At 43.9% G+C, this 57,671-nt stretch carries 46 protein-coding genes, 11 tRNA genes and 6 rRNA genes (2 of these 63 cut by a window edge); all 63 read left to right on the forward strand.

Annotation, left to right across the window (positions count from 1 at the left end):
* On the forward strand, window positions 1-14 hold the end of the coding sequence (purR, locus tag MHB69_RS00305; RefSeq protein WP_120206882.1) for a pur operon repressor. The gene continues 820 nt to the left of window position 1, outside the view; the window shows 14 of its 834 coding nt (coding positions 821-834); its start codon lies off the left edge, out of view; the stop codon is at window positions 12-14.
* A gap of 38 nt (window positions 15-52) precedes the next feature.
* Window positions 53-430 (forward strand): 2-iminobutanoate/2-iminopropanoate deaminase, encoded by a 378-nt coding sequence (ridA, locus tag MHB69_RS00310; protein ID WP_024425639.1) that lies wholly within the window; start codon window positions 53-55, stop codon window positions 428-430.
* A gap of 224 nt (window positions 431-654) precedes the next feature.
* Window positions 655-951 (forward strand): septation regulator SpoVG, encoded by a 297-nt coding sequence (spoVG, locus tag MHB69_RS00315; protein WP_008357439.1) that lies wholly within the window; start codon window positions 655-657, stop codon window positions 949-951.
* A gap of 198 nt (window positions 952-1,149) precedes the next feature.
* Window positions 1,150-2,520: a bifunctional UDP-N-acetylglucosamine diphosphorylase/glucosamine-1-phosphate N-acetyltransferase GlmU gene (gene glmU, locus MHB69_RS00320; protein ID WP_024425640.1), complete on the forward strand. Its 1,371-nt coding sequence runs from the start codon at window positions 1,150-1,152 to the stop codon at window positions 2,518-2,520.
* Window positions 2,521-2,542: 22 nt separating this feature from the next.
* Complete coding sequence (locus MHB69_RS00325; protein WP_024425641.1) at window positions 2,543-3,496, forward strand: ribose-phosphate diphosphokinase; 954 nt, start codon at window positions 2,543-2,545, stop codon at window positions 3,494-3,496.
* Window positions 3,497-3,634: 138 nt separating this feature from the next.
* Window positions 3,635-4,261, forward strand: a complete 627-nt coding sequence (locus MHB69_RS00330) for a 50S ribosomal protein L25/general stress protein Ctc (protein WP_034284155.1) — start codon at window positions 3,635-3,637, stop codon at window positions 4,259-4,261.
* Window positions 4,262-4,401: 140 nt separating this feature from the next.
* Window positions 4,402-4,968, forward strand: coding sequence for an aminoacyl-tRNA hydrolase (gene pth / locus MHB69_RS00335; RefSeq protein ID WP_024425643.1), 567 nt, complete (start codon window positions 4,402-4,404; stop codon window positions 4,966-4,968).
* 55 nt (window positions 4,969-5,023) lie between these two features.
* Window positions 5,024-5,254 carry an anti-sigma-F factor Fin family protein gene (locus MHB69_RS00340; protein ID WP_003217967.1) on the forward strand — a complete coding sequence of 77 codons (231 nt, stop codon included), beginning with the start codon at window positions 5,024-5,026 and terminating at the stop codon, window positions 5,252-5,254.
* A 68-nt stretch (window positions 5,255-5,322) separates the two neighbouring features.
* On the forward strand, window positions 5,323-8,856 hold the full coding sequence (gene mfd / locus MHB69_RS00345; protein ID WP_342495885.1) for a transcription-repair coupling factor: 3,534 nt from the start codon (window positions 5,323-5,325) through the stop codon (window positions 8,854-8,856).
* 139 nt (window positions 8,857-8,995) lie between these two features.
* Complete coding sequence (spoVT, locus tag MHB69_RS00350) at window positions 8,996-9,532, forward strand: stage V sporulation protein T (protein WP_034284159.1); 537 nt, start codon at window positions 8,996-8,998, stop codon at window positions 9,530-9,532.
* A gap of 187 nt (window positions 9,533-9,719) precedes the next feature.
* Window positions 9,720-11,324 carry a polysaccharide biosynthesis protein gene (locus MHB69_RS00355; protein WP_342489743.1) on the forward strand — a complete coding sequence of 535 codons (1,605 nt, stop codon included), beginning with the start codon at window positions 9,720-9,722 and terminating at the stop codon, window positions 11,322-11,324.
* Window positions 11,314-12,798 (forward strand): nucleoside triphosphate pyrophosphohydrolase, encoded by a 1,485-nt coding sequence (mazG, locus tag MHB69_RS00360; protein WP_342495886.1) that lies wholly within the window; start codon window positions 11,314-11,316, stop codon window positions 12,796-12,798. The genes MHB69_RS00355 and mazG overlap by 11 nt, the downstream gene beginning before the upstream one ends.
* Complete coding sequence (locus MHB69_RS00365) at window positions 12,795-13,055, forward strand: RNA-binding S4 domain-containing protein (protein WP_008341839.1); 261 nt, start codon at window positions 12,795-12,797, stop codon at window positions 13,053-13,055. The genes mazG and MHB69_RS00365 overlap by 4 nt, the downstream gene beginning before the upstream one ends.
* 73 nt (window positions 13,056-13,128) lie before the next feature.
* A complete protein-coding gene (gene yabP, locus MHB69_RS00370) occupies window positions 13,129-13,437 on the forward strand; it encodes a sporulation protein YabP (RefSeq protein ID WP_024425646.1) in 309 nt (102 codons plus the stop codon).
* A complete protein-coding gene (gene yabQ / locus MHB69_RS00375; RefSeq protein ID WP_041115217.1) occupies window positions 13,434-14,072 on the forward strand; it encodes a spore cortex biosynthesis protein YabQ in 639 nt (212 codons plus the stop codon). The genes yabP and yabQ overlap by 4 nt, the downstream gene beginning before the upstream one ends.
* An 18-nt stretch (window positions 14,073-14,090) precedes the next feature.
* Complete coding sequence (locus MHB69_RS00380) at window positions 14,091-14,465, forward strand: septum formation initiator family protein (RefSeq protein ID WP_003217952.1); 375 nt, start codon at window positions 14,091-14,093, stop codon at window positions 14,463-14,465.
* An 82-nt stretch (window positions 14,466-14,547) separates the two neighbouring features.
* Entirely contained in the window at window positions 14,548-14,943 is a 396-nt protein-coding gene (locus MHB69_RS00385; protein WP_008357409.1) for a S1 domain-containing RNA-binding protein, read from the forward strand.
* Window positions 14,944-15,122: 179 nt separating this feature from the next.
* A tRNA-Met gene (locus tag MHB69_RS00390) sits at window positions 15,123-15,196 on the forward strand.
* Between the two features lie 25 nt (window positions 15,197-15,221).
* Window positions 15,222-15,293 (forward strand) — tRNA-Glu (locus MHB69_RS00395).
* Between the two features lie 203 nt (window positions 15,294-15,496).
* Window positions 15,497-17,980 (forward strand): stage II sporulation protein E, encoded by a 2,484-nt coding sequence (gene spoIIE, locus MHB69_RS00400; RefSeq protein ID WP_024425648.1) that lies wholly within the window; start codon window positions 15,497-15,499, stop codon window positions 17,978-17,980.
* A 76-nt stretch (window positions 17,981-18,056) separates the two neighbouring features.
* Window positions 18,057-18,794 (forward strand): VWA domain-containing protein, encoded by a 738-nt coding sequence (locus tag MHB69_RS00405; protein WP_034284249.1) that lies wholly within the window; start codon window positions 18,057-18,059, stop codon window positions 18,792-18,794.
* On the forward strand, window positions 18,778-19,785 hold the full coding sequence (locus tag MHB69_RS00410; RefSeq protein ID WP_080701255.1) for a serine/threonine protein kinase: 1,008 nt from the start codon (window positions 18,778-18,780) through the stop codon (window positions 19,783-19,785). Before MHB69_RS00405 ends, MHB69_RS00410 begins: the two co-directional genes overlap by 17 nt.
* A gap of 97 nt (window positions 19,786-19,882) precedes the next feature.
* Window positions 19,883-21,286 carry a tRNA lysidine(34) synthetase TilS gene (tilS, locus tag MHB69_RS00415; protein WP_342495887.1) on the forward strand — a complete coding sequence of 468 codons (1,404 nt, stop codon included), beginning with the start codon at window positions 19,883-19,885 and terminating at the stop codon, window positions 21,284-21,286.
* Window positions 21,287-21,301: 15 nt separating this feature from the next.
* Window positions 21,302-21,841: a hypoxanthine phosphoribosyltransferase gene (gene hpt, locus MHB69_RS00420; RefSeq protein WP_008357399.1), complete on the forward strand. Its 540-nt coding sequence runs from the start codon at window positions 21,302-21,304 to the stop codon at window positions 21,839-21,841.
* Between the two features lie 95 nt (window positions 21,842-21,936).
* Window positions 21,937-23,838, forward strand: coding sequence for an ATP-dependent zinc metalloprotease FtsH (gene ftsH / locus MHB69_RS00425; protein WP_034284252.1), 1,902 nt, complete (start codon window positions 21,937-21,939; stop codon window positions 23,836-23,838).
* Between the two features lie 162 nt (window positions 23,839-24,000).
* Entirely contained in the window at window positions 24,001-24,777 is a 777-nt protein-coding gene (locus MHB69_RS00430; protein ID WP_024427185.1) for a type III pantothenate kinase, read from the forward strand.
* Between the two features lie 14 nt (window positions 24,778-24,791).
* Window positions 24,792-25,667, forward strand: a complete 876-nt coding sequence (gene hslO / locus MHB69_RS00435; protein WP_041105733.1) for an Hsp33 family molecular chaperone HslO — start codon at window positions 24,792-24,794, stop codon at window positions 25,665-25,667.
* A gap of 46 nt (window positions 25,668-25,713) precedes the next feature.
* On the forward strand, window positions 25,714-26,622 hold the full coding sequence (locus MHB69_RS00440; RefSeq protein ID WP_024425654.1) for a peptidyl-prolyl cis-trans isomerase: 909 nt from the start codon (window positions 25,714-25,716) through the stop codon (window positions 26,620-26,622).
* A 77-nt stretch (window positions 26,623-26,699) separates the two neighbouring features.
* Complete coding sequence (gene cysK / locus MHB69_RS00445; protein ID WP_024425655.1) at window positions 26,700-27,623, forward strand: cysteine synthase A; 924 nt, start codon at window positions 26,700-26,702, stop codon at window positions 27,621-27,623.
* 124 nt (window positions 27,624-27,747) lie between these two features.
* Window positions 27,748-29,166: an anthranilate synthase component I family protein gene (locus MHB69_RS00450; protein ID WP_342495888.1), complete on the forward strand. Its 1,419-nt coding sequence runs from the start codon at window positions 27,748-27,750 to the stop codon at window positions 29,164-29,166.
* 13 nt (window positions 29,167-29,179) lie between these two features.
* The gene (pabA, locus tag MHB69_RS00455) at window positions 29,180-29,773 is read left to right on the forward strand and encodes an aminodeoxychorismate/anthranilate synthase component II (protein ID WP_024425656.1); all 594 of its coding nucleotides are present in this window, start codon (window positions 29,180-29,182) and stop codon (window positions 29,771-29,773) included.
* Window positions 29,770-30,618 carry an aminodeoxychorismate lyase gene (pabC, locus tag MHB69_RS00460; RefSeq protein ID WP_046314466.1) on the forward strand — a complete coding sequence of 283 codons (849 nt, stop codon included), beginning with the start codon at window positions 29,770-29,772 and terminating at the stop codon, window positions 30,616-30,618. Before pabA ends, pabC begins: the two co-directional genes overlap by 4 nt.
* Window positions 30,619-30,627: 9 nt before the next feature.
* Complete coding sequence (folP, locus tag MHB69_RS00465; protein ID WP_075621315.1) at window positions 30,628-31,485, forward strand: dihydropteroate synthase; 858 nt, start codon at window positions 30,628-30,630, stop codon at window positions 31,483-31,485.
* Complete coding sequence (folB, locus tag MHB69_RS00470; RefSeq protein WP_024425659.1) at window positions 31,478-31,840, forward strand: dihydroneopterin aldolase; 363 nt, start codon at window positions 31,478-31,480, stop codon at window positions 31,838-31,840. Before folP ends, folB begins: the two co-directional genes overlap by 8 nt.
* Window positions 31,837-32,340, forward strand: a complete 504-nt coding sequence (gene folK / locus MHB69_RS00475; protein WP_342495889.1) for a 2-amino-4-hydroxy-6-hydroxymethyldihydropteridine diphosphokinase — start codon at window positions 31,837-31,839, stop codon at window positions 32,338-32,340. The genes folB and folK overlap by 4 nt, the downstream gene beginning before the upstream one ends.
* Window positions 32,292-32,525, forward strand: coding sequence for a helix-turn-helix transcriptional regulator (locus tag MHB69_RS00480; RefSeq protein WP_024425661.1), 234 nt, complete (start codon window positions 32,292-32,294; stop codon window positions 32,523-32,525). The genes folK and MHB69_RS00480 overlap by 49 nt, the downstream gene beginning before the upstream one ends.
* Window positions 32,518-33,519, forward strand: a complete 1,002-nt coding sequence (gene dusB / locus MHB69_RS00485) for a tRNA dihydrouridine synthase DusB (RefSeq protein ID WP_342495890.1) — start codon at window positions 32,518-32,520, stop codon at window positions 33,517-33,519. Before MHB69_RS00480 ends, dusB begins: the two co-directional genes overlap by 8 nt.
* Window positions 33,520-33,609: 90 nt before the next feature.
* Window positions 33,610-35,109, forward strand: a complete 1,500-nt coding sequence (lysS, locus tag MHB69_RS00490) for a lysine--tRNA ligase (RefSeq protein WP_034284259.1) — start codon at window positions 33,610-33,612, stop codon at window positions 35,107-35,109.
* Between the two features lie 342 nt (window positions 35,110-35,451).
* A 16S ribosomal RNA gene (locus MHB69_RS00495) occupies window positions 35,452-37,000 on the forward strand.
* A 182-nt stretch (window positions 37,001-37,182) separates the two neighbouring features.
* Window positions 37,183-40,113 (forward strand): 23S ribosomal RNA (locus tag MHB69_RS00500).
* A 61-nt stretch (window positions 40,114-40,174) separates the two neighbouring features.
* Window positions 40,175-40,290, forward strand: a 5S ribosomal RNA gene (rrf, locus tag MHB69_RS00505).
* Window positions 40,291-41,111: 821 nt separating this feature from the next.
* Window positions 41,112-41,187, forward strand: a tRNA-Val gene (locus MHB69_RS00510).
* Between the two features lie 33 nt (window positions 41,188-41,220).
* Window positions 41,221-41,296 (forward strand) — tRNA-Thr (locus MHB69_RS00515).
* A 37-nt stretch (window positions 41,297-41,333) separates the two neighbouring features.
* A tRNA-Lys gene (locus tag MHB69_RS00520) sits at window positions 41,334-41,409 on the forward strand.
* A gap of 8 nt (window positions 41,410-41,417) precedes the next feature.
* Window positions 41,418-41,500: transfer RNA gene (locus MHB69_RS00525), tRNA-Leu, on the forward strand.
* Window positions 41,501-41,530: 30 nt separating this feature from the next.
* A tRNA-Gly gene (locus MHB69_RS00530) sits at window positions 41,531-41,602 on the forward strand.
* Between the two features lie 12 nt (window positions 41,603-41,614).
* Window positions 41,615-41,700 (forward strand) — tRNA-Leu (locus MHB69_RS00535).
* 10 nt (window positions 41,701-41,710) lie between these two features.
* Window positions 41,711-41,787: transfer RNA gene (locus MHB69_RS00540), tRNA-Arg, on the forward strand.
* Window positions 41,788-41,794: 7 nt separating this feature from the next.
* A tRNA-Pro gene (locus tag MHB69_RS00545) sits at window positions 41,795-41,871 on the forward strand.
* An 8-nt stretch (window positions 41,872-41,879) separates the two neighbouring features.
* Window positions 41,880-41,955: transfer RNA gene (locus MHB69_RS00550), tRNA-Ala, on the forward strand.
* A gap of 125 nt (window positions 41,956-42,080) precedes the next feature.
* A 16S ribosomal RNA gene (locus tag MHB69_RS00555) occupies window positions 42,081-43,629 on the forward strand.
* Window positions 43,630-43,811: 182 nt separating this feature from the next.
* Window positions 43,812-46,742 (forward strand): 23S ribosomal RNA (locus MHB69_RS00560).
* A 61-nt stretch (window positions 46,743-46,803) separates the two neighbouring features.
* A 5S ribosomal RNA gene (gene rrf / locus MHB69_RS00565) occupies window positions 46,804-46,919 on the forward strand.
* Together the 16S, 23S and 5S rRNA genes with 9 tRNA genes alongside form the textbook arrangement of a ribosomal RNA operon.
* A gap of 177 nt (window positions 46,920-47,096) precedes the next feature.
* Window positions 47,097-47,561, forward strand: a complete 465-nt coding sequence (locus MHB69_RS00570) for a CtsR family transcriptional regulator (RefSeq protein ID WP_003217184.1) — start codon at window positions 47,097-47,099, stop codon at window positions 47,559-47,561.
* A 14-nt stretch (window positions 47,562-47,575) separates the two neighbouring features.
* The gene (locus MHB69_RS00575) at window positions 47,576-48,133 is read left to right on the forward strand and encodes a UvrB/UvrC motif-containing protein (protein WP_024425862.1); all 558 of its coding nucleotides are present in this window, start codon (window positions 47,576-47,578) and stop codon (window positions 48,131-48,133) included.
* A gap of 4 nt (window positions 48,134-48,137) precedes the next feature.
* Entirely contained in the window at window positions 48,138-49,229 is a 1,092-nt protein-coding gene (locus MHB69_RS00580; RefSeq protein WP_024425579.1) for a protein arginine kinase, read from the forward strand.
* Complete coding sequence (gene clpC / locus MHB69_RS00585) at window positions 49,226-51,661, forward strand: ATP-dependent protease ATP-binding subunit ClpC (RefSeq protein WP_007496263.1); 2,436 nt, start codon at window positions 49,226-49,228, stop codon at window positions 51,659-51,661. Before MHB69_RS00580 ends, clpC begins: the two co-directional genes overlap by 4 nt.
* Before the next feature lie 93 nt (window positions 51,662-51,754).
* Window positions 51,755-53,134 carry a DNA repair protein RadA gene (gene radA / locus MHB69_RS00590; protein WP_025092231.1) on the forward strand — a complete coding sequence of 460 codons (1,380 nt, stop codon included), beginning with the start codon at window positions 51,755-51,757 and terminating at the stop codon, window positions 53,132-53,134.
* Window positions 53,135-53,136: 2 nt separating this feature from the next.
* Window positions 53,137-54,216 carry a DNA integrity scanning diadenylate cyclase DisA gene (gene disA, locus MHB69_RS00595; protein WP_024425581.1) on the forward strand — a complete coding sequence of 360 codons (1,080 nt, stop codon included), beginning with the start codon at window positions 53,137-53,139 and terminating at the stop codon, window positions 54,214-54,216.
* 153 nt (window positions 54,217-54,369) lie between these two features.
* Window positions 54,370-55,470 carry a PIN/TRAM domain-containing protein gene (locus MHB69_RS00600; RefSeq protein WP_024425582.1) on the forward strand — a complete coding sequence of 367 codons (1,101 nt, stop codon included), beginning with the start codon at window positions 54,370-54,372 and terminating at the stop codon, window positions 55,468-55,470.
* A gap of 13 nt (window positions 55,471-55,483) precedes the next feature.
* Window positions 55,484-56,173: a 2-C-methyl-D-erythritol 4-phosphate cytidylyltransferase gene (ispD, locus tag MHB69_RS00605; protein WP_034283907.1), complete on the forward strand. Its 690-nt coding sequence runs from the start codon at window positions 55,484-55,486 to the stop codon at window positions 56,171-56,173.
* Window positions 56,174-56,176: 3 nt separating this feature from the next.
* Window positions 56,177-56,653, forward strand: coding sequence for a 2-C-methyl-D-erythritol 2,4-cyclodiphosphate synthase (gene ispF / locus MHB69_RS00610; RefSeq protein WP_003216928.1), 477 nt, complete (start codon window positions 56,177-56,179; stop codon window positions 56,651-56,653).
* A 94-nt stretch (window positions 56,654-56,747) separates the two neighbouring features.
* Window positions 56,748-57,671, forward strand: the 5' portion of a protein-coding gene (gltX, locus tag MHB69_RS00615; RefSeq protein WP_046314367.1) for a glutamate--tRNA ligase. 528 nt of this gene lie beyond the right edge of the window; only the first 924 of its 1,452 coding nucleotides appear in the window; the start codon lies at window positions 56,748-56,750; the stop codon falls past the right edge of the window.

Genomic DNA, 57,671 nt, shown 5'->3' on the forward strand with positions numbered 1-57,671 from the left:
ATCCGAAAGTGTAAGCTTTGATTAAACATGTATTTGAATGGGAGAGATTGATATGACAAAAGTTGTTCAAACCAAACATGCACCAGCAGCCATTGGACCTTACTCTCAAGGAATTATTGTCAATAACATGTTTTACAGCTCAGGGCAGATTCCATTAACCCCAGCTGGAGATTTTGTCAATGGAGATATTAAAGAACAAACACATCAAGTGTTCCGTAATCTTGAGGCTGTACTTGAAGCAGCAGGTGCTTCCTTTGAAACAGTCGTGAAAGCAACTGTTTTCATCAAAGATATGGAACAATTCGCTGAAGTGAATGAAGTGTACGGTGAGTATTTCCATACACATAAGCCAGCTCGTTCATGTGTGGAAGTGGCAAGACTTCCAAAGGATGCGCTTGTAGAAATAGAAGTAGTTGCATTAGTGAAATAAACAGGCACTCTCAATGAAAGCCGTTTGGTTTCATCATATGCAGGGAAAGACATCATCATGATGTCTTTTTTTATGCTGAGAATGTAAGCGTCGTCACGAATATGACAAATAATGTATAAATATCCCGATATTTCAAAAAAAGTTTAAAAAAAGAGCAGGAGAATCACCACGATCGTTGAATACCTAAGTAATGCTTTTATATTGGGAAAAGGTGGTGAACTACTGTGGAAGTTACTGACGTAAGATTACGCCGCGTGAATACCGATGGTCGCATGAGGGCGATTGCATCCATCACGCTGGACCACGAATTTGTTGTTCATGATATTCGTGTGATTGATGGAAATAATGGGTTGTTTGTTGCAATGCCTAGCAAACGCACGCCCGATGGAGAGTTTCGCGATATTGCACATCCAATTAATTCAAGCACTCGGGGTAAAATCCAAGATGCTGTATTAAATGAATATCATCGCTTAGGCGAAGAGGAAGAAACAATTGAATATGAAGAAGCTGGAGCTTCTTAATCATACGTGAACCTAAAAAGACAGCTTTAAGAGAAAATGAATGTTTTCTTTTAAATGCTGTCTTTTTTGCGTTCTTTCTCTTGTTTCTTAAGTCTTTCATCTGTTAGAAAATTATTGTACTTCCTTATGTATCCTTGAAATCAGTCTTTATTTAGGATATATTTTTCTATGGATAATAGGGATATTGGAGGCCAATCAATGGATAAGCGGTTCGCAGTGATTTTAGCAGCGGGAAAAGGAACGAGAATGAAGTCAAAGCTATATAAAGTACTTCATCCAGTTTGCGGAAAGCCAATGGTCGAGCATGTGGCAGATGAAGCGTTAAAGCTTTCTTTAGCCAAGCTGGTGACGATTGTCGGTCATGGTGCAGAGGACGTGAAAGAGCAGCTTGGAGACAGAAGTGAGTATGCACTTCAAGAAGAACAGCTGGGAACAGCCCATGCCGTTAAACAAGCAAAGTCGTTTCTCGCGCAGGAAAAGGGAACAACCATTGTCATTTGTGGTGATACGCCATTATTGACAGCGGAAACAATGGAAGCCATGTTAAGCGAGCATCAAAAACATCAAGCGAAAGTCACTATTTTAACAGCACATGCGGATGATCCAACAGGCTATGGCCGTATTATTCGTGACGAAACAGGTGCTGTCGTGAAAATTGTGGAGCATAAAGATGCGAACGATGCAGAGCGTCAAGTGAATGAAATTAATACAGGGACTTATTGCTTTTCAAATGAAGATCTCTTCCGTGTGATTGAGCAAGTGTCGAATGAAAATGCACAGGGTGAATACTACTTGCCAGACGTTATTGAAATTCTAAAAAATGAAGGGCAAACAGTTGCAGCTTATCAAACACCGCATTTTGAAGAAACACTTGGAGTTAATGACCGTATCGCTCTATCACAAGCAGAGCAATTCATGAAGCGACGTATTAATCATCAGCATATGAAGAATGGTGTGACCTTGATTGATCCTGAGAACACGTATATTTCGCCAGATGCTGTCATCGGTGAAGATACAGTTATTTATCCTGGGACGGTCATCAAAGGGAATGTAAAAATCGGTGCAGACGCCACTATTGGGCCAAACACTGAAATTGTTGACAGCATCATCGGAGATCGAACAGTTATTAAGCAATCTGTCGTCTGCGATAGTGAGGTTGGAGTTGATGTGACAATTGGACCGTTTGCTCATATTCGCCCGTTGTCGAAAATTGGCGATGAAGTAAAAATTGGGAATTTTGTCGAAATCAAGAAAACAGTTTTCGGAGACCGCAGCAAAGCATCTCATCTAAGCTACATTGGAGACGCAGAGGTCGGAACTGATGTAAATCTTGGCTGTGGTTCCATTACAGTCAACTATGATGGGAAAAACAAATTCTTAACGAAGATTGAAGACGGCGCATTTATTGGCTGTAATTCAAATCTCGTTGCACCAGTCACTGTCGGAAAAGGGGCATATGTTGCAGCCGGTTCAACGGTTACAGAAGATGTACCGCAGGATGCATTGTCTATTGCTAGAGCAAGACAAGTCAATAAAGAAGATTATGTGAAAAATATTCATAAAAAATAATCCAAATACCCGGAGGTTTACCATGTCTAATCGTTATGCTGATGCGAATTTAAAGATATTCTCTTTGAATTCAAACCCTGAACTTGCCAAAGAAATTGCCGATCGTATCGGAGTTGATGTAGGAAAGAGCTCTGTTAAACGCTTTAGTGACGGTGAAGTCCAAATCAATATTGAAGAAAGTATCCGCGGCTGTGATTGTTATGTTATTCAATCAACAAGTGCGCCAGTCAATGAGCATATTATGGAACTGCTCATTATGGTGGATGCGCTAAAACGCGCTTCTGCGAAAACTGTCAATATTGTGATCCCTTATTACGGATATGCACGTCAAGATCGTAAAGCAAAACCTCGTGAGCCAATCACTGCGAAGCTTTTTGCAAACTTGCTTGAAACAGCAGGTGCTACACGTGTGATTGCGCTTGATCTTCATGCGCCGCAAATCCAAGGTTTCTTCGATATTCCAATCGATAACTTAATGGCTGTGCCAATCTTAACAAACTATTTCGAACAGAAGAATTTGAATGATATCGTTGTTGTGTCTCCTGACCACGGTGGTGTGACACGTGCGCGTAAAATGGCAGACCGCCTGAAAGCGCCAATCGCAATTATCGACAAACGCCGTCCAAAGCCAAACGTTGCTGAAGTCATGAACATTATTGGTAACATTGAAGGCAAAACGGCCATTCTAATCGATGATATCATTGATACAGCTGGTACTATTACACTTGCTGCAAATGCGCTAGTCGAAAATGGAGCAGCTGAAGTATATGCTTGCTGTACGCACCCAGTCTTGTCTGGACCAGCAGTAGAACGCATCACAAACTCTAAAATTAAAGAATTAGTTGTGACAAACAGTATTCAATTAACTGATGACAAGAAAGTTGGAAAATTCATTCCGCTTTCAGTTGGGCCTTTGCTTGCAGAAGCCATCATCCGTGTACATGAAGAAGAATCTGTGAGCTACCTTTTCAGCTGATTTTCTGATTAAAAAAGGCCCTAGGCATCAAGCTTGGGGTCTTTTTGCTATCATCATTCACGGCAAATAGGTTTAAAATGATTCGGTTATGGGTAATTATGAGAGTAGTGACAAAAAAGAAATAGGATGGTGCTGAATATGGCAACTTTAAAAGCAAATAAAAGAACTGATTTCAAACGTTCCACACTGCAAAAAATCCGTCATTCAGGACACGTTCCTGGTGTCATATACGGAAAAAATACAGACAATCTGGCTGTTTCATTAGACAGCATCGATTTATTAAAAACCTTACGTGATGAAGGGAAGAATACAATCATCACCTTAGACGTGGGTGGTGAAACGAAATCTGTGATGGTGACAGAATTACAAACAGATCCGTTGAAAAACGAACTTGTTCATGCTGATTTCCAAGTCGTTGACTTACAGCGTGAAATTGAGGCAGATGTACCAATACAGCTGATTGGCGAGTCTAAAGGGGTAAAAGATGGCGGTGTGCTTCAGCAGCCACTATTTGAACTATCTGTTACAGCGAAACCAAAAGATATTCCGCAGAATATTGAAGCTGATATTACAAACTTAGAAGTCAATGATGTCTTAACAGTTGCTGATCTGCCTGTTCAGTCATCTTATCAAATCAATAACGATCCAGAAGAAGTCGTTGCCTCCATTCTGCCGCCTCAGCAATCAGAGGTTCCTGAGCCAGATAGCGAAGAAGAGCCGCAAGAGCCTGAGGCCATTAAAGAAAAGGATGACGATGGAGAATAACTGGTCATTTAGAGACGTAACCCTCCCGCGGTTGCGTCTTTTGTGCTAGAATGAAAAGAATTCATACGTTTTTACATGAGGCAATCTGATTGGCTCATTTTTTAGGCGTGTGCTGTGTGACAAAGGAGGTTATTGGTTTCATGATTGCATTCGTTGGATTAGGCAATCCAGGAAAAGAATATGAAAAAACAAGACATAATGTCGGGTTTATGACAATAGATGAATTATCAAAAAAATGGGACATTCCTTTAAATCAATCAAAATTCCATGGACAATTTGGAACTGGGTTTGTTTCGGGGCAAAAGGTTCTACTTGTAAAGCCGCTTACATATATGAACTTATCAGGAGAATGTGTGCGTCCGCTGATGGACTATTACGATATTCCCCTTGAACATTTGAAAGTGATCTATGATGATCTTGATTTGCCAACTGGCCGGATTCGCTTACGTACAAAAGGAAGTGCAGGCGGGCATAATGGAATCAAATCATTAATTCAGCATTTAGGTTCACCTGAATTTGACCGGTTCCGTATCGGCATTGGACGTCCTCAAAACGGCATGAAGGTCGTTGATTACGTACTAGGACGTTTCTCAGAAGAAGAACAGCCTGACATCGCATCAGCCATTCAATCGTCTGTCGAGGCTTGTGAAGCGGCTTTAAAAAAGCCATTTTTAGAAGTGATGAATGATTTTAACAAGAAGGTATAAGAATGATAAGCGAAGCACATACTGATCATAAAATCTCAGCATGGGAGGATCACGTATGGCTTTGCATTATTACTGCCGCCACTGTGGTGTAAAGGTTGGCAGTCTAGATGAATCTGCTGTCCAAAGTGAAGCACTTGGATTTCATCACTTAACAAATGAGGAAAGAAACGATATGATTTCTTATAGGGAAAATGGTGATTTACATGTACAAACCATTTGTGAGGATTGCCAAGAGGCGCTTGAAAGAAATCCTGATTACCATCAGTATCATACTTTTATTCAATAAAAAAGCTTTGGTGTAGATATTAGACCAAAGCGTTTTTCTGTTTTAAACAAACAGGGAGGAGGAGCCAAATGAAAAACATACAATCATTTATCAAACAAAGTGATGATTTTCAGTCTATTTTTAATGGACTAAAGGAAGGGTTAAAAGAACAGCTGCTTGCCGGACTATCAGGCTCCGTCAGATCTTTATTTACAGCCGCGATATCAGACGAACTGAAGCGGCCAATGTTTATTGTGACTCACAATTTATATCAGGCGCAGAAGGTAACAGATGATCTAGCAAGTGTGATGCCGGATCGCTCGGTTCTTCTTTATCCTGTCAATGAACTCATCGCTTCAGAAATTGCAGTGGCCAGTCCTGAGCTGAGAGCACAGCGTTTGGATGTCTTGAATCGACTTGCGAATGGAGAAAACCCCATTATCGTCACTCCCGCTGCTGCGGTTCGCAGGATGCTTCCGCCAGTTGAGCTCTGGAAGGAGAGTCAGATCCATTTAAAGATCGGTGAAGAAATTGATTTGGAGGCGTTTTCAAAACAGCTCGTACAAATTGGTTATGACCGGACGTCGATGGTTGCAGCGCCCGGAGATTTTAGTGTGCGCGGAGGAATCATCGACATCTATGCGTTAACGGAAGATCATCCAATCCGTATTGAACTGTTTGATACAGAAGTAGACTCGATTCGAACGTTTCATTCGGATACACAGCGTTCATTAGAAACCCTTCAAGAAATCAAAATAGGTCCTGCAAAAGAGTTAATTGTGAGAGGTCCTGAACGAGTGAGAGCCATTGAACAGCTTGATCAAGGGCTGGCGAAGAGCTTAAAGAAATTCAACTCAGATCAGCAAAAAGAACTGCTTCATCAAAATATTTCTGCTGATCGCGAGAAGCTGCTTGAAGGCATCGTGACACAGGAAATGACGAAGTACCTGTCCTATTTCTATGAAAAGCCTGCTAGTTTGCTAGATTACACATCGCAGGATACGATTATTATTTTAGATGAAATCAGCAGAATTCAGGAGATGGAAGAACAGCTTGAACAGGAAGAAGCCGATTGGACAATTAGTCTGCTTGAAGAAGGCAATATTCTTCATGATTTATCTCTATCTTTCCCGTTCCAAGAACTGATCAATCAGCAATCGAGAGCCATTCTGTACTACTCCTTGTTCCTGAGACATGTCCAGCAGACAAATCCGCAGAATATCGTCAATGTATCTAGTAAACAAATGCAGAATTTCCACGGGCAGATGAATGTGCTGGCGAGTGAAATTGAACGCTATAAAAAACAGCAATACACGGTTGTCTTCTTAGGTGCTGATGAAGAGCGGACAGAAAAGCTGTCGTCTGTTCTGCATGATTATGACATTGAAGCCGCTCTTGCTAAACCGGACGCTGAGCTTGTAAGCGGACAGGTGTATATTTTACAAGGTGAGCTGCAAACGGGCTTTGAATTGCCGTTATCAAAAATTGCTGTGATCACAGAAGGTGAACTCTTCAAGAAACGTGTGAAAAAGCAGGCACGTAAGCAAAAGCTGACCAATGCAGAGCGGATCAAGAGCTATTCAGAGCTTCAAGTCGGCGATTATGTGGTGCACATTAACCACGGGATCGGTAAATATTTAGGAATTGAAACGCTTGAAATCGGCGGCATTCATAAAGATTATTTAAATATTCATTATCAAGGAAGCGATAAGCTTTATGTACCGGTTGAACAAATTGATCAGGTGCAGAAATATGTAGGATCAGAAGGTAAAGAACCAAAGCTGTACAAACTAGGCGGCAGCGATTGGAAACGTGTGAAGAAAAAAGTGGAAACATCTGTACAGGACATCGCAGATGATCTGATTAAACTGTACGCAGAACGCGAGGCAAGCAAAGGATATGCCTTCTCGCCTGATCATGAGATGCAGCGCCAGTTTGAATCCGCGTTCCCTTACCAGGAAACAGATGATCAAATCCGTTCAATTCACGAAATTAAACAGGATATGGAGCGGGAACGTCCAATGGACCGTCTGCTTTGTGGAGATGTGGGTTACGGAAAAACGGAGGTGGCTATTCGTGCGGCCTTCAAAGCGATTGCTGACGGGAAGCAGGTAGCCCTGCTAGTTCCGACAACCATCTTAGCGCAGCAGCATTTTGACACAATCATGGACCGATTCCAAGACTACCCTGTCAAAATCGCGCAGCTGAGCCGTTTCCGTACAAGAAAAGAAACAACTGAAACGTTAAAAGGACTGAAAAACGGAACGATCGATATGGTTATCGGCACACACCGTCTTCTTTCAAAAGACATCGTCTACAAGGATTTAGGACTGTTGATCATTGATGAGGAACAGCGTTTTGGTGTGACGCATAAAGAGAAAATTAAACAGATGAAAGCCAATATCGACGTACTGACATTAACGGCTACGCCAATTCCGCGTACGCTTCATATGTCCATGCTAGGCGTACGGGATTTATCAGTGATTGAAACACCGCCTGAAAATCGATTCCCTGTTCAAACCTATGTGGTCGAGTACAATGGCGCTTTAGTCAGAGAAGCGATTGAGCGAGAATTAGCACGCGGCGGTCAAGTGTACTTCCTTTATAACCGTGTTGAGGATATTGAACGAAAAGCAGACGAAATCTCCATGCTGGTCCCAGACGCAAAAGTCAGTTATGCACACGGGAAAATGAGTGAGAACGAGCTGGAATCAGTGATGATCAATTTCCTTGAAGGTGAATCAGATGTATTGGTCAGTACCACCATCATTGAAACGGGAGTCGATATTCCAAATGTGAACACGCTCATCGTCCACGATGCCGATAAAATGGGGCTCTCTCAGCTGTACCAGCTAAGAGGACGAGTCGGGCGTTCGAACCGTGTCGCTTATGCTTATTTCACGTATCGAAAAGATAAAGTTCTTTCTGAAGTTGCGGAGAAAAGACTTCAGGCCATTAAAGAATTCACAGAGCTCGGATCTGGGTTTAAAATTGCGATGCGTGATTTAACGATTCGAGGAGCAGGGAACTTACTTGGTGCTCAGCAGCATGGCTTCATTGATTCGGTTGGATTCGATCTCTATTCTCAAATGCTGAAAGAAGCCATTGAGGAAAGAAGAGGCGATACAACGGCTCAAGATAAATTCGAGCCAGAAATTGATCTGCAAATTGATGCTTACATCCCAGACACTTATATTTCGGATGGCAAGCAAAAGATTGAAATGTATAAACAGTTCAGAGCAATTGGATCGATTGAAGAGAGAAAAGAGCTTCAGGATGAAATGATCGACCGATTTGGTGAATATCCGCAAGAAGTGGCTGACTTGTTTACGATTGCGACAATGAAGGTGTACGCTGTCCAGGAACGTGTCGAGCTGATCAAGATGGAGAAAGGCATTGTCAGAATGACCCTTGATGAGAAAGCAAGCGGTGAAATCGACGGCCAAAAATTATTTGAGCTCGGCAGTAAATATGGACGTGAAATCGGATTGGGAATGGAAGGCAGCAAGCTGATTATTTCTGTCCAAACGAAAGGCAAGAAGACAGAGGAATGGCTTGAGGTTGTTCTTAACATGCTTCGAGGCCTTCAAGATGTGAAAAAAGAAACCATTTCATCTTCATAAAATTTTGTTTGTCTCTCGTGTATATTACGTTTGATGTGACGGATACTAAACTCAGGGTCAAGTGGTGAATGTTGCATAAAGTGGACGCTTTTGTTCCATTCACCCAACACATCATCAAACGAAAGAGAGGCAGCAGTGAATGAAAGCAACTGGAATTGTACGCCGCATCGATGATCTAGGTAGAGTGGTTATTCCGAAGGAGATTCGCAGAACATTGCGCATTCGGGAAGGAGATCCGCTTGAGATTTTCGTCGACCGCGATGGAGAAGTGATTTTGAAGAAGTATTCGCCGATTAGTGAGCTAGGAGACTTTGCGAAGGAATATGCTGATGCATTATTCGACAGTTTGGGTCATTCCATCCTGATCTGTGATCGAGATACGTATATTGCTGTATCCGGAAGTTCGAAAAAAGAGTACTTAAACAAATCCATCAGTGATTTACTTGAACGAACAATGGATCAGCGTAATTCTGTGTTAGAAGAAAGCAAAAAAGAAATTCAACTTGTCGATGGTATTGATGATGACGTATCTTCTTATACCATTGCACCTATTGTTGCAAACGGAGATCCGATTGGCGCCGTCGTCTTATTTTCTAAAGAGCGTTCAATGGGAGAAGTGGAGCATAAAGCGGCAGAGACAGCAGCTGGCTTCTTAGCCCGTCAAATGGAACATTAGGTCTAATAACTCTATATCATTTTGATAAAACGAAAGAATGCCGATGAAATCATTTGATTTTGTCGGTTTTTTATATGGAATGAAACAAAACGAGACATGTGCCGTCTACTCCTTAGAAAGGAACGTCTTTTTCACGTATGATATAATGAGTGCGTTTAACTGTAGATCTATTTTAAAGGAGTCATCCATGAAAAATGCTGTGAATCAGCCGCACTGGCTTTTCCAGGGTGCGGTGATTTTGACCATCGCAGGCTTGTTATCAAAGGTACTAAGTGCCGTTTACCGTGTCCCGTTTCAAAACATCGTAGGGGACACAGGGTTTTATATTTATCAGCAGGTATATCCTTTCCTTGGCATTGCCATCATGCTTGGTACAACAGGTTTTCCTGTCATGGTGTCCAAGCTTTTGAGTGAGCATGGGGAAGAGAATCGACGGATCATTACAAGGGTATCCTTGGTCTATATCACTTTACTGAGCCTGGTCTTATTTCTTTGTCTTTACATAGGAGCAGGCACAATTGCGGGTCTTATGGCAGACAGTCAATTAATTCTGCTCATCCAGATGAGTGCTTTTGTGTTTCTATTTCTGCCGCTCACTGTGATGCTGAGGGGAGTTTTTCAGAGTGACGGTCTGATGCTTCCAACGGCTGTTTCTCAGTTGGTTGAGCAGCTCATCAGGGTAGGTGTCCTGCTTGTTTTATCCTTCTATTTCGTGAGGCACGGCTATTCGCTTTATGAAACAGGGGCGGGTGCGGTGTTCTCTTCTATCGCAGGAAGTGCGGCCTCGCTCATTTTGCTTCTTTTCCTTTGGCTGACCTATCGAAAGCAGTCTGCTGCAAGTATGTCAGGCAAACAGGCGACACTTCGAAAAAAAGATGTTATGAAGAGTTTGGTGCTGTATACATTGACGATTTGTGTCAGCGGTTTGCTCATTTTATGGATGCAAATGATTGATGCTTTTCATCTGTATGCGCTGCTGCGCAGCGAGGGTCTCAGTGAAGCGGCGGCAAAGGCGGCGAAAGGTGTATATGACCGAGGCCAGCCTTTCTTACAGCTCGGAACGGTGTTTGCCATCAGCATCGGAACCTCACTTGTGCCATTTTTATCAGCAGCCATGAGGAATGGAGAGCATGAAACGATACGGCAAAAAGTTCGGTCATCGGTTAAGACCACGTCGGTATTAGGGATAGGGTCAGCGGTTGGACTGATTTGTATTTTAGAACCAGTCAATACAATGCTTTTTCGTAATGATTTAGGCACTGATGCCTTGCAAATATTCTGTATATCGATCGCCTTTACATCGATTGCCATTACGCAGACGGCTTTACTGCAAGGGCTCGGGCATACTGTGTACCCTGCTGTTGTGGTGGTCCTCAGCGTGCTGGTGAAATGGATTCTAACGATTGCGCTTGTACCGTTATTTGGCATCCAAGGTGCCGCATGGTCAACTGTATGTGGTTTTCTCACAGCAGCCGTGCTCAATGCCGTTTATTTGAAGCATAAAGGATGGATTTCGTTGAGAGAGCTGTTCCCGGTGAAAATTCTTTTATCAGCCGCCTTCATGGCTGTGGTCTTAATAGGATATCAGGCTCTGTTTTCATGGGTCATCCCCTTTGAAAAACGTCCGTTTTCCGTTTTAGAGAGCCTGACATCAGTTTTTATTGGTGGTTTCGCCTTTTTATATAGTATTCTTAAGCTAGAAGTATTTACGGACGAGGAATGGAGACTCATTCCATTAGGAGAAAAGATTTTATATTTTAAACAGATGAGAGGGAATCAAAATGGCAGGTAAGATTACCGTCGTCGGTCTCGGGGCAGGCGACATGGATCAGCTGACGCTCGGTGTATATAAGCAGCTGAAGCAGGCGAAAGAAGTATTTATGAGAACGCAGGATCATCCGCTTACCGCAGAGTTGATGCAGGAGGTCCCAGCTCTCACCTTTTTTGATGAAATTTATGAAAAGCACGATCAGTTTGATCAGGTGTATCAGGAAATTACCGAAATATTATTTTCAGAGGCAGCGGAAAAAGACATTGTGTACGCAGTACCTGGTCATCCATTTGTGGCAGAAAAGACCGTACAGCTGCTCGTTTCCGGGCAGAAAGAGCGCGGGATTGAGGTGTCTGTCGCTGGTGGACAAAGCTTTCTAGATGCGACATTCAACTCCTTGCAGATTGATCCCATCGAGGGATTACAATTCGTTGATGCAGGGGATATGAGAGCGGATGATCTGAAATTAACCCAGCACGTCCTGATTTGTCAGGTATATGATCAGATGACAGCTTCGAATGTGAAACTCACACTGATGGAAAAGCTTCCCGACGATTATGAAGTTTATATTGTGACTGCAGCTGGAAGCAGTCAGGAACAGATTACTGCCGTTCCTTTATTTGAACTTGATCGAGATGTGTCGATAAATAACTTAACGAGTGTTTATGTTCCTCCAATTCAAGATGAACAGCTGCTTTATCAACAATTTGACACCTTCCGTGACGTTATACGTACATTAAGAGGTCCGGGCGGCTGTCCATGGGATCAAAAACAAACAAATGAATCACTCAAACCATATTTAATTGAAGAATGCTATGAACTGCTTGAAGCGATAGATGAAGATGACACAGATCATATGGTGGAAGAGCTTGGCGATGTGCTGCTGCAGGTGCTGCTTCACGCTCAAATTGGCGAAGATGACGGTTATTTCTCAATCGATGACGTCATTCAGCATGTCACAGAAAAAATGATTCGGCGGCACCCCCATGTGTTTGGTGACACGAATGTTTCTGAGGCAGCAGATGTGGTTGCCAACTGGGAAAAAATCAAGCAGCAGGAGAAGCCAGAGCGGACCGGTTCTATTTTGCAATCGATTCCGGCGACACTTCCAGCACTAACAAAGGCATATAAGCTCCAAAAGAAAGCTGCCAAGGTAGGCTTTGATTGGACAGATGTTCAAGATATTTGGAACAAATACGAAGAAGAAAAGCAGGAATTTCTCGATGAAGTGGCAGAGAAGACGGACGATGGTGCAACGAAGCAGATGAAAGATGAATTTGGAGATCTTTTGTTTGTTCTCGTCAATATTGGCCGGTTCTATCACTTAGAGCCTGAAACGGCACTCGCTTCTGCCAACACAAAATTCATACGGCGCTTTCAGCATATCGAACAAAAAGCAAAGGACATAGGCCGTTCATTAGATGACTTAACGCTAGAGGAAATGGACGATCTATGGAACGATGCAAAACGCATAGAAAGAGGTGAAGACACATGAGACTAGATAAATTTTTAAAAGTGTCCCGTTTAATTAAAAGAAGAACATTGGCAAAAGAAGTAGCTGATCAAGGCAGGATTTCTATTAACGGAACACAGGCGAAAGCAAGCTCTGACGTGAAAGAAGGGGATGAGCTGCAAATCCGCTTTGGTCAAAAACTAGTGACTGTTCAAGTCAACGAGTTAAAGGACACGACGAAAAAAGAAGAAGCGGCTGGCATGTATACTGTGCTAAAAGAAGAAAAAACAGCAGAATAGGGCTTGTTCTAAATGACCCTCTTATCACATACAATGCAGTAACATGCAAGTATGAGATATGGGGGATGTATAGATGAATCAATATTATAATCAACCTCAAGGCACGAAGCTGTCATCAGACGCGGAGCATAATGTCACAATGCGAAACAGAAAGCATTTAGATATTACTGGTGTCAAACAAGTGGAAAGCTTTGATAGTGAGGAATTTCTGCTGGAGACGGTCATGGGGATTCTCGCCATCCGCGGAGAAAATCTGCAAATGAAAAACCTAGACGTCGAAAAGGGCGTTGTGTCGATTAAAGGGCGTGTTTTTGATTTAATCTATGTGGATGAGCAGCACGGGGAGAAAGCTAAAGGATTTTTTAGCAAGCTGTTTAAATGACGCTGACAGTCCAGTTTTATACGATGCTTTCCATGGCGGCGATGGGCATCTGGCTGGGCGCATCGCTTGATACGTACAAGCTGTTTGTGAATCGGGAAAAAACAGCAAAATGGCTTTTGGTTATCCACGATCTCCTTTTTTGGATGGTACAGGGTCTCTTATTCTTTTACGTCCTGCTGCTGACAAATGAGGGAGAATTCAGGCTTTATATTTTTCTAGCCGTTGCTCTAGGTTTCTCGATGTATCAGGCATTGATGAAACATCTGTATCTTAAGATTCTCAAGTTTATCATGATGTGTGTATATCAGACCGTTCTCTTCCTGAAAAGGCTGGTCATGTCGATTGTCTTCCAGCCGATCCGCTGGATGATCACATTGGTCATAAGTGCTATACTGTTCTTGCTCCACTCGCTCTTACGTCTAGTTCGTTTTACGTTTCGGCTCGTGTGGAAGGTGCTGTCGATTGTTTGTTATCCGCTCATCTGGTTACTCAATGTGACCATTATTCATCGGATTCCCGAAAAATGGCGAACATCAATGAGATTGTTTTTCTCAAAAGGAGCAGGAATTTTACAAGGGGCCAAGAAATTATCTGGTACCATCAAAACGAAATGGAAACAATTCTGGACAAAGTGAGAGAGGAGGCCTTCAATCTTGAACAAGAGAAAAAGAAATATCGCACAAATTCAAAATGATTACCAAAAACAAATGGAACAGCAAGCGCAGCGCTTAAAACGCAAACGTCGCGGACTCCTTAGAAGGCTTACCGTGTTTGGTGTAATCGTGCTCATGTTTGCTGTCTTGGTGACAAGTGCCCTCTGGTCGCAATCGTCTTCACTAAAGGAAAAAGAAGAGAAGAAGGTTGCGCTCGAAAAAGAGTTGAAGCAATTACAAACAAAGCAGGAAGATATTTCTGATGAAATTAAGAAGCTGAAAAGCAAGGAATACGTACTCGAACTGGCACGACGGGACTATTATATGTCCAAAAAAGGCGAAAAAATCTTTGATGTGGGCAATAAGAGCGATTAGCCTTGTTGACACTTAAAATTCAGTTTATGTATAATTGAACAAATGAGATTTTTTTATAAGTCTAAGGAGGAGCACTTTTTTTATGTCGATTGAAGTTGGCAGCAAGTTACAAGGGAAAGTTACGGGCATTACAAATTTTGGAGCTTTTGTGGAGTTGCCAGGCGGTTCAACTGGTCTCGTTCATATCAGTGAGGTAGCCGATAACTATGTAAAAGATATTAATGAGCATTTAAAAGTCGGTGAACAAGTTGAAGTGAAAGTGATTAACGTTGAAAAAGACGGTAAAATCGGCTTGTCCATTAAAAAAGCAAAAGATCGTCCTCAACAACAATCAAGACCAAGCAGAAATGATTTCCGTCCGAAGGAATCGTTTGAACAAAAAATGAACAAATTCTTAAAAGATAGCGAAGATCGCTTAACATCTTTAAAACGTAACACGGAATCAAAACGTGGGGGGCGCGGAGCAAGAAGAGGTTAACTTGTTGCTGCTTTCTATATATTTTCACAACAAAGCATCTGCTGTGTTCAGCAGGTGCTTTTTTTCATGATCCATACGACATTTTTTGAGATTTCGTCATTTAATTTAAAACTTTCTATTGACGGACAAGCGAATCCTTTGTATTATAGTTCTTGTGCTTCTTAGCGCATTTTCATTATGGCGGTGTAGCTCAGCTGGCTAGAGCGTACGGTTCATACCCGTGAGGTCGGGGGTTCGATCCCCTCCGCCGCTATCCTTTTAACTAGAACATAAAGCAAGGCCCGTTGGTCAAGCGGTTAAGACACCGCCCTTTCACGGCGGTAACACGGGTTCGAATCCCGTACGGGTCATCTTCGAAACAGCTTTCTATAGGAAAGCTGTTTTTTTGTGCCTTCGTAAAATTCTGATGAAAGACATCGACTTTCATGAAAGTATGCCTCTTTGACGAATAAAGCGTCGAACGTTTTATGGAAACGACAACTTCTTTTGACAAAATTTCTTTTTCACCTTCGCTATAATGACAAGCAACGAATATCAGGTGGGGGATGAGAAGATGGAAAAACTAGAAAGAAGAACTGATTTAACAGGAGCGGGGTTTGAAAGAATCAGTGCGGGATTAAAAAAGATGAAAAACCTGTTTCTTCATCACACGCATTCTCTTTTTTTCTATAAAGGGTTTATTTATGTTGTTCTAGGCTTTTTATTAGGACGAGCCTTTATATTATCTGAAATTATGCCGTTTGCTCTGCCTTTCTTTGGCTCCATGCTGCTTATTAAAAGAGATAAGGCGATGCTTGCTTGTCTAGCTTTACTCGCAGGGGCGATGACGATATCACCTCAAAATGCATTGTTTGTGTTTGCGTCGCTGCTCATGTTTCTCCTTATGTCAAAGGTGGTTTCTTTCATCATCAAAGACCCAGTGAAAACATTACCGGTTGTCATTGTTCTCTCAATGCTGATCACCCGAGGAGCGTTTGTTTACCTAGAGCAAGGTGCTGTGCAAAGCTATGATTACGTCATGGCGGGTGTCGAAGCAGGACTTGCCTTCATTTTGACTCTGATTTTTCTTCAAAGCCTGCCGATTTTTACAGTCAGGAAAATTAAACACTCTTTAAAGGTCGAAGAAATTATTTGTTTTATGATTTTAATTGCCTCAGTTTTAACTGGCCTTGCTGGGATCACATTTCAAGGAATGCAGGCAGAGCATATTTTGTCACGTTATGTAGTGCTGACGTTTGCCTTTATTGGCGGAGCCAGTATTGGTTGTACGGTCGGTGTTGTGACAGGATTAATTCTCGGTCTCGCTAACATCGGAAACCTTTATCAGATGAGTCTTCTTGCCTTTTCAGGCTTATTAGGCGGATTGCTGAAAGAAGGGAAGAAAGCAGGGGCAGCCATCGGCTTAATTGTGGGTTCCTTACTCATTTCACTGTACGGGGAAGGATCAGCAGGTCTCATGACCACACTGTATGAATCACTTATAGCGGTTGCGCTCTTTTTGCTCACGCCACAATCAGTCACCTCCAAGGTAGCGAAATACATTCCTGGTACGGTAGAGCATGTACAAGAGCAGCAGCAATATGCTCGGAAGGTACGAGACGTGACAGCAAAAAAGGTAGATCAGTTCTCTCATGTATTTCATGCGCTGTCTGAGAGTTTTGCGACATTTTACGAATCTATTCCTGAAGAGAAGAAGCAGGAAGAGGATGTAGATCTTTTTTTAAGTACGATCACAGAACGATCCTGTCAAACGTGCTATAAGAAAAATAAATGCTGGGTGCAGAACTTTGATACAACCTATGAACTAATGAAACAAGTTATGCATGAATCTGATGAAAAAACGTATGAGCATAACCGAAAATTGAAAAAGAAATTTAGTCAGCACTGCTCAAAATCAAAACATGTCGAGGAATTGATCGAAGAGGAGATCGCTTACTATAAAGCCAATCAGACACTGAAGAAAAAAGTCCAAGACAGCAGACGTCTTGTGGCTGAACAGCTGATGGGGGTCTCGCAAGTAATGGAGGATTTTTCCCGGGAAATAAAACGAGAAAGAGAACAGCATTTTATTCAGGAAGAGCAGATGATAGAAGCGCTTCAGCACTTTGGCATTGAAATCCAGCAAGTAGAAATCTATAGCTTGGAGCAGGGAAATGTGGATATTGAAATGAGAATCCCATATTGCCAAGGGCATGGGGAATGTGAAAAAATCATTGCTCCAATGCTTTCAGATATTTTAGAAGAACAGATTTTAGTCAAAGCAGAGCAGTGTGCAGAGCATCCAACAGGCTATTGCCACGTTGTATTTGGCTCTGCTAAATCATATCGAGTGGCTACAGGCGTGGCACATGCAGCAAAAGGAGGAGGACTGGTATCTGGAGACAGCTACAGCATGATGGAGCTTGGTGCGGGCAAGTATGCTGCAGCTATTAGTGATGGAATGGGCAACGGAGCACGGGCTCATTTTGAAAGCAATGAAACGATTAAGCTGTTAGAAAAAATATTGGCGTCAGGTATCAATGAAAAAGTGGCGATTAAAACCATTAATAGTATTTTATCTTTAAGAACGACGGACGAGATCTATTCAACATTGGATTTATCGATCATTGATTTACAGGATGCGAGCTGTAAGTTCCTCAAAATTGGTTCAACACCCAGCTTTATTAAACGGGGTGATCAGGTGATGAAGGTACAAGCAAGCAACTTGCCAATCGGTATTATTGATGAATTCGAAGTCGAGGTTGTGAGTGAACAGATGAAGGCAGGAGATCTATTGATTATGATGAGTGACGGCATTTTTGAAGGGCCAAAGCATATTGAAAATCATGATCTGTGGGTGAAACGGAAAATGAAAAGCTTTAAAACAGAAGATCCCCAAGAAATTGCTGATTTATTAATGGAAGAGGTCATTCGAACAAGAGCAGGCCAAATTGATGACGATATGACAGTTGTTGTCATCAGGCTCGACCACAACACACCAAAATGGGCTTCCATTCCGACCGGTACATTCTATCTTGAGAAACAAGAGATTTCTTAAAATATCGTATAATATGAATTTCTTCTGGCGATGATGGGGATATAAGCATTCAGTTACAATCCCAGGAGGAATGAAGATGCGAAAAGGTCACGTCAACCAAATCTTATTGATTACAGATGGCTGCTCAAACCACGGGGAAGATCCGCTTGCGATTGCCTCATTGGCAAAGGAACAAGGGATTACAGTCAATGTCATTGGCATTATGGAAGAAAACAGACACGATCATGAAGCGATGAAGGAAGTAGAGGGGATTGCTCTCGCAGGCGGAGGCATCCATCAAGTTGTCTACGTCCAGCAGTTATCTCAAACAGTACAAATGGTCACAAAAAAAGCGATGACACAAACCTTGCAAGGTGTTGTGAATAAAGAATTGCAGCAAATTCTCGGCAAAGATGCTGAAATTGAAGAACTTCCACCTGATAAGCGCGGGGAAGTAATGGAGGTTGTAGATGAGTTAGGAGAGACGGTTCACCTTCAAGTACTCGTGCTTGTTGATACAAGTGCAAGTATGAAACCGAAGCTGCCGACTGTAAAAGAAGCACTCATCGACCTTTCCATCAGTTTAAATTCAAGAATTGGAGAAAATCAGTTTGGGATGTGTGTATTTCCCGGGAAAAACTCAGATGCTGAAATTGTGTTGAATTGGACGCCTCGATTCGATTCATTATCATCTATTTTCCCAAAACTGACCACTGGAGGAATCACCCCAACGGGACCAGCGCTTCGGGAAGCACTTCAGCATTTCAAATCAGTTCGTTCACGCAAAGGGCTGCTTGAAGCAAAGGAAGAGCATGATGATGAATTCGGCTTCTAACATACCGTTAGGCACGGTGATTCAAGGGAAATGGCACCACCATCATTACCGTATTGTAAAAGAGCTTGGAAAAGGGGCGAACGGTGTTGTCTATCTGGCCGAATCGCCACATGGGCAAGCGGCCCTTAAAGTGAGTGATGACAGTATGCTCATTGCATCTGAAGTCAATGTTTTAAAATCCTTTTCAAAGGCTCCTGTGAAAACCATGGGGCCTTCTTTTTATGATATGGATGATGCGATTTATCCTGGTATGCCTCAAAAACGCTCTTTTTATGTGATGGAATATGTCAGAGGCCCATTACTGCTTGAATTTGTGAAACAAAAGGGTGATGAGTGGATTGTGGTTTTAATGATTCAGCTTTTATCTAGCTTGGCTCATTTACATCAGGAAGGCTGGATTTTTGGTGATTTAAAGCCGGATAATCTCATTGTTTCTGGGCCCCCGGCCACGATCCGGTGCATTGATGTGGGAGGAACGACGAAAGCGGGCAGGGCAATTAAGGAGTATACCGAGTTTTTTGATCGAGGCTATTGGGGATTCGGTACACGAAAAGCTGAACCAACTTATGATTTATTTGCTCTGACGATGGTGATGGTGAACTGTGCGTATAAGAAAGAATTCAAAAAAGGAGCAGAACCAGAAAAGCAGCTTTATCGAGCTATTGAAGGACATCCTTTATTAAAGCGATATGAAAGGGTGTTAAAGGCTGCTCTACAAGGTAAATATCAATCAGCAGCAGACATGAAAAGTGCGATGCTGAAAGAAGGACAGCTGATTGCATCAAGGAAATCGCGCCAGAAGAAGCAGCAGCAAAAAAACGCGCCAAAACCTGCTGTTAATCAAAATCAACAAGTAACCTCACGATCGCGGGCTGCAGCAGCAAAAAGAACGTCAGTGCGTAAAAAATCAGGCGGACTTTTTGAAACCATTCTTATCGTGTGCAGTGTACTCGCTCTTTACTGTGCATATGTGGTTTTGTTCCTGTTGTAGAGCCGGAAAAAAGCAGGCTTCTTCTTTGCTTGGAGCTACTGAAAGTGATAGGATATGTATATCTTTAAATTACCTGCTCTTTTGTGAGGAGGAAGTTGTGAGTAGAATTGAATCTTTTTTGAAAAAACATGATGTTTACCTTGAAAATACGACAGTCATTGTCGGGGTTTCCGGCGGACCGGATTCCATGCTCTTACTGCATGAACTTAACAAACGCCGCAAAGGTTCCTATCAGCTGATTGCAGCCCATGTAGATCACATGTTCAGAGGAGAAGAATCCTTCGCTGATTTGGCATTTGTTGAGGCTTACTGTAAGGAGCACGAGATCCCTTTTGAATCGTCCCGCATACAGGTCACCCAATATGCAAAAGAAAACCGCTTAAACAAACAGGCAGCTGCAAGGGAGTGCAGATATGCTTTCTTTCGTCAATTGATGGAGCAATACAACGCTCAATTTATAGCGCTTGCACATCATGGAGACGACCAAGTAGAAACAATGATGATGAGACTTGTGAGAGGGACTGTTGGTATTGGACTCGCGGGTATCCAAGCAAAACGTCCTTTTCAAGGCGGATGGCTGATTCGTCCGCTCATTGGATACTCTAAAGACGACGTGCTAAAAGCTTGTGAAAAAGAACATGTCCCCTATGTCATTGATCAAAGCAATCATACGGATGACTACTTGAGAAACCGGGTAAGAAGACATATTCTTCCCGTGTTAAAAGAAGAGGCACCTCATGTACATGAAAGCTTTCAGTTTGTAAGTGACATGCTGACTGAGGATGAGCAATACTTGCAGGCTTTAACAAAGGAACAAATGAACCAAGTGATAACGAGTCAATCGCCTAAGCAAATTGAGATCAAAACGAAGCCTTTGCTTGACCTGCCTTTGCCTTTACAAAGAAGAGGCATTCAACTAATATTAAACTATCTTTATGAAAACACTCAATCAGCGTTTTCAAACCAGCATATTCTAGGGACTTTAGACTGGTTATCTCATACAGATCAACCGTCTGGATCATTAGATTTGCCAAAAGGTTTACAAGCTGTCAAGTCTTATGATCACTGTATGTTTACCTTTGAACGATCGCATGTATTAGACCAGTCTTATGCTCTTCACTTAAAGGTTGAGCTCGGAGAAGAGCTTTTTCTCCCAAGTGGACAGTCTATCGTCGTATCAAATCATGTTCCGAAGGATGCACGGAACGGAAACCATTTTTTCTTGCTTCAAAAAGATCATGTTCGTCTCCCTTTAATCATTCGCTCACGAAAAAATGGTGATCGAATCAAACTTAAAGGGATGAATGGATCAAAAAAGGTGAAGGATATATTTATTGATAAAAAAGTGCCTCTTGCAGAAAGAGACAGCTGGCCGATCGTCACTGACTCGGATCATCAAATCATCTGGATCCCAGGTCTGAAAAAATCCGTTTTTGAAGAAATTGATATGACAAACAGCGATCTCATTGTATTACAATATAGACAGCACGAAAATTTGTAGGGGGCAAGCAAAAGCATGAAACAAGATATTGAAAAGATTTTGATCTCAGAAGAAGAGATCCAGCAAAAAGTGAAGGAACTGGGTGCAACATTAACCAGCGATTATGATGGTAAATTTCCCCTGGCTATTGGTGTTTTGAAAGGGGCTCTTCCATTCATGGCAGACCTGATCAAACACATTGATACATATTTAGAACTTGATTTTATGGATGTATCTAGCTACGGAAAGTCTACCGTATCTTCTGGAGAAGTAAAGATCATTAAGGATCTAGATACTTCTGTTGAAGGAAGAGATATTTTGATTATGGAAGATATCATCGACAGTGGGTTAACTTTGAGCTATCTGGTAGAGCTTTTCCGATACCGTAAAGCAAATTCCATTAAAATTGTGACATTGCTTGATAAACCAAGCGGCCGCAAAGCAGACATCAAAGCAGATTATGTTGGATTTGAAGTGCCAGATGCATTTGTTGTCGGCTATGGATTGGATTTCGCTGAACGTTACCGAAACCTCCCGTATATTGGAGTGTTAAAACCATCTGTTTACGAAGGCTGATCAGCATACGTATACATGAGGTTATTGGTTGTGTTGGAATGATTTTCTATGATACTATTGAACATAGTTGTGCTTACTGTGGGAGGAGGTAAGGAATGAATCGGGTTTTTCGTAATACGATTTTTTATATACTTATTTTATTACTTGTGATAGGGGTCGTCAGTTGGTTAGGATCCCCAAATCAAAAGCCTGAGAACATGTCTTACAGCAAATTTTCGCAAAATCTAAGTGCGGGAAAAGTGGAGAGTATCTCCATTCAGCCTGTAAGAGGGGTTTATGAAATTCGTGGTCAATTAGATGGCGCGAAGAAAGATCAATACTTCATTACCCATGTTCCAGATGGTCAAGGTGTTGACCAAATTTACAGTGCACTGAAGAATACAGATGTAAAAGTAGAACCAGCACCTGAAACAAATGGATGGCTGCAAGTTCTGACAACCATCATTCCGTTTATCATCATCTTTATCCTGTTCTTCTTCTTATTGAACCAAGCTCAGGGCGGCGGAAGCCGAGTCATGAACTTTGGTAAGAGTAAGGCGAAGCTTTACACAGAAGAGAAGAAACGTGTGAAATTTAAAGATGTTGCCGGTGCAGATGAAGAGAAGCAAGAGCTTGTAGAAGTGGTTGAATTCCTGAAGGATCCACGTAAATTTGCGGAGCTTGGCGCAAGAATCCCTAAAGGGGTTTTACTAGTAGGACCTCCAGGTACAGGTAAAACATTGCTTGCGAGAGCATCTGCAGGAGAAGCAGGCGTTCCTTTCTTCAGCATCAGTGGTTCTGACTTCGTCGAGATGTTCGTCGGTGTCGGTGCATCACGTGTACGTGATTTATTCGAAAATGCGAAAAAGAATGCACCTTGCTTAATCTTTATTGATGAGATTGATGCAGTGGGTCGTCAGCGTGGAGCCGGACTTGGCGGTGGTCATGATGAGCGTGAACAAACGCTTAACCAGCTTCTTGTTGAAATGGATGGTTTTAGTGCCAACGAAGGTATTATTATCATTGCTGCGACGAACCGTGCAGATATTCTAGACCCTGCATTGCTGCGTCCGGGACGTTTTGACCGTCAAATTACGGTTGACCGCCCAGATGTTATTGGCCGTGAAGAAGTACTGAAAGTTCATGCGAAAAACAAACCGCTTGACGAGTCAGTCAACTTAAAAGCCATTGCTAGCAGAACACCAGGGTTCTCTGGAGCAGATCTTGAGAACTTACTAAACGAAGCAGCACTTGTTGCTGCCCGTCAAAACAAAAAGAAAATCGATATGCGTGATATCGATGAAGCGACTGACCGTGTCATCGCTGGGCCGGCGAAGAAAAGCCGCGTCATTTCGAAGAAAGAACGTAATATCGTGGCTTACCATGAAGCAGGTCATACCGTCATTGGTCTTATCCTAGACGAAGCGGACATGGTGCATAAAGTAACGATCGTTCCTCGTGGTCAGGCAGGCGGATATGCGGTCATGCTTCCAAGAGAAGACCGTTATTTCCAAACGAAGCCAGAGCTTCTTGATAAAATTGTCGGCTTGCTCGGCGGTCGTGTTGCAGAGGAAATTACGTTTGGCGAAGTAAGTACAGGCGCTCACAACGACTTCCAGCGTGCAACAGGCATTGCAAGAAGAATGGTTACAGAGTTCGGTATGTCTGATAAACTTGGTCCGCTTCAATTCGGTCAATCACAAGGAGGTCAAGTATTCCTTGGCCGTGATTTCAACAATGAGCCGAATTACAGTGAAGCGATCGCTTACGAAATTGACCAAGAAGTTCAGCGTTTCATTAAGGAGAGCTACGAACGTGCGAAGCAAATTCTCACTGAGAATAAAGATAAGCTAGAAATCATCGCACAAGCCCTTCTAGAAGTTGAAACATTAGATGCTGAGCAAATTAAATCTCTTTACGAAACTGGAAAGCTTCCAGAGCGTGTATACGCAGATGACGAAGAGAAAAACGATGATGTGAAAGTAAACATCAAGAAAAAAGAAGATGAGGAGATCTAATCTCCTTCTGTGAAAGCTGCCGGGATCACCGGCAGCTTTTTTTATTTCGATTTATGAATGGATCGGTTTCGAATTGTTTACAAATGGAACTCAATTCGTGTATGGTATGATAGAAAGTCGAAAAATGCTCTTTTTGAGAAACTATTCAAAGTGGTGATGAAGTTGTTACTCGTGATAGATGTAGGAAACACAAATACCGTTTTAGGTGTTTATCATAATGGCGATCTAAACTACCATTGGCGAATTGAAACAAGCCGTCATAAAACAGAAGATGAATTTGGTATGTCCATCAGAGCTTTATTCGATTATGTGGGGCTGATGTTTGACCAAATAGAAGGGATTATCATCTCGTCTGTTGTCCCGCCTATGATGTTCGCACTTGAAAGAATGTGCGAAAAGTATTTTCACATAACACCCCAAATTGTAGGGCCTGGAATGAAGACTGGATTAAACATTATGTGTGACAATCCAAAGGAAGTCGGGGCAGATCGAATTGTCAATGCAGTAGCAGCCATTCACCTATATGGGGCGCCTCTTATTGTGGTAGACTTTGGAACAGCAACAACCTACTGTTATATCAATGAACAAAAACAATACATGGGTGGAGCGATTGCACCGGGTATTACCATCTCAACTGAGGCTTTATATACAAGAGCGGCGAAGCTGCCGAGAATTGAAATTGTCCGTCCAGATCACATTGTTGGAAAAAACACCATCAGTGCGATGCAATCCGGCATCCTTTATGGATATGTTGGCCAAGTCGAGGGAATAGTGAAACGGATGAAGCAGCAGGCCAAACAAACACCGAAAGTCATTGCAACAGGCGGTTTGTCTACATTGATTGGAAATGAATCAGACTGTATTGATATTGTCGATCCGTTCCTCACATTAAAAGGACTGCAGCTCATTTATGAACGTAATCGTGTCGGTGTATTATAGGAGGTTTAAATCAAATGGATTACTTAGTTAAAGCGTTAGCATATGACGGAAAAGTCCGCGCATATGCTGCAAACACAACAGATACAATCAACGAAGCACAAAGAAGACATCATACGTGGCCGACTGCATCAGCAGCCATCGGCAGAACGATGACAGCAACAGTCATGATGGGTGCTATGCTGAAAGGTGAGAATAAGCTAACTGTCAAAATAGAAGGCGGTGGACCAATCGGCGCCATTATTGCTGATGGAAATGCAAAAGGCCAGGTACGAGGATATGTCTCAAACCCACAAGTTCACTTTGACTTAAATGAACATGGCAAGCTGGATGTGAGACGTGCAGTCGGAACATCTGGAACGTTAAGTGTTGTCAAAGATATCGGGCTGAAGGACCACTTTACAGGACAAACGGAAATCGTCTCAGGTGAAATTGGAGATGACTTCACTTATTATCTTGTTTCTTCTGAGCAAGTGCCTTCCTCTGTAGGCGTAGGTGTCCTTGTCAATCCAGATAATTCGATCCTCGCAGCAGGCGGTTTCATCATTCAATTGCTGCCTGGTACAGAAGATGCTGTCATTGAAAGACTAGAAAAGCGCCTGTCAACCATTGAACCCATCTCTAAACTCATTGAAAAAGGGATGACACCAGAACAAATATTAGAAGAAGTACTCGGTGAAAAGCCTCAAATTTTAGAAACTGTACCCGTCGAATTTTCTTGTAACTGCTCAAAAGAACGGTTTGCAAATGGCATTATCAGCCTAGGGAAAGCCGAAATTGATGATATGATTGAACAAGACGGACAAGCAGAAGCTCAATGCCATTTTTGTAACGAAACGTATGTATTTACAAAAGAAGAGCTAGAAGAGCTACGTGAAGAATTAACCCGCTAAGCTCTAAGCAGCGGGTTTTCTTTTTAGAATGGAAAGGAGCCGAAAGATGAGACTAAAAGCAAGAGTGGTATGGACATTTATCCTCGTGTTGCTCATGATTAATGCCGTTGTCATTGCATATGTATTAACAAAGTCACAAATGTCACAGGCCTCTTCTAACGGGAAGAGCGGTGAAGAAATTGCGTCGATTGGAAAAGAGAAGGTGACGCGTCAAGAATGGTTAAAGAAAATGGAAGACCGCTACGGAAAGGCGACACTTGAGCAAATGATCAATCAAAAGGTGGTCAATCAGCTTGCCAAGCAAAACAAGCTGGAGGTGTCTTCGAAAGAGATCAATCGTGAATTGCTCATGCTCAAAGCGGTGTCTAATAATTTCTATGAAGATGGACATACAAGTGAGAAGGAATGGAAAGAACAGATTCGTTATCAAATTTTATTGGAGCAGCTTTTAACAAGAGATGCCGTCGTTTCTGAAAAAGAAGCGAAATCGTTTTATGAAAAAAACAAGGACTTATATCAATATGATGATTCATACCGCATTCGCCATATCGTCGTGAAGACAAAGAGCGAGGCTGAAAATGTATTGAAAGATTTAAAAGGTGGATCTAGCTTCGAAGCCGTAGCAGCTGAACGTTCAATCGACCGTTACACCTCACCATACGGCGGAGATCTTGGATTTGTGACAGAAGAGCAGGAAAGCATCCCAGCCCTATACATACAAGAAGCTCAAAAGCTTCAGCCAGATGAATGGACGAAAGAGCCGATTCAGACCAAAAACGGGTATGCCATTATTCAGTTAAAAGAAAAATTAAATGGCCGCTCTTTCTCCTATGACGAAGTCAAAGACCAGATTAAAAGGCAGATCGCCATGGAAGATCTAGGTGAAAAGGCGAATGTCAAAACCCTGTGGAAAGAAGCAAAAGTCACATGGTTTTACGATGGCGAGCAGGACTAAAAGCATTGACAAAATTTTTTGAAATTGATAATTTAATATTAATACAATAAAATTACTCGGAGATAGAGGTGTTAGTGATGGCTCGTATTGCAAATTCAGTTTTTGAACTAATAGGAAATACACCAGTCGTTAAATTAAACCGTTTAGTAGATGAAGACAGTGCGGATGTCTACTTGAAACTTGAATATATGAACCCGGGCAGCAGTGTCAAAGATCGTATTGCTTTAGCGATGATCGAAGATGCTGAAGCAAAAGGAACATTAAAAGCCGGCGATACGCTTATTGAACCAACAAGCGGAAACACAGGAATCGGCCTTGCAATGGTAGCGGCTGCTAAAGGAATTAACGCGATTTTGGTTATGCCGGACACAATGAGTCAGGAGCGCCGCAACCTTTTACGCGCTTATGGTGCGGAGCTTGTCTTAACACCAGGTGCAGAAGGAATGAAAGGTGCCATCAAAAAAGCGGAAGAATTGGCAGAGGAGCATGGTTACTTCATGCCTCAGCAATTTAGCAATGAAGCCAATGCGGAGATTCACCGTCGTACAACTGGGAAAGAAATCCTTGAACAATTTGACGGCGAGCTTGATGCATTTATTGCAGGTGTTGGTACGGGCGGTACGATTACAGGTGCTGGTGAAGTCCTAAAAGAAGCCATCCCATCCATCCAGCTTTATGCAGTAGAGCCGACAGATTCCCCTGTATTGTCAGGCGGGAAGCCGGGTCCGCATAAAATTCAAGGAATTGGAGCAGGTTTTGTTCCTTCAATCTTGAACACAGAAATATATGACGGCATCATCCAAGTGAAAAACGAAGATGCATTTGAGCTTGCAAGAAAAGCAGCGAAAGAAGAAGGAATTCTTGGCGGTATTTCTTCAGGAGCAGCTATTTACGCAGCGCTTCAAACAGCGAAGAAGCTTGGTAAAGGGAAAAAGGTTCTCGCCATCATACCAAGTAATGGAGAGCGTTACCTCAGTACACCTCTTTATCAATTCGATTAAACCAATCACCCCAGCATTTGCTGGGGTTTTTTCATGAATTCTGAAGATGGAAAGCAAATACTATTTTCTAAATAAATTGGATTGCATTACAATAAGATTAATGAAAATGAAAAAGGATGATAACATGACACAACGCAGGCCGATGGGCATCAAAATTCCTTTTACGAAAGATGCATTCTTGAAGAGATACGAACAATTAACTGCTCGTGAAACACATCATGTGCTTCTTGAAAGTGCACGCGGCGGTTCATATAGCATCGCTGGTATTCACCCGATCGCTAAAGCGAAGGGGAAAGATGGGATGACGACCATCCATTATCAAGATGAGGTGCTGTTCAAAGAAGGTGATCCATTCAGAGCGTTTACGGATTGGTTTCAAACCCTTCAAACCGAAACGAACGACGAATACCCCGACTTTCAAGGCGGAGCGATTGGGTTTTTAAGCTACGATTATGCTAGATACATCGAGCATTTTAAGATGCTGGCAATTGATGATCTACAAACACCAGACCTTTATTTCCTCGTGTTTAATGATGTTGCAGTTTTTGATCATGAAGAAAACGCGCTGTGGCTGATTACGCACATAGAGGAAGCGGAATCAGGGAGTGAAGCGAACCAAAGGCTTGAGGAATGGAAGCAAAAATGGACAAGCTCTTCAGAAGAATTAGCACAATCACCTGTCAATGAATCTTCCACAGAATTTGTACCAGCAGCACCTTTCACTGAAGAAACCTTTGGGGAAGCAGTAGAGAAAATTAAGCAATATATCGCAAACGGTGATGTGTTCCAAGTGAACTTATCCATCAGACAAGATGAACAGCTTCACACTCATCCGTATGATTTATACAAAACGTTACGTCAAGTCAATCCATCTCCTTATATGTCTTACCTGCATACGCCTGACTTCCAGATTGTTTGTGGATCTCCAGAGCTGCTTATTAAGAAAAAAGGAACTCAGCTAGAAACAAGACCAATTGCCGGAACAAGATCACGAGGCAAAGACGACGCTGAGGATCAAGCGCTGGCAAAAGAGCTCATTGAAAATGAAAAAGAACGCGCAGAGCATGTGATGCTCGTTGATCTTGAGCGGAATGATCTTGGACGCGTATCCACTTATGGATCCGTAAAAGTGAACGAATTTATGGCGATTGAGAAATATTCGCACGTGATGCATATTGTATCCAATGTACAAGGAGAGCTGCGTGATGAATGTGACGCGGTAGATGTCATGAGAGCTGTATTCCCAGGTGGAACGATTACAGGTGCTCCAAAAGTGAGGACGATGGAAATCATAGAAGAACTTGAGCCAACAAGACGTGGGCTTTATACTGGATCTATAGGCTGGTTTGGATTCAATCAAGATATGCACTTTAATATCGTCATTCGTACTGCGTATTGTACAGAAGGAAAAGCCTTTATGCAGTCAGGTGCGGGGATCGTCATAGATTCTGTCCCTAAACACGAATATAAAGAATCGATTAAAAAAGCCTATGCAGTGAAAAAAGCATTACAGCTGAGCAAAGAAGAGACTATTTTGAGTTAGAGGTGAGCAGAGTATGATTTTAATGATTGATAATTATGATTCATTTACGTACAACCTGGTCCAGTATTTAGGTGAGCTTGGAGAAGAATTGATCGTGAAACGGAATGATCAAGTAACCATTCAAGAAATTGAAGAGCTCAAGCCGGATTTTCTTATGATTTCTCCAGGACCATGCAGTCCTGATGAAGCGGGAATTAGTATGGAGGCGATCAAGCACTTTGCAGGAAGCATTCCAATCTTCGGTGTGTGTCTAGGTCACCAATCCATCGCGCAAGTCTTTGGCGGGGATGTCGTTCGAGCAGAGCGCCTAATGCACGGTAAAACGTCAGAGATTAAACATGATGGAAAAGGTGTTTTCACAGGACTTCAAAATCCGCTCGTCGCAACGAGATATCATTCATTAATTGTCAAAAACGAGACGTTGCCAGAGTGCTTTGACGCAACAGCCAGCACAAAGGAAGGCGAGCTCATGGCGATTCGTCATAAAGAATTGCCGATTGAAAGTGTGCAATTCCATCCTGAATCGATTATGACGTCCTTCGGAAAAGAAATGCTGAAAAATTTCATTGAAACCTATCGTAAAAAGGGGCATGAAGTAAACGCATGATCATTTATCTGAACGGTCAGTATATAGAGGAGAAAGACGCGACTCTTTCTCCTTTTGATCATGGTTTTCTATATGGCATCGGTGTATTCGAAACATTTACCAGCCTGGCAGGACAAGTCTTCCTGTTGGATTGGCATCTTGAAAGGCTCAATCAATCATTACGTGACCTTTGCATCGAATCCACAATAGAGAAACCATTTGTACTCGACATCATTCATACTTTACTAAATAAAAACCAAATAGCCGGCGGCCATGCGAGAATTCGCTTGAATGTTTCTGCGGGCAGAGGCAATGGGTTTTCTGCAGACCCTTATGAAGAGCCTGTCGTTTTTGTCATGATCTCTCCATTCCGTCCAGAATCTATTTTGGATGAGAAAAAGGGAGTCATTCTTCAAACAAGAAGAAATACACCAGAAGGGCCAAAACGCCTCAAGTCTCATCACTATATGAACAACCTGCTCGGGAAAAGAGAAGTGGGGAACGACCCGGCGTTAGAAGGCATCTTTTTAACAAAAGAAGATGATGTGGCAGAAGGCATTACCTCGAATATATTTTGGCGAAAAGATGATGTGGTCTATACACCGTCACTTGATACAGGCATTTTAAATGGGGTCACTCGTCGATACTGTATGGAAACGCTCCACGCGATGGGGGTCTCGCTAAAGGAAGGACGATACCCAGTCTCACATTTGCTCTCAGCTGATGAGGCATGGATGACCAATTCTGTTCAGGGAGTTGTGCCTTTCGGGTGTATAGGAGACATCCACTTGCTCAAAAACAGCCGGACCATCTCAACAAAGTTAAGAATGCAATACACAAAAGAACGTCAAGACCATAAAGAGTAGGTGGACACAATGACACAACAATTGATAAAACAGCCTAAAATCATTCAGGCCAAGCATCACACCCTTAGCTATGAAGAAAAGACATTGGTCATGGGCATTTTAAATGTCACGCCTGACTCTTTTTCAGATGGAGGAAAGTTTAATCAAGTAGATAAAGCGCTGGCTCATGCAGCGCAGCTGATAGAAGACGGGGCGCATATTATTGATATTGGCGGAGAATCGACTCGCCCGGGAGCGGCACTTGTGTCGGAAGAAGAGGAGCTTTCAAGGGTCATTCCTGTCATTGAGAAAATCACAAAAGAATTAGATATCCCTATCTCTATTGATACGTATAAAGCCCGTGTTGCAGATGAAGCAGTGAAAGCTGGAGCCTCCATCATTAATGATGTATGGGGAGCGAAGGCAGATCCCCAAATGGCACATGTGGCGGCGAAGCACAATGTCCCAATCATTTTAATGCACAATCGGCCAGAACGAAACTACACACATCTGATTTCAGATATGATCGCCGATTTGAAAGAAAGTGTCCAAATTGCCCAGCAAGCGGGTGTCCGTGATGACATGATCATATTAGATCCAGGTGTAGGATTTGCGAAAAATAAAGAGGACAACCTGAAGGTCATGAATGAACTCGAACATTTTTGTCACCTTGGGTATCCACTGCTGCTGGCTACATCTCGAAAACGATTCATTGGTGCTGTCTTAGACCTGCCGCCTGAAGAACGTACTGAAGGAACAGGTGCGACGGTCTGCCTTGGGATTCAAAAGGGCAGTGCGATGGTCCGTGTACATGATGTAAAAGAAATAGCAAGAATGGCAAAAATGATGGATGCCATGCTGAATAAGGGAGGCGCTTATCATCGATAAAGTATATGTAAACGGAATGGAATTTTACGGGTACCACGGTGTATTTGCAGAAGAAAATAAATTAGGGCAGCGATTCCGCGTGGACTTAACAGCTTCACTTGATTTAAGTAAAGCCGGACAAACTGATGACCTCAATGAGACCATCAACTATGCAGAGCTTTACCAAATCTGCAAAAGCATTGTAGAAGGCGAGCCGGTCAATCTTGTTGAAACACTGACAGAAAGAATTGCAAACCAAGTGTTAAAGGACTTTCCGACAGTTCAGGAATGTACAGTGAAGGTGATCAAACCAGATCCCCCAATTCCAGGACATTATCAGTCCGTTGCAATTGAAATGACGAGATCGCGCACATGAACAATACAGCATACATCGCATTAGGCTCAAACATAGGTAAAAAAGAAACTTATTTAAAAGAAGCCGTCAAAAAACTGCATGAACATCCAGGGGTTCAAGTGGAATTAATCTCATCGATATATGAAACAGCACCTGTAGGCTATGAAAACCAAGATGACTTTTTAAACATGGCCGTGAAAATTACCACTTCACTTCGTCCGGAGGAACTACTGTCTCTTACTCAGAAAATCGAGCAGGAGTTAGGCAGAACAAGAGAAGTGAGATGGGGACCGCGAACGGCTGACCTTGACATTTTACTTTATAATCGTGAAAATATTGAAACAGAACAACTTGTAGTGCCGCATCCCAGAATGTACGAACGTTTATTCGTTCTTGTCCCGATGAGTGAGATTTGCCCAGAAATCGGCGAAGTACAAATAAATGCCGTAACAGACCAAGAAGGTGTAAGCATATGGAAAAAGACATGTGGGGTAGAAGAATTCGTGCATACCGAAAGCTAAAAGGGTATACTCAGGAAGGGTTCGCGAAAAGACTTGGCATCTCTGTCTCTGTCTTAGGAGAAATTGAGCGAGGCAATCGATTACCAACAAACCAATTGGTTGGTCAAATAGCAGATGCTTTAAATATAACGGTGGAAGAACTTTCGCCAATTCTTGAAGAAGAAAGGAGGGGGAAAAATGTTTAAAATCGGAGATATCGAGATTAAAAACAAAGTAGTGCTCGCACCAATGGCTGGTGTGTGCAACTCTGCCTTCAGACTGACGGTGAAAGAGTTTGGAGCGGGCTTAGTCTGCGCTGAAATGGTCAGTGACAAAGCGATCCTGATCAACAACGCGAGAACAATGGGTATGCTATACATTGATGAACGGGAAAAGCCTTTGAACCTTCAGATATTTGGAGGGGAAAAAGACACACTCGTCGAAGCGGCAAAGTTCGTAGACCAGAATACCACAGCTGATATTATTGATATCAACATGGGATGTCCTGTACCAAAGATTACGAAATGTGATGCAGGAGCGAAATGGCTCCTTGATCCAAACAAGATTTATGAAATGGTCTCTGCTGTCGTAGAAGCTGTAGACAAACCAGTTACAGTGAAAATGAGAATGGGCTGGGACGAAGACCATATCTTTGCTATCGACAATGCCCGTGCTGTTGAACGAGCTGGTGGACAAGCGGTTGCGCTTCACGGACGGACACGCGTGCAAATGTACGAAGGAACAGCGAATTGGGATATTATAAAAGAGGTTAAACAATCTGTATCAATTCCTGTCATCGGCAATGGCGATGTCAAAACCCCTCAAGATGCAAAACGTATGCTTGATGAAACAGGTGTGGACGCTGTTATGATCGGAAGAGCCGCACTTGGAAACCCGTGGATGATTTATCGAACGGTTCATTATTTAGAAACGGGTGAACTGAAAGAAGAGCCAAACGTGCGTGAGAAAATGTCAGTGTGCAAACTTCACTTAGACAGACTCATTGACCTGAAAGGCGAGCATGTCGCTGTTAGAGAAATGAGAAAGCATGCAGCATGGTACTTAAAAGGGGTCCGCGGCAACGCTGACGTAAGAAACCAAATCAATCAAAGTGAAACGAGAGCGGAGCTTGTACAAGTTCTTGATGACTTTACGATCGAAGCCGAGGCAAAAGAGCTTCAAAGTATAAAAGTAGGATAAGACTATCTTTCTTTTTGTAGCTCACTGCTAGTGCATGTACTGGCAGTTTTTCTGCTTTTCTCTGCAAAATACATTATTGGAGTGATATAAATGAGTAATGAAGGGCTTAATAACGAAGAATTAAATGACCAATTCCAGGTCAGACGTGACAAAATGAATAAAATGAGAGAAGAGGGTATCGATCCATTCGGTGAACGATATGACCGTTCTCATCAATCTGCGCAAATTATCGCTGAATATGACGAGTTTTCTAAAGAAGACTTAGAAGGAAAAGCGGCTCAAGTAACAATCGCTGGTCGTATGATGACAAAGCGCGGAAAAGGAAAAGCTGGCTTTGCGCATATTCAAGACCTAGAAGGACAAATTCAAATCTATGTTCGTAAAGATAGTGTAGGGGAAGAAGCTTATGAATTATTCAAAAGCTCAGACCTAGGCGATATCATTGGTGTAACAGGAACTGTTTTTAAAACTAATGTAGGAGAACTTTCTATTAAAGCGACTAGCTTTGAGGTTCTGACAAAAGCACTTCGCCCGCTTCCTGATAAATATCATGGATTAAAAGATGTTGAACAACGCTATCGTCAGCGCTACCTGGACCTCATTGTAAATCCAGAAAGTAAGCAGACGTTTATTATGCGAAGCAAAATCATTCAATCCATGAGAAGATACTTAGATTCTAAAGGATACTTAGAAGTTGAAACACCAACAATGCACAGCATTCCTGGTGGTGCATCGGCGCGTCCTTTCATTACTCATCACAATGCACTTGATATGCCGCTTTATATGCGTATTGCGATCGAGCTGCACTTAAAACGCCTAATTGTCGGTGGTCTAGAGAAAGTATATGAGATTGGCCGCGTATTCCGTAATGAAGGGGTATCGACTCGCCACAACCCAGAATTCACTATGATTGAGCTGTATGAAGCATACGCAGACTACAAAGACATTATGAATCTGACTGAAAACTTAATTGCTCATATTGCCCAAGAGGTGCTGGGAACAACAACCATTCAATATGGAGAAGATGAAATTGATCTCAAACCTGAATGGAAGAGACTGCATATGGTTGAAGCGGTCAAAGAAGCAACAGGTGTAGACTTCTGGCAGGAGATGTCTGTAGAAGAAGCAAAACAGCATGCTGCTGATCATGGTGTTGAAATCACGAAAAATATGACAGTAGGTCATATTATCAATGAGTTCTTCGAGCAAAAAGTAGAAGAAACATTGGTTCAGCCTACATTCATTTACGGACATCCAGTGGAGATTTCTCCATTAGCTAAGAAAAATCCTGAAGACCCTCGCTTCACAGATCGCTTTGAGCTGTTTATCGTACGCCGTGAGCATGCAAATGCATTCACAGAGCTAAACGATCCAATCGATCAAAGAGAACGCTTTGAAGCTCAATTAAAAGAACGTGAAGAAGGAAATGACGAAGCACACCTAATGGATGACGATTTTGTTGAAGCATTAGAATACGGCATGCCTCCAACAGGTGGTTTAGGAATCGGGATCGACCGATTAATCATGCTTTTAACAAATTCTCCGTCAATTAGAGATGTACTGCTTTTCCCGCAAATGAGAAACCGCTAATACATCAATCAAAGCGCCATTTTATCTATGGCGCTTTTTATTTTTCATAAAATGAAACTTTTTTTAAAAAAACTATTGCAAGGAAAGAATACAGATGGTATATTATTATTCGTTGCCGCAAAACAGCAACGAGGTTAAAAAAAGAAATTGAAAAAAGTTCTTGACTTTAACCGACGCAAAATGTTAAGATATTAAAGTCGCTTACGAGCGATAACGAAAATGATCTTTGAAAACTAAACAAGACAAAACGTACCTGTTAATTCGAGTTTTTATAAAAAAATCCTATGAAACTTCATAGGTAGTCAGTCAAACTGGCGAAAAGCAAAACTTCGGTTTTGTACTTTTTCGGAGAGTTTGATCCTGGCTCAGGACGAACGCTGGCGGCGTGCCTAATACATGCAAGTCGAGCGGACAGAAGGGAGCTTGCTCCCGGATGTTAGCGGCGGACGGGTGAGTAACACGTGGGTAACCTGCCTGTAAGACTGGGATAACTCCGGGAAACCGGAGCTAATACCGGATAGTTCCTTGAACCGCATGGTTCAAGGATGAAAGACGGTTTCGGCTGTCACTTACAGATGGACCCGCGGCGCATTAGCTAGTTGGTGGGGTAATGGCTCACCAAGGCGACGATGCGTAGCCGACCTGAGAGGGTGATCGGCCACACTGGGACTGAGACACGGCCCAGACTCCTACGGGAGGCAGCAGTAGGGAATCTTCCGCAATGGACGAAAGTCTGACGGAGCAACGCCGCGTGAGTGATGAAGGTTTTCGGATCGTAAAGCTCTGTTGTTAGGGAAGAACAAGTGCGAGAGTAACTGCTCGCACCTTGACGGTACCTAACCAGAAAGCCACGGCTAACTACGTGCCAGCAGCCGCGGTAATACGTAGGTGGCAAGCGTTGTCCGGAATTATTGGGCGTAAAGGGCTCGCAGGCGGTTTCTTAAGTCTGATGTGAAAGCCCCCGGCTCAACCGGGGAGGGTCATTGGAAACTGGGAAACTTGAGTGCAGAAGAGGAGAGTGGAATTCCACGTGTAGCGGTGAAATGCGTAGAGATGTGGAGGAACACCAGTGGCGAAGGCGACTCTCTGGTCTGTAACTGACGCTGAGGAGCGAAAGCGTGGGGAGCGAACAGGATTAGATACCCTGGTAGTCCACGCCGTAAACGATGAGTGCTAAGTGTTAGGGGGTTTCCGCCCCTTAGTGCTGCAGCTAACGCATTAAGCACTCCGCCTGGGGAGTACGGTCGCAAGACTGAAACTCAAAGGAATTGACGGGGGCCCGCACAAGCGGTGGAGCATGTGGTTTAATTCGAAGCAACGCGAAGAACCTTACCAGGTCTTGACATCCTCTGACAACCCTAGAGATAGGGCTTTCCCTTCGGGGACAGAGTGACAGGTGGTGCATGGTTGTCGTCAGCTCGTGTCGTGAGATGTTGGGTTAAGTCCCGCAACGAGCGCAACCCTTGATCTTAGTTGCCAGCATTCAGTTGGGCACTCTAAGGTGACTGCCGGTGACAAACCGGAGGAAGGTGGGGATGACGTCAAATCATCATGCCCCTTATGACCTGGGCTACACACGTGCTACAATGGACAGAACAAAGGGCTGCAAGACCGCAAGGTTTAGCCAATCCCATAAATCTGTTCTCAGTTCGGATCGCAGTCTGCAACTCGACTGCGTGAAGCTGGAATCGCTAGTAATCGCGGATCAGCATGCCGCGGTGAATACGTTCCCGGGCCTTGTACACACCGCCCGTCACACCACGAGAGTTTGCAACACCCGAAGTCGGTGAGGTAACCTTTATGGAGCCAGCCGCCGAAGGTGGGGCAGATGATTGGGGTGAAGTCGTAACAAGGTAGCCGTATCGGAAGGTGCGGCTGGATCACCTCCTTTCTAAGGATATATGGAGCAGCGTACGTTTTCGTCTTGTTTAGTTTTGAAGGATCATTCCTTCAAAACATGTCTCTAGCGAGACAGGATTGTTCTTTGAAAACTAGATAACAATAAGTAATACATTCACATTGAATGCAATGCAAAGTTCATCACACATAGTGATTCTTTCTAAAGTAAGAAATGGTTAAGTTAGAAAGGGCGCACGGTGGATGCCTTGGCACTAGGAGCCGATGAAGGACGGGACGAACACCGATATGCTTCGGGGAGCTGTAAGCAAGCTTTGATCCGGAGATTTCCGAATGGGGAAACCCACTGCTCGTAATGGAGTAGTATCCATACTTGAATACATAGAGTATGAGAAGGCATACCCGGGGAACTGAAACATCTAAGTACCCGGAGGAAGAGAAAGCAAATGCGATTCCCTGAGTAGCGGCGAGCGAAACGGGAACAGCCCAAACCAAGAGGCTTGCCTCTTGGGGTTGTAGGACACTCTATACGGAGTTACAAAGGAATGATATAAGCGAAGAGGTCTGGAAAGGCCCGCCAAAGAAGGTAACAGCCCTGTAACTGAAATGTCGTTCTCTCCAGAGTGGATCCTGAGTACGGCGGAACACGTGAAATTCCGTCGGAATCCGGGAGGACCATCTCCCAAGGCTAAATACTCCCTAGTGACCGATAGTGAACCAGTACCGTGAGGGAAAGGTGAAAAGCACCCCGGAAGGGGAGTGAAATAGATCCTGAAACCGTGTGCCTACAAGTAGTCAGAGCCCGTTAACGGGTGATGGCGTGCCTTTTGTAGAATGAACCGGCGAGTTACGATCCCGTGCAAGGTTAAGCAGAAGATGCGGAGCCGCAGCGAAAGCGAGTCTGAATAGGGCGCATGAGTACGTGGTCGTAGACCCGAAACCAGGTGATCTACCCATGTCCAGGGTGAAGTTCAGGTAACACTGAATGGAGGCCCGAACCCACGCACGTTGAAAAGTGCGGGGATGAGGTGTGGGTAGGGGTGAAATGCCAATCGAACCTGGAGATAGCTGGTTCTCTCCGAAATAGCTTTAGGGCTAGCCTCAAGGTAAGAGTCTCGGAGGTAGAGCACTGATTGGACTAGGGGCCCCTACCGGGTTACCGAATTCAGTCAAACTCCGAATGCCGATGACTTATCCTTGGGAGTCAGACTGCGAGTGATAAGATCCGTAGTCGAAAGGGAAACAGCCCAGACCGCCAGCTAAGGTCCCAAAGTATACGTTAAGTGGAAAAGGATGTGGAGTTGCTTAGACAACCAGGATGTTGGCTTAGAAGCAGCCACCATTTAAAGAGTGCGTAATAGCTCACTGGTCGAGTGACTCTGCGCCGAAAATGTACCGGGGCTAAACGTATCACCGAAGCTGCGGACTGTTCTTACGAACAGTGGTAGGAGAGCGTTCTAAGGGCTGTGAAGCCAGACCGGAAGGACTGGTGGAGCGCTTAGAAGTGAGAATGCCGGTATGAGTAGCGAAAGACGGGTGAGAATCCCGTCCACCGAATGCCTAAGGTTTCCTGAGGAAGGCTCGTCCGCTCAGGGTTAGTCGGGACCTAAGCCGAGGCCGAAAGGCGTAGGCGATGGACAACAGGTTGATATTCCTGTACCACCTCCTCACCATTTGAGCAATGGGGGGACGCAGGAGGATAGGGTAAGCGCGGTATTGGATATCCGCGTCCAAGCAGTTAGGCTGGGAAATAGGCAAATCCGTTTCCCGTAAAGGCTGAGCTGTGATGGCGAGCGAAATTTAGTAGCGAAGTTCCTGATTCCACACTGCCAAGAAAAGCCTCTAGCGAGGTGAGAGGTGCCCGTACCGCAAACCGACACAGGTAGGCGAGGAGAGAATCCTAAGGTGATCGAGAGAACTCTCGTTAAGGAACTCGGCAAAATGACCCCGTAACTTCGGGAGAAGGGGTGCTTCTTAGGGTGTTAAAGCCCCGAGAAGCCGCAGTGAATAGGCCCAGGCGACTGTTTAGCAAAAACACAGGTCTCTGCGAAGCCGTAAGGCGAAGTATAGGGGCTGACGCCTGCCCGGTGCTGGAAGGTTAAGAGGAGCGCTTAGCGTAAGCGAAGGTGCGAATTGAAGCCCCAGTAAACGGCGGCCGTAACTATAACGGTCCTAAGGTAGCGAAATTCCTTGTCGGGTAAGTTCCGACCCGCACGAAAGGCGCAACGATCTGGGCACTGTCTCAACGAGAGACTCGGTGAAATTATAGTACCTGTGAAGATGCAGGTTACCCGCGACAGGACGGAAAGACCCCGTGGAGCTTTACTGCAGCCTGATATTGAATGTTGGTACAGCTTGTACAGGATAGGTAGGAGCCTTGGAAACCGGAGCGCTAGCTTCGGTGGAGGCATCGGTGGGATACTACCCTGGCTGTATTGACCTTCTAACCCGCTGCCCTTATCGGGCAGGGAGACAGTGTCAGGTGGGCAGTTTGACTGGGGCGGTCGCCTCCTAAAATGTAACGGAGGCGCCCAAAGGTTCCCTCAGAATGGTTGGAAATCATTCGCAGAGTGTAAAGGCACAAGGGAGCTTGACTGCGAGACCTACAAGTCGAGCAGGGACGAAAGTCGGGCTTAGTGATCCGGTGGTTCCGCATGGAAGGGCCATCGCTCAACGGATAAAAGCTACCCCGGGGATAACAGGCTTATCTCCCCCAAGAGTCCACATCGACGGGGAGGTTTGGCACCTCGATGTCGGCTCATCGCATCCTGGGGCTGTAGTCGGTCCCAAGGGTTGGGCTGTTCGCCCATTAAAGCGGTACGCGAGCTGGGTTCAGAACGTCGTGAGACAGTTCGGTCCCTATCCGTCGCGGGCGCAGGAAATTTGAGAGGAGCTGTCCTTAGTACGAGAGGACCGGGATGGACGCACCGCTGGTGTACCAGTTGTTCTGCCAAGGGCATCGCTGGGTAGCTATGTGCGGACGGGATAAGTGCTGAAAGCATCTAAGCATGAAGCCCCCCTCAAGATGAGATTTCCCATTCCGCAAGGAAGTAAGATCCCTGAAAGATGATCAGGTTGATAGGTCTGAGGTGGAAGCGTGGTGACACGTGGAGCTGACAGATACTAATAGATCGAGGACTTAACCTATATTCTAATGTGAAGCATGAACATTGTTATCTAGTTTTGAGAGAACATTCTCTCCATCAGGTTTGGTGGCGATAGCGAAGAGGTCACACCCGTTCCCATACCGAACACGGAAGTTAAGCTCTTCAGCGCCGATGGTAGTTGGGGGTTTCCCCCTGTGAGAGTAGGACGCCGCCAAGCTTCTATTAGGATCAGTTCCAGTCGGAACTGGTCTTTTTTGTGTTTTTGAATGACTTGCTTCTATATAATAGGTTCGTAAAGTAAAAATACGTTGTTTCCTCGTTGATTGCTAAATAAATCAAACTTTACTTTCCTTCAATTTAACATTTCAGTCATCATATGAACCAGTAGTTCAAATTATCAAGGGTCAACACTAAAAGCATAAGAAAACCTCTCCTTGGACTAAATAGATGTAAAGAGGTGATGTATAGGGTCACGAGATAGAAAGGCACCCTCACCCCAAAGGGGATAGTCAGCTATTGCTAAATTTTTAACTTAAAAGGAGAAAGAAACAATACTAATATTAATTTTCCTGGTAAAACTTTATATCGATGATAAGACTGTTGAGTGTTTGAAGCAGCAGAAAAATTAATGTGAAACGATTTGTTGAAAAATAGTAAAGAGCAGTAATTATTTTTACACTTTTTTAGGCAAAAAAGATTTCTCAGAAAAATAAAATAATAATAGAATTTCTTTTTTGGATGTTTTTTATCCAGAGATATATGAAATAAAACAAGGATATGAAAGCTTCGAAATTGCTGTTTTTGCAATGATAGAGCCATATAAGCGCTCTTTTTAACAAAAAAACATAAAAAAATGAAAAAAAGGCTTTTAAAATGATGAGACAAGTGGTAAACTTCTTTAGGTGCCTTAACGAAAAGGTGAAAAAACAGCTTTAAAATAAATTCAAAAATTATTTTAAAAAAGTCTTTACAAACAATATCTTATCGTTATATAATACTATTTGTCAGATCGAGAGACACTTCGAAACGACACAATATGGAGGATTAGCTCAGCTGGGAGAGCATCTGCCTTACAAGCAGAGGGTCGGCGGTTCGAGCCCGTCATCCTCCACCATATTTATTCTTACATAATGTTAGGATAGATAAAGCCGGTGTAGCTCAACTGGTAGAGCAACTGACTTGTAATCAGTAGGTTGGGGGTTCAAGTCCTCTTGCCGGCACCACTTTCATATGGTAAGATAGACAAGTCGCTTTTAAAGCGAGCCATTAGCTCAGTTGGTAGAGCATCTGACTTTTAATCAGAGGGTCGAAGGTTCGAGTCCTTCATGGCTCACCATGTTTCATGCGGGTGTGGCGGAATTGGCAGACGCGCTAGACTTAGGATCTAGTGTCTTTATGACGTGGGGGTTCAAGTCCCTTCACCCGCATTGCCAAATAAAATAAAGAAATCCTGTAATGCGGAAGTAGTTCAGTGGTAGAACACCACCTTGCCAAGGTGGGGGTCGCGGGTTCGAATCCCGTCTTCCGCTTATACCATCCACGCCGGGGTGGTGGAATTGGCAGACACACAGGACTTAAAATCCTGCGGTAGGTGACTACCGTGCCGGTTCAAGTCCGGCCCTCGGCATTATAAATAAGCGCCCGTAGCTCAATTGGATAGAGCGTTTGACTACGGATCAAAAGGTTAGGGGTTCGACTCCTCTCGGGCGCGCCATTAAGATCGGGAAGTAGCTCAGCTTGGTAGAGCACTTGGTTTGGGACCAAGGGGTCGCAGGTTCGAATCCTGTCTTCCCGACCATCTTTTATGGGGCCTTAGCTCAGCTGGGAGAGCGCCTGCCTTGCACGCAGGAGGTCAGCGGTTCGATCCCGCTAGGCTCCACCAATATGATCTTTGAAAACTAAACAAGACAAAACGTACCTGTTAATTCGATTTTTTATAAAAAAATCCTATGATACTTCATAGGTAGTCAGTCAAACTGGCGAAAAGCAAAACTTCGGTTTTGTACTTTTTCGGAGAGTTTGATCCTGGCTCAGGACGAACGCTGGCGGCGTGCCTAATACATGCAAGTCGAGCGGACAGAAGGGAGCTTGCTCCCGGATGTTAGCGGCGGACGGGTGAGTAACACGTGGGTAACCTGCCTGTAAGACTGGGATAACTCCGGGAAACCGGAGCTAATACCGGATAGTTCCTTGAACCGCATGGTTCAAGGATGAAAGACGGTTTCGGCTGTCACTTACAGATGGACCCGCGGCGCATTAGCTAGTTGGTGGGGTAATGGCTCACCAAGGCGACGATGCGTAGCCGACCTGAGAGGGTGATCGGCCACACTGGGACTGAGACACGGCCCAGACTCCTACGGGAGGCAGCAGTAGGGAATCTTCCGCAATGGACGAAAGTCTGACGGAGCAACGCCGCGTGAGTGATGAAGGTTTTCGGATCGTAAAGCTCTGTTGTTAGGGAAGAACAAGTGCGAGAGTAACTGCTCGCACCTTGACGGTACCTAACCAGAAAGCCACGGCTAACTACGTGCCAGCAGCCGCGGTAATACGTAGGTGGCAAGCGTTGTCCGGAATTATTGGGCGTAAAGGGCTCGCAGGCGGTTTCTTAAGTCTGATGTGAAAGCCCCCGGCTCAACCGGGGAGGGTCATTGGAAACTGGGAAACTTGAGTGCAGAAGAGGAGAGTGGAATTCCACGTGTAGCGGTGAAATGCGTAGAGATGTGGAGGAACACCAGTGGCGAAGGCGACTCTCTGGTCTGTAACTGACGCTGAGGAGCGAAAGCGTGGGGAGCGAACAGGATTAGATACCCTGGTAGTCCACGCCGTAAACGATGAGTGCTAAGTGTTAGGGGGTTTCCGCCCCTTAGTGCTGCAGCTAACGCATTAAGCACTCCGCCTGGGGAGTACGGTCGCAAGACTGAAACTCAAAGGAATTGACGGGGGCCCGCACAAGCGGTGGAGCATGTGGTTTAATTCGAAGCAACGCGAAGAACCTTACCAGGTCTTGACATCCTCTGACAACCCTAGAGATAGGGCTTTCCCTTCGGGGACAGAGTGACAGGTGGTGCATGGTTGTCGTCAGCTCGTGTCGTGAGATGTTGGGTTAAGTCCCGCAACGAGCGCAACCCTTGATCTTAGTTGCCAGCATTCAGTTGGGCACTCTAAGGTGACTGCCGGTGACAAACCGGAGGAAGGTGGGGATGACGTCAAATCATCATGCCCCTTATGACCTGGGCTACACACGTGCTACAATGGACAGAACAAAGGGCTGCAAGACCGCAAGGTTTAGCCAATCCCATAAATCTGTTCTCAGTTCGGATCGCAGTCTGCAACTCGACTGCGTGAAGCTGGAATCGCTAGTAATCGCGGATCAGCATGCCGCGGTGAATACGTTCCCGGGCCTTGTACACACCGCCCGTCACACCACGAGAGTTTGCAACACCCGAAGTCGGTGAGGTAACCTTTATGGAGCCAGCCGCCGAAGGTGGGGCAGATGATTGGGGTGAAGTCGTAACAAGGTAGCCGTATCGGAAGGTGCGGCTGGATCACCTCCTTTCTAAGGATATATGGAGCAGCGTACGTTTTCGTCTTGTTTAGTTTTGAAGGATCATTCCTTCAAAACATGTCTCTAGCGAGACAGGATTGTTCTTTGAAAACTAGATAACAATAAGTAATACATTCACATTGAATGCAATGCAAAGTTCATCACACATAGTGATTCTTTCTAAAGTAAGAAATGGTTAAGTTAGAAAGGGCGCACGGTGGATGCCTTGGCACTAGGAGCCGATGAAGGACGGGACGAACACCGATATGCTTCGGGGAGCTGTAAGCAAGCTTTGATCCGGAGATTTCCGAATGGGGAAACCCACTGCTCGTAATGGAGTAGTATCCATACTTGAATACATAGAGTATGAGAAGGCATACCCGGGGAACTGAAACATCTAAGTACCCGGAGGAAGAGAAAGCAAATGCGATTCCCTGAGTAGCGGCGAGCGAAACGGGAACAGCCCAAACCAAGAGGCTTGCCTCTTGGGGTTGTAGGACACTCTATACGGAGTTACAAAGGAATGATATAAGCGAAGAGGTCTGGAAAGGCCCGCCAAAGAAGGTAACAGCCCTGTAACTGAAATGTCGTTCTCTCCAGAGTGGATCCTGAGTACGGCGGAACACGTGAAATTCCGTCGGAATCCGGGAGGACCATCTCCCAAGGCTAAATACTCCCTAGTGACCGATAGTGAACCAGTACCGTGAGGGAAAGGTGAAAAGCACCCCGGAAGGGGAGTGAAATAGATCCTGAAACCGTGTGCCTACAAGTAGTCAGAGCCCGTTAACGGGTGATGGCGTGCCTTTTGTAGAATGAACCGGCGAGTTACGATCCCGTGCAAGGTTAAGCAGAAGATGCGGAGCCGCAGCGAAAGCGAGTCTGAATAGGGCGCATGAGTACGTGGTCGTAGACCCGAAACCAGGTGATCTACCCATGTCCAGGGTGAAGTTCAGGTAACACTGAATGGAGGCCCGAACCCACGCACGTTGAAAAGTGCGGGGATGAGGTGTGGGTAGGGGTGAAATGCCAATCGAACCTGGAGATAGCTGGTTCTCTCCGAAATAGCTTTAGGGCTAGCCTCAAGGTAAGAGTCTCGGAGGTAGAGCACTGATTGGACTAGGGGCCCCTACCGGGTTACCGAATTCAGTCAAACTCCGAATGCCGATGACTTATCCTTGGGAGTCAGACTGCGAGTGATAAGATCCGTAGTCGAAAGGGAAACAGCCCAGACCGCCAGCTAAGGTCCCAAAGTATACGTTAAGTGGAAAAGGATGTGGAGTTGCTTAGACAACCAGGATGTTGGCTTAGAAGCAGCCACCATTTAAAGAGTGCGTAATAGCTCACTGGTCGAGTGACTCTGCGCCGAAAATGTACCGGGGCTAAACGTATCACCGAAGCTGCGGACTGTTCTTACGAACAGTGGTAGGAGAGCGTTCTAAGGGCTGTGAAGCCAGACCGGAAGGACTGGTGGAGCGCTTAGAAGTGAGAATGCCGGTATGAGTAGCGAAAGACGGGTGAGAATCCCGTCCACCGAATGCCTAAGGTTTCCTGAGGAAGGCTCGTCCGCTCAGGGTTAGTCGGGACCTAAGCCGAGGCCGAAAGGCGTAGGCGATGGACAACAGGTTGATATTCCTGTACCACCTCCTCACCATTTGAGCAATGGGGGGACGCAGGAGGATAGGGTAAGCGCGGTATTGGATATCCGCGTCCAAGCAGTTAGGCTGGGAAATAGGCAAATCCGTTTCCCATAAAGGCTGAGCTGTGATGGCGAGCGAAATTTAGTAGCGAAGTTCCTGATTCCACACTGCCAAGAAAAGCCTCTAGCGAGGTGAGAGGTGCCCGTACCGCAAACCGACACAGGTAGGCGAGGAGAGAATCCTAAGGTGATCGAGAGAACTCTCGTTAAGGAACTCGGCAAAATGACCCCGTAACTTCGGGAGAAGGGGTGCTTCTTAGGGTGTTAAAGCCCCGAGAAGCCGCAGTGAATAGGCCCAGGCGACTGTTTAGCAAAAACACAGGTCTCTGCGAAGCCGTAAGGCGAAGTATAGGGGCTGACGCCTGCCCGGTGCTGGAAGGTTAAGAGGAGCGCTTAGCGTAAGCGAAGGTGCGAATTGAAGCCCCAGTAAACGGCGGCCGTAACTATAACGGTCCTAAGGTAGCGAAATTCCTTGTCGGGTAAGTTCCGACCCGCACGAAAGGCGCAACGATCTGGGCACTGTCTCAACGAGAGACTCGGTGAAATTATAGTACCTGTGAAGATGCAGGTTACCCGCGACAGGACGGAAAGACCCCGTGGAGCTTTACTGCAGCCTGATATTGAATGTTGGTACAGCTTGTACAGGATAGGTAGGAGCCTTGGAAACCGGAGCGCTAGCTTCGGTGGAGGCATCGGTGGGATACTACCCTGGCTGTATTGACCTTCTAACCCGCTGCCCTTATCGGGCAGGGAGACAGTGTCAGGTGGGCAGTTTGACTGGGGCGGTCGCCTCCTAAAATGTAACGGAGGCGCCCAAAGGTTCCCTCAGAATGGTTGGAAATCATTCGCAGAGTGTAAAGGCACAAGGGAGCTTGACTGCGAGACCTACAAGTCGAGCAGGGACGAAAGTCGGGCTTAGTGATCCGGTGGTTCCGCATGGAAGGGCCATCGCTCAACGGATAAAAGCTACCCCGGGGATAACAGGCTTATCTCCCCCAAGAGTCCACATCGACGGGGAGGTTTGGCACCTCGATGTCGGCTCATCGCATCCTGGGGCTGTAGTCGGTCCCAAGGGTTGGGCTGTTCGCCCATTAAAGCGGTACGCGAGCTGGGTTCAGAACGTCGTGAGACAGTTCGGTCCCTATCCGTCGCGGGCGCAGGAAATTTGAGAGGAGCTGTCCTTAGTACGAGAGGACCGGGATGGACGCACCGCTGGTGTACCAGTTGTTCTGCCAAGGGCATCGCTGGGTAGCTATGTGCGGACGGGATAAGTGCTGAAAGCATCTAAGCATGAAGCCCCCCTCAAGATGAGATTTCCCATTCCGCAAGGAAGTAAGATCCCTGAAAGATGATCAGGTTGATAGGTCTGAGGTGGAAGCGTGGTGACACGTGGAGCTGACAGATACTAATAGATCGAGGACTTAACCTATATTCTAATGTGAAGCATGAACATTGTTATCTAGTTTTGAGAGAACATTCTCTCCATCAGGTTTGGTGGCGATAGCGAAGAGGTCACACCCGTTCCCATACCGAACACGGAAGTTAAGCTCTTCAGCGCCGATGGTAGTTGGGGGTTTCCCCCTGTGAGAGTAGGACGCCGCCAAGCTTCTATTAGGATCAGTTCCAGTCGGAACTGGTCTTTTTTGTGTTTTTGGGAGGTTTGACACCATATAAATGTGGAAATAATATTGTTAGTTGAGCGATTATCTTGAAAAATTGATCGAAAAAATTTATAGTAAGATTAAAGTCAAATATAGTCAAAGTCAATGGAGGAGGAGGCGGAGTGGCACAAAATATTTCTGATATCATCGAGCAGTATTTGAAGGAAGTCTTGGATCAGAACGGTCGAGAAATATTAGAAATTAAACGCAATGAAATTGCAGATAAATTTCAATGCGTACCTTCACAAATAAACTATGTTATCAATACACGCTTTACGAGCGAGAGAGGCTATATCGTTGAAAGTAAGCGTGGCGGCGGTGGCTATATCCGCATCATTAAAGTCAAAATGAATGATGAAGTCGACTTATTGAACAATATTATTTCCCAAATATATCATCGGTTATCACAGGCTGCATCTGATCATATCATCATGCGTCTTGTTGAAAATAACATATTATCTGAAAGAGAAGCTAAGATGATGATTAGTGTCATGGACCGTTCTGTATTGCATATTGATTTACCTGAACGTGATGAACTGCGTGCTCGGATGATGAAAGCGATGTTAAATGCTTTGAAATTAAAGTAAAGCGGGTGAAAAGATTGATTTGTCAAGAATGTAATGAGAGACCAGCCACTTTTCACTTTACGAAAGTTATAAATGGAGAAAAACAAGAAATGCACATATGTGAACAATGTGCAAAAGAAAACAGTGATTCATATGCTATGAGTGGAAACCAAGGTTTCTCGATTCACAACTTATTATCAGGCTTATTGAATATTGATCCTAGCTTCACCACAAGTGCGAACAAGGGCTCGTCTATTTTTCAAGAAGCGAAAGAAGTGGATCAATGTCCTAAGTGTGGCTTAACCTTTCAGCAGTTCAGAAAAACAGGCCGATTTGGCTGTGCAGAATGCTATCGTACATTTGATCAGTATCTGAACCCTGTTTTACGGAAAGTCCATAGTGGAAATACAGTCCATAATGGAAAAGTACCAAAACGAATTGCCGGCAGCCTGCATGTTCGCCGGAAACTTGAGTTAATGCAGCAAGAGCTGAAGCAGCTGATTGAACAGGAAGAGTTCGAAAAGGCAGCGGAAGTTCGAGATCAAATTCGTGCATTAGAGCATGAGCAATCTCAGCAGAGGGAGGGAGATTAACGTCATGTCGCTCCAGCATTTTATTCAAGACGCTCTTAGTCAGTGGATGAAACAAAAAGGACCAGAAAGTGACATTGTTCTAAGCAGTCGTATCCGGCTAGCGCGCAATCTAGAGCATGTTCGTTTCCCAACTCAGTTTTCTCAAGCTGAAGCTGAAGCTGTTCTCCAGCAATTCGAGCAAAAGTTTGCTAGCCAGGAAGTGAAGGACATTGGAAACTTTGTTCTGATTCGAATGAATGAAACGCAGCCTTTAGCAAAGAGGGTACTTGTTGAAAAGCATTTGATTAGCCCCAATTTAGCTGAATCAAGATTTGGCGGCTGTTTGCTTTCTGAAAATGAAGAAATCAGTGTGATGCTGAATGAAGAAGACCATATTCGAATCCAGTGCTTATTCCCAGGTTTTCAGCTAGCCAATGCACTAAAAGCGGCTAATCAGGTAGATGACTGGATTGAAGAGCAAGTGGATTACGCGTTTTCTGAAAAGCGAGGATACTTAACAAGTTGTCCGACCAATGTAGGTACAGGTATTAGGGCTTCGGTCATGATGCATTTACCAGCATTAGCGCTCACAAGACAAATGAATCGGATTATTCCGGCCATTAATCAATTAGGTCTTGTGGTCAGAGGAATTTATGGTGAGGGCAGCGAAGCAATAGGGAACATCTTTCAAATTTCAAATCAAATGACACTTGGTCAATCAGAAGAAGACATTGTAGATGACTTGAATAGTGTGACCGCTCAGCTCATTGAACAAGAGCGATCTGCACGAAAAGCGTTATATCAAACATCTAAAATTGAACTTGAGGACAGAGTGTACCGCTCTTTAGGGATTTTGGCCAATTGTCGTATGATTGAATCAAAGGAAACAGCGAAGTGTTTGTCAGATGTGCGGCTTGGAATTGATTTAGGTATCATTAAGGGGCTTTCAAGTAATATACTGAATGAACTCATGATTTTGACTCAGCCCGGCTTCCTTCAACAATATTCAGGAGGAGCCTTAGAGCCAAATGAACGAGATATAAAACGAGCAGCGATTATTAGAGAAAGGCTGCGCTTAGAAATGCATAGGAATGGACAGGAGGATGAAACGATATGATGTTTGGAAGATTCACTGAAAGAGCTCAAAAGGTATTAGCACTTGCACAAGAAGAAGCCATTCGCCTAGGCCATAAGAACATAGGTACTGAGCACATTTTACTTGGCCTTGTACGTGAAGGTGAGGGCATCGCTGCCAAAGCGTTAGAAGCACTGGGCCTTGTTTCAGATAAAATCCAAAAAGAAGTCGAAAGCTTGATTGGAAGAGGGCAAGAGGTGTCTCAAGCTATTCCTCATTATACGCCTAGAGCGAAGAAGGTCACTGAGCTTTCAATGGATGAAGCAAGAAAGCTAGGTCATTCCTATGTAGGGACAGAACATATTCTATTAGGTCTTATTCGTGAGGGAGAGGGTGTCGCTGCCCGTGTCTTAAATAACCTCGGAGTGAGCTTAAATAAAGCACGCCAGCAAGTCCTGCAGCTGCTTGGAAGCAATGAAACAGGTGCATCTGCAGCTGGCTCTAATAGCAATGCAAATACACCAACACTAGATAGCCTGGCAAGAGATTTAACAGCTATCGCAAAAGAGGACAGCTTGGACCCTGTCATTGGCCGAAGCAAAGAAATTCAACGTGTCATTGAGGTCCTAAGTAGAAGAACAAAAAATAACCCTGTGCTGATTGGTGAGCCTGGTGTTGGTAAAACAGCCATCGCAGAAGGTCTTGCACAGCAAATTATTCATAATGAAGTGCCTGAAATCCTGCGTGATAAACGAGTAATGACCCTGGATATGGGAACTGTTGTAGCTGGTACGAAATATCGTGGTGAATTCGAGGATCGTTTGAAAAAAGTGATGGACGAAATTCGTCAGGCAGGAAATATCATTCTCTTTATCGACGAGCTTCATACACTTATTGGTGCTGGTGGAGCAGAGGGCGCGATTGATGCGTCTAATATCTTGAAGCCATCCCTAGCACGTGGAGAGCTTCAATGTATTGGGGCGACAACGTTAGATGAGTACCGTAAATATATTGAAAAGGATGCTGCGCTTGAACGACGTTTCCAGCCAATTCAAGTAGATCAGCCGTCTGTTGATGAAAGTATTCAAATCTTAAGAGGGCTTAGAGACCGGTATGAAGCACATCACCGTGTGTCTATTACAGATGAAGCGATTGAGGCGGCGGTGAAGCTGTCTGACCGTTATATTTCTGACCGATTCCTTCCAGATAAGGCGATTGATTTAATTGATGAGGCAGGTTCGAAAGTCCGTTTACGTTCGTTCACAACACCGCCTAACCTAAAAGAATTAGAGCAAAAGCTGGATGAAGTACGCAAGGAAAAGGATGCGGCAGTTCAAAGTCAAGAATTTGAAAAAGCAGCTTCTCTTCGCGATACAGAACAGCGTTTGCGTGAAAAAGTAGAAGTTACAAAGAAATCATGGAAAGAAAAGCAGGGACAAGAGAATTCAGAGGTATCTGTAGATGATATCGCAATGGTCGTTTCCAGCTGGACGGGAGTGCCTGTTTCGAAAATTGCTCAAACGGAGACAGATAAGCTTCTGAATATGGAACAATTGCTCCACTCTCGCGTGATCGGACAGGATGAAGCGGTTGTCGCTGTAGCAAAAGCGGTGAGACGTGCGCGTGCTGGCCTGAAAGATCCGAAGCGCCCAATCGGCTCCTTTATCTTCTTAGGTCCAACAGGGGTTGGTAAAACGGAGCTTGCAAGAGCACTTGCTGAGTCTATTTTCGGTGATGAAGAAGCAATGATCCGTATTGATATGTCTGAATACATGGAGAAGCACTCTACATCCAGACTTGTTGGGTCACCTCCAGGCTATGTGGGCTATGATGAAGGTGGACAGCTGACTGAAAAAGTGAGAAGAAAACCTTATTCTGTCGTTCTTTTAGACGAGATTGAAAAGGCGCATCCAGATGTATTTAATATCTTACTGCAAGTGTTAGAAGATGGTCGTCTGACTGATTCTAAAGGGCGTACCGTTGACTTTAGAAATACGATTTTGATTATGACATCAAACGTTGGAGCTAGTGAGCTGAAGCGCAATAAATATGTTGGCTTTAACGTGCAGGATGAAAGTCAAAATTACAAGGATATGAAAGGCAAAGTGATGGGCGAGTTGAAACGTGCGTTTAGACCTGAGTTTATCAACCGTATTGATGAAATCATTGTCTTCCACTCGCTTGAGAAGAAACATCTAAAAGAGATCGTGTCTCTCATGTCTGATCAATTGACAAAACGATTAAAAGAACAAGACCTATCAATTGAATTGACGGAAGCAGCAAAAGCGAAGATTGCCGACGAAGGAGTAGATCTTGAGTACGGTGCGCGTCCGTTAAGAAGAGCGATTCAAAAGCATGTAGAAGATCGACTTTCTGAAGAGCTTCTGAAGGGGAATATTGAAAAAGGTCAACATATCGTATTAGATGTGGAAGATGGAGAGATTGTCGTAAAAGCGACGGCTGCTACGAACTAATATAGTAAGAAAAAAGTGTGAGGCATACCAGTAAGGTGTATGCCTCCCTTTACTTATTTTCTGACCAGTATAAGGAGTTGTATTCTTCAATCTATGGCTAAGACAAAATCAAAATTTATATGCCAATCGTGCGGTTATGAGTCAGCCAAATGGATGGGGAAATGTCCAGGCTGCGGCACGTGGAACAGTATGACAGAAGAGGTCGTTCGCAAAGAGCCGGCAAACCGTCGAAGTGCTTTTAATCATTCTGTTCAAACCATTCAAAAACCTTCACCTATATCTGCAATTGAAACATCCGAAGAACCCCGAATTAAAACAAATTTAGAAGAATTTAACCGAGTATTAGGAAGTGGAATTGTCAAAGGTTCTCTTGTTCTCATCGGCGGAGATCCTGGGATTGGGAAGTCCACATTATTATTACAAGTATCAGCACAGCTCTCAGACAAAAATCAGAATGTGTTATACATATCTGGTGAGGAGTCCATTAAACAAACGAAGCTAAGAGCGGACCGCCTTGGCATTGAAAGCGCCTCTTTACATGTTTTGGCTGAAACCGATATGGAGTATATAACGTCTGCTATACAGGAGATGAAACCTGCTTTTGTTGTGGTGGATTCGATTCAAACCGTTTACCAAAGCGATATCACGTCAGCTCCCGGCTCTGTATCTCAAGTTAGAGAATGTACAGCGCAGCTGATGAAGATTGCCAAGACAAATGGTATTCCTATTTTTATCGTTGGTCACGTGACCAAAGAAGGCTCGATCGCAGGTCCACGCCTTTTAGAGCATATGGTGGACACAGTTCTTTATTTTGAAGGCGAGCGTCATCATACGTTTCGTATCTTACGGGCGGTCAAAAACCGATTTGGTTCAACGAATGAATTGGGAATTTTTGAAATGAGAGAGGAAGGGCTCACGGAAGTATTAAACCCATCAGAAATCTTTCTAGAAGAGCGGTCGGCAGGTGTATCTGGTTCGTGTGTTGTTGCCTCAATGGAAGGAACAAGACCTGTACTTGTCGAGATACAGGCATTAATTTCCCCGACAAGCTTTGGGAATCCGCGAAGAATGGCCACTGGCCTTGATCATAATCGAGTATCGCTGCTCATGGCAGTTTTAGAAAAACGCGTGGGGCTGCTGCTGCAAAACCAAGATGCGTATTTAAAGGTCGCAGGCGGTGTGAAGCTTGACGAACCGGCGATTGACTTAGCTATTGCCGTCAGTATTGCATCAAGCTTTAAAGATGCAGCGCCGCATCAAGCGGATTGCTTTATAGGAGAGGTCGGTCTGACGGGAGAAGTCAGAAGAGTATCAAGAATTGAACAGCGAGTGCAGGAAGCTGCAAAACTAGGATTTAAGCGAATGTTTATTCCTCAGGCGAATATAGACGGATGGAAAAAGCCGAGAGGGATTGAGTTAGTTGGTGTAGAAAATGTAGCGGAGGCACTTCGAATTTCACTAGGGGGATCATAGAAATGGAAAAAGAGAAAAAAGGAGCGAGAGAACTCGATCTCTTAGATATTGTACAGTTTGTGGCACCAGGAACACCTCTGCGGGCAGGGATTGAAAACGTCCTGAGAGCCAATACTGGCGGGCTCATTGTTGTTGGTTATAATGACAAAGTAAAGAGTGTGGTAGATGGAGGATTTCACATTAATTCGGCCTTCTCCCCAGCACATTTATATGAATTGGCGAAGATGGACGGGGCCATTATTCTTAGCGATTCTGGTCAAAAAATCTTGTATGCGAATACACAGCTGATGCCAGATGCAACCATTCATTCATCGGAAACAGGCATGAGGCACCGGACGGCTGAACGTGTAGCAAAGCAGACAGGCTGCTTAATCATTGCCATTTCTGAACGGAGGAACGTCATTACCTTATACCAAGGGAATCGTCGTTATACGCTGAAAGATATTGGCTTTATTTTAACAAAGGCCAATCAAGCCATTCAAACACTTGAGAAATATAAAACGATTTTAGATCACGCCATTTCTGCGTTAAGCGCCCTAGAATTTGAAGAGCTTGTGACCTTTGGTGATGTATTATCCGTGCTGCACCGCTACGAAATGGTACTCAGGATCAAAAATGAAATCAATATGTATATCAAAGAGCTCGGAACAGAGGGACACTTGATCCGTCTGCAAGTCAATGAATTGATTACAGATATGGAGCAGGAAGCAGCTTTATTTATTAAAGATTACGTGAAAGAAAAGATCAAAGATCCGTATGTGCTGCTTAAACAACTTCAAGATATGTCGAGCTTTGAGCTTTTAGATGATTCCATTCTGTACAAGTTACTTGGATATCCAGCTTCTACAAATATTGACGAATATGTGTACACAAGAGGATATAGATTGCTCCATAAAATCCCTAGACTGCCAATGCCAATCGTCGAAAATGTGGTTGAAGCATTCGGTGTGCTAGATCGAATTATGGAAGCAGATGTACAAGAATTGGATGAAGTAGAAGGAATTGGAGAAGTAAGAGCGAAAAAGATAAAAAAAGGATTAAAAAGGTTACAAGAAAAACATTACATTGACCGTCAGCTTTAAGAAGAGAAATTTTTCTCTATTACGGTTAAAAATGGATGAATATGGGTATATTAATGATGGTTTTGTTTTCTGTTGCTCATGATAGGAAACTTAAACATATATTAATGTCAGATGAAGGTGGATTGACAGATGAAAAATAAAGGAGGTGAAGGTATGTTAAAAAGAATCGTTCAGGCGTTTTTTATCATTTTGGGTGCAGTTGTAGGGATTTTTATCATTCCAGAGTTATTTCTGCTTTTAAATGTAAAGGACATACCTTTCATAACAAATGCTTACTCATCAGCACTAATAGGAGCCGTTGTGTTCTTCATCATTGGTAAATGGTGCACAGGTTATGTGGTAAATTGGGTGAAATGGATCGAGGATTCTCTATTGAAGGCGCCTCTTCCTGATCTTATATCTGGAAGTTTCGGATTAGTATTTGGACTTATTCTAGCATATCTTATTGTAAACGTGATCCCGCTAAACAATATCCCATATCATATTTTTGGTACCATTATTCCGATTTTCCTGGCTTTCTTTTTAGGATACCTTGGATTTCAGGTAGGATTTAAGAAGAAGGATGAAATGATAGGGCTGTTCTCCCGATCTGCAAAGGTCACAAAGAAAAAGGGAGCAGCTGATGATGAACCTGAAATAGAAGATAAAAAGCTGAAAATTTTAGACACAAGTGTTATCATTGATGGAAGAATCGCAGATATTTGTCAAACTGGATTCTTAGAAGGCGTCATGGTCATTCCTCAATTTGTACTCGAGGAATTACAGCATATTGCAGACTCTTCAGATGTATTAAAGAGAAATAGAGGCCGAAGAGGTCTAGATATTTTAAATCGTATTCAAAAAGAATTGGATATCAAAGTTGAAATTTACGAAGGTGACTTCGAAGACATTCAAGAGGTTGATAGCAAGCTTGTGAAGCTCGCTAAATTAACTTCAGGTGTTGTTGTGACCAATGATTTTAATTTAAATAAAGTATGCGAACTTCAAAAAGTAGCAGTGTTAAACATCAATGATCTAGCCAATGCCGTTAAACCGGTTGTACTGCCTGGGGAAGAAATGAAGGTACAGGTCATCAAAGATGGAAAAGAGCATAACCAAGGTGTTGCTTACTTAGATGACGGTACGATGATTGTGGTCGAAGAAGGACGCAATTACATTGGAAAAGACATTGACGTGCTCGTCACAAGTGTGCTGCAGACTGCTGCTGGAAGAATGATTTTTGCGAAGCCAAAACTTCTGGAGAAGGCGCTCTAAAGGGAGAACGAACATGTATTATGAAGTAGTTATTCCGGCTGCGGGGCAGGGGAAACGAATGAAGGCCGGCCGTAATAAGCTTTTTATTGAGCTGAAAAGAATGCCGGTCATCATTCATACACTAAAGGTGTTTGACGCTCATGCGCAATGCAAACGCATGATCCTAGCGATCAATGAAGAGGAGCGTCAAGACTTTGAAAGGCTACTCAAGGTACACGCTTTTCAAACGCCTGTTTCACTTGTCACTGGCGGTGAAGAACGTCAGCAAAGTGTATACGAAGGATTAAAGGCTGTGAAAGATGCGGACATCGTGCTTGTTCATGATGGAGCAAGGCCTTTTATTAAGCATACACAGATTGACTTGCTCGTTAAAGCAGCGATTGAAAAAGGCTCCGCAGTTGTAGCGGTACCAGTGAAAGACACAATCAAACGCGTTCAAGAAGGCAAAGTGGAACAAACCATTGAACGTCAGAGCTTGTGGGCAGTCCAGACCCCACAAGCTTTTCGTCATTCTATTTTAAAAGAGGCGCATGAATATGCGGAGCGGACAGGCTTCTTTGGAACAGACGACGCCAGTCTTGTTGAACAATTACATGGCGAGAATGTGTATATTGTCCAAGGAGACTATACCAATATTAAGCTGACAACACCGGATGATTTATTGGTTGCCAAGGCAATTATGGATGCGGAAAGAGGGTACTAGATCATGTTGAGAATAGGACAAGGTTTTGATGTACATCAATTAACAGAGGGGAGACCTCTGATTATTGGCGGGGTCACCATCCCTTATGAAAAGGGACTGCTAGGTCATTCAGACGCTGACGTACTGCTTCACACAGTGGCAGATGCCTGCCTGGGTGCGATTGCAGAAGGAGATATCGGCAGACATTTCCCGGACACTGACCCTGAGTTTAAGGATGCAGATTCTTTTAAATTATTGCAGCATGTGTGGGCACTTGTGAAAGAAAAGGGCTACACACTTGTGAATATTGACTGCACCATCATGGCGCAAAAGCCAAAAATGGCACCTTACATTCAACCAATGTGTGAGAAAATTGCAGAAGCGCTTGAGGCAGATGTCACACAGGTGAATGTCAAAGCAACAACGACAGAGAAACTTGGATTTACAGGAAGAGGCGAAGGAATTGCCTCTCAGGCAACAGTGCTTCTTCAGAAAAAGTAAAATCCATTTTGATGAGAATGGGTTTTGATGATAAAATACGTTTATAAAAAATTGGTGTCAGACAACATGATGCAGATGAAAGGAAGTTAAACTCATGGGAAATGAAGTGCGTGTTCGTTATGCACCGAGTCCAACTGGTCATTTACATATTGGGAATGCTAGAACGGCTCTTTTCAACTATTTGTTCGCACGCAGCCAAGGCGGCAAATTTATTATTCGAATCGAGGATACGGATCAAAAGCGTAATGTAGAGGGCGGGGAGGAAAGCCAGCTTCGCCACCTGCAATGGCTCGGTATTGATTGGGATGAGAGCATTGATAAAGATGGCGGCTACGGTCCTTACAGACAATCAGAGCGTAATGATATTTATAAAAAATATTATGATGAGCTGCTAGAGAAGGACTTGGCGTATAAGTGCTATTGTACGGCAGAAGAGCTAGAGGCAGAGCGTGAAGCACAGATCGCCCGCAGCGAAATGCCTCGATATTCTGGTAAATGCAGTCATTTATCAAAAGAAGAAGAGGACAAGCTGATTGCTGAAGGAAGAGAGCCAAGCATCCGCTTCCGAGTACCAAAAGGAGAAATCATCAAATTTGACGACATGGTCAAAGGTGATATTTCATTTGAAACAGACGGCATTGGTGACTTTGTTATTGTGAAGAAAGATGGCACGCCAACTTATAACTTTGCAGTTGCCGTGGATGATCATTTGATGAAAATGACTCACGTTCTTCGCGGAGAGGATCATATTTCAAATACCCCTAAACAAATCATGATTTTTCATGCATTTGGCTGGGATGTTCCGCTATTCGGACATATGACGCTGATTGTGAACGAGAACCGCAAGAAATTAAGTAAACGTGATGAATCGATTATTCAATTCATCGAGCAATATAAGAATTTAGGCTATTTACCTGAAGCCCTGTTTAACTTCATTGCATTACTTGGATGGTCTCCAGTAGGCGAAGAAGAACTGTTTACAAAAGAGCAATTCATCGACATTTTTGATGTGAACCGA

The sequence above is a fragment of the Bacillus sp. FSL K6-0994 genome, assembly GCF_038630815.1.
In the GTDB taxonomy this organism is placed as follows: domain Bacteria; phylum Bacillota; class Bacilli; order Bacillales; family Bacillaceae; genus Bacillus; species Bacillus safensis.

What these genes read in the sequence shown, in the direction of transcription:
- MHB69_RS00355 (WP_342489743.1), top strand. Translation starts at nt 9,720, where the DNA reads ATGAAAAATGCTGTGAATCAGCCGCACTGGCTTTTCCAGGGTGCGGTG.
- ispD (WP_034283907.1), top strand. Translation starts at nt 55,484, where the DNA reads ATGTATTATGAAGTAGTTATTCCGGCTGCGGGGCAGGGGAAACGAATG.
- pabC (WP_046314466.1), top strand. Translation starts at nt 29,770, where the DNA reads ATGATCATTTATCTGAACGGTCAGTATATAGAGGAGAAAGACGCGACT.
- spoIIE (WP_024425648.1), top strand. Translation starts at nt 15,497, where the DNA reads ATGGAAAAACTAGAAAGAAGAACTGATTTAACAGGAGCGGGGTTTGAA.
- radA (WP_025092231.1), top strand. Translation starts at nt 51,755, where the DNA reads ATGGCTAAGACAAAATCAAAATTTATATGCCAATCGTGCGGTTATGAG.
- clpC (WP_007496263.1), top strand. Translation starts at nt 49,226, where the DNA reads ATGATGTTTGGAAGATTCACTGAAAGAGCTCAAAAGGTATTAGCACTT.
- cysK (WP_024425655.1), top strand. Translation starts at nt 26,700, where the DNA reads ATGGCTCGTATTGCAAATTCAGTTTTTGAACTAATAGGAAATACACCA.
- MHB69_RS00325 (WP_024425641.1), top strand. Translation starts at nt 2,543, where the DNA reads ATGTCTAATCGTTATGCTGATGCGAATTTAAAGATATTCTCTTTGAAT.
- MHB69_RS00410 (WP_080701255.1), top strand. Translation starts at nt 18,778, where the DNA reads ATGAATTCGGCTTCTAACATACCGTTAGGCACGGTGATTCAAGGGAAA.
- MHB69_RS00405 (WP_034284249.1), top strand. Translation starts at nt 18,057, where the DNA reads ATGCGAAAAGGTCACGTCAACCAAATCTTATTGATTACAGATGGCTGC.
- MHB69_RS00365 (WP_008341839.1), top strand. Translation starts at nt 12,795, where the DNA reads ATGAGACTAGATAAATTTTTAAAAGTGTCCCGTTTAATTAAAAGAAGA.
- hslO (WP_041105733.1), top strand. Translation starts at nt 24,792, where the DNA reads ATGGATTACTTAGTTAAAGCGTTAGCATATGACGGAAAAGTCCGCGCA.
- MHB69_RS00340 (WP_003217967.1), top strand. Translation starts at nt 5,024, where the DNA reads ATGGCTTTGCATTATTACTGCCGCCACTGTGGTGTAAAGGTTGGCAGT.
- MHB69_RS00330 (WP_034284155.1), top strand. Translation starts at nt 3,635, where the DNA reads ATGGCAACTTTAAAAGCAAATAAAAGAACTGATTTCAAACGTTCCACA.
- lysS (WP_034284259.1), top strand. Translation starts at nt 33,610, where the DNA reads ATGAGTAATGAAGGGCTTAATAACGAAGAATTAAATGACCAATTCCAG.
- disA (WP_024425581.1), top strand. Translation starts at nt 53,137, where the DNA reads ATGGAAAAAGAGAAAAAAGGAGCGAGAGAACTCGATCTCTTAGATATT.
- ftsH (WP_034284252.1), top strand. Translation starts at nt 21,937, where the DNA reads ATGAATCGGGTTTTTCGTAATACGATTTTTTATATACTTATTTTATTA.
- pabA (WP_024425656.1), top strand. Translation starts at nt 29,180, where the DNA reads ATGATTTTAATGATTGATAATTATGATTCATTTACGTACAACCTGGTC.
- yabP (WP_024425646.1), top strand. Translation starts at nt 13,129, where the DNA reads ATGAATCAATATTATAATCAACCTCAAGGCACGAAGCTGTCATCAGAC.
- spoVT (WP_034284159.1), top strand. Translation starts at nt 8,996, where the DNA reads ATGAAAGCAACTGGAATTGTACGCCGCATCGATGATCTAGGTAGAGTG.
- yabQ (WP_041115217.1), top strand. Translation starts at nt 13,434, where the DNA reads ATGACGCTGACAGTCCAGTTTTATACGATGCTTTCCATGGCGGCGATG.
- MHB69_RS00385 (WP_008357409.1), top strand. Translation starts at nt 14,548, where the DNA reads ATGTCGATTGAAGTTGGCAGCAAGTTACAAGGGAAAGTTACGGGCATT.
- ispF (WP_003216928.1), top strand. Translation starts at nt 56,177, where the DNA reads ATGTTGAGAATAGGACAAGGTTTTGATGTACATCAATTAACAGAGGGG.
- mfd (WP_342495885.1), top strand. Translation starts at nt 5,323, where the DNA reads ATGAAAAACATACAATCATTTATCAAACAAAGTGATGATTTTCAGTCT.
- glmU (WP_024425640.1), top strand. Translation starts at nt 1,150, where the DNA reads ATGGATAAGCGGTTCGCAGTGATTTTAGCAGCGGGAAAAGGAACGAGA.
- hpt (WP_008357399.1), top strand. Translation starts at nt 21,302, where the DNA reads ATGAAACAAGATATTGAAAAGATTTTGATCTCAGAAGAAGAGATCCAG.
- ridA (WP_024425639.1), top strand. Translation starts at nt 53, where the DNA reads ATGACAAAAGTTGTTCAAACCAAACATGCACCAGCAGCCATTGGACCT.
- folP (WP_075621315.1), top strand. Translation starts at nt 30,628, where the DNA reads ATGACACAACAATTGATAAAACAGCCTAAAATCATTCAGGCCAAGCAT.
- MHB69_RS00580 (WP_024425579.1), top strand. Translation starts at nt 48,138, where the DNA reads ATGTCGCTCCAGCATTTTATTCAAGACGCTCTTAGTCAGTGGATGAAA.
- dusB (WP_342495890.1), top strand. Translation starts at nt 32,518, where the DNA reads ATGTTTAAAATCGGAGATATCGAGATTAAAAACAAAGTAGTGCTCGCA.
- MHB69_RS00440 (WP_024425654.1), top strand. Translation starts at nt 25,714, where the DNA reads ATGAGACTAAAAGCAAGAGTGGTATGGACATTTATCCTCGTGTTGCTC.
- MHB69_RS00600 (WP_024425582.1), top strand. Translation starts at nt 54,370, where the DNA reads ATGTTAAAAAGAATCGTTCAGGCGTTTTTTATCATTTTGGGTGCAGTT.
- mazG (WP_342495886.1), top strand. Translation starts at nt 11,314, where the DNA reads ATGGCAGGTAAGATTACCGTCGTCGGTCTCGGGGCAGGCGACATGGAT.
- MHB69_RS00480 (WP_024425661.1), top strand. Translation starts at nt 32,292, where the DNA reads ATGGAAAAAGACATGTGGGGTAGAAGAATTCGTGCATACCGAAAGCTA.
- pth (WP_024425643.1), top strand. Translation starts at nt 4,402, where the DNA reads ATGATTGCATTCGTTGGATTAGGCAATCCAGGAAAAGAATATGAAAAA.
- folK (WP_342495889.1), top strand. Translation starts at nt 31,837, where the DNA reads ATGAACAATACAGCATACATCGCATTAGGCTCAAACATAGGTAAAAAA.
- MHB69_RS00450 (WP_342495888.1), top strand. Translation starts at nt 27,748, where the DNA reads ATGACACAACGCAGGCCGATGGGCATCAAAATTCCTTTTACGAAAGAT.